This window comes from Pelomonas candidula (assembly GCF_043555985.1).
Classification (GTDB): domain Bacteria; phylum Pseudomonadota; class Gammaproteobacteria; order Burkholderiales; family Burkholderiaceae_C; genus Pelomonas; species Pelomonas candidula.
On the sequence record NZ_JBIGIC010000006.1, the window covers coordinates 167,854 to 225,524 of the forward strand.

Annotated in this window: 45 protein-coding genes and 3 riboswitches (2 of these 48 only partly in view); of the genes, 26 read left to right on the forward strand and 19 right to left on the reverse strand. The window is 70.2% G+C overall.

Annotated features, from left to right (window positions below; all coding sequences use genetic code 11):
- The 15 genes from ACG04R_RS13990 to ACG04R_RS14060 all read left to right on the forward strand — a co-directional run.
- On the forward strand, positions 1-126 hold the 3' portion of the coding sequence (locus ACG04R_RS13990) for an aspartyl/asparaginyl beta-hydroxylase domain-containing protein (protein ID WP_394411362.1). The gene continues 795 nt to the left of window position 1, outside the view; only the last 126 of its 921 coding nucleotides appear in the window; its start codon lies off the left edge, out of view; its stop codon occupies positions 124-126.
- A gap of 95 nt (positions 127-221) precedes the next feature.
- Positions 222-3,464, forward strand: a complete 3,243-nt coding sequence (locus tag ACG04R_RS13995; protein WP_394411364.1) for an amidohydrolase family protein — start codon at positions 222-224, stop codon at positions 3,462-3,464.
- Between the two features lie 106 nt (positions 3,465-3,570).
- A complete protein-coding gene (locus tag ACG04R_RS14000) occupies positions 3,571-4,062 on the forward strand; it encodes a DUF5675 family protein (protein WP_394411367.1) in 492 nt (163 codons plus the stop codon).
- A gap of 22 nt (positions 4,063-4,084) precedes the next feature.
- Positions 4,085-4,169: riboswitch (glycine riboswitch) on the forward strand.
- Positions 4,170-4,189: 20 nt separating this feature from the next.
- A riboswitch (glycine riboswitch) is annotated at positions 4,190-4,299 on the forward strand.
- A 29-nt stretch (positions 4,300-4,328) separates the two neighbouring features.
- Complete coding sequence (gene gcvT / locus ACG04R_RS14005) at positions 4,329-5,441, forward strand: glycine cleavage system aminomethyltransferase GcvT (protein ID WP_394411370.1); 1,113 nt, start codon at positions 4,329-4,331, stop codon at positions 5,439-5,441.
- Between the two features lie 19 nt (positions 5,442-5,460).
- Complete coding sequence (gene gcvH / locus ACG04R_RS14010) at positions 5,461-5,835, forward strand: glycine cleavage system protein GcvH (RefSeq protein ID WP_394411373.1); 375 nt, start codon at positions 5,461-5,463, stop codon at positions 5,833-5,835.
- Positions 5,836-5,855: 20 nt separating this feature from the next.
- Positions 5,856-8,744, forward strand: a complete 2,889-nt coding sequence (gene gcvP / locus ACG04R_RS14015; RefSeq protein ID WP_394411376.1) for an aminomethyl-transferring glycine dehydrogenase — start codon at positions 5,856-5,858, stop codon at positions 8,742-8,744.
- A 113-nt stretch (positions 8,745-8,857) separates the two neighbouring features.
- On the forward strand, positions 8,858-10,246 hold the full coding sequence (locus tag ACG04R_RS14020) for an L-serine ammonia-lyase (protein ID WP_394411379.1): 1,389 nt from the start codon (positions 8,858-8,860) through the stop codon (positions 10,244-10,246).
- Positions 10,247-10,304: 58 nt separating this feature from the next.
- Positions 10,305-11,183, forward strand: a complete 879-nt coding sequence (locus ACG04R_RS14025; protein WP_394411382.1) for a polysaccharide deacetylase family protein — start codon at positions 10,305-10,307, stop codon at positions 11,181-11,183.
- Between the two features lie 20 nt (positions 11,184-11,203).
- A complete protein-coding gene (locus tag ACG04R_RS14030) occupies positions 11,204-12,010 on the forward strand; it encodes an NRDE family protein (protein WP_394411385.1) in 807 nt (268 codons plus the stop codon).
- Positions 12,011-12,148: 138 nt separating this feature from the next.
- Positions 12,149-14,959 carry a serine/threonine-protein kinase gene (locus tag ACG04R_RS14035; RefSeq protein WP_394411388.1) on the forward strand — a complete coding sequence of 937 codons (2,811 nt, stop codon included), beginning with the start codon at positions 12,149-12,151 and terminating at the stop codon, positions 14,957-14,959.
- Between the two features lie 109 nt (positions 14,960-15,068).
- Positions 15,069-15,860, forward strand: a complete 792-nt coding sequence (locus ACG04R_RS14040) for a hypothetical protein (RefSeq protein WP_394411392.1) — start codon at positions 15,069-15,071, stop codon at positions 15,858-15,860.
- Positions 15,857-16,636, forward strand: a complete 780-nt coding sequence (locus tag ACG04R_RS14045) for a PEP-CTERM sorting domain-containing protein (RefSeq protein WP_394411395.1) — start codon at positions 15,857-15,859, stop codon at positions 16,634-16,636. The genes ACG04R_RS14040 and ACG04R_RS14045 overlap by 4 nt, the downstream gene beginning before the upstream one ends.
- Complete coding sequence (locus ACG04R_RS14050; RefSeq protein ID WP_394411398.1) at positions 16,633-17,523, forward strand: PEP-CTERM sorting domain-containing protein; 891 nt, start codon at positions 16,633-16,635, stop codon at positions 17,521-17,523. The genes ACG04R_RS14045 and ACG04R_RS14050 overlap by 4 nt, the downstream gene beginning before the upstream one ends.
- Positions 17,520-18,428, forward strand: a complete 909-nt coding sequence (locus tag ACG04R_RS14055) for a PEP-CTERM sorting domain-containing protein (RefSeq protein WP_394411400.1) — start codon at positions 17,520-17,522, stop codon at positions 18,426-18,428. Before ACG04R_RS14050 ends, ACG04R_RS14055 begins: the two co-directional genes overlap by 4 nt.
- 22 nt (positions 18,429-18,450) lie before the next feature.
- Positions 18,451-19,002, forward strand: a complete 552-nt coding sequence (locus ACG04R_RS14060) for an ECF-type sigma factor (protein ID WP_394411402.1) — start codon at positions 18,451-18,453, stop codon at positions 19,000-19,002.
- A gap of 21 nt (positions 19,003-19,023) precedes the next feature.
- Here the strand turns inward: ACG04R_RS14060 and ACG04R_RS14065 are convergent, their stop codons facing one another.
- Entirely contained in the window at positions 19,024-20,304 is a 1,281-nt protein-coding gene (locus ACG04R_RS14065) for a glycoside hydrolase family 5 protein (RefSeq protein ID WP_394411404.1), read from the reverse strand.
- A gap of 113 nt (positions 20,305-20,417) precedes the next feature.
- Here ACG04R_RS14065 and ACG04R_RS14070 point away from each other — a divergent pair, with 113 nt between their 5' ends.
- The 6 genes from ACG04R_RS14070 to ACG04R_RS14095 all read left to right on the forward strand — a co-directional run bounded on the left by ACG04R_RS14070 (position 20,418) and on the right by ACG04R_RS14095 (position 26,773).
- Positions 20,418-21,989 (forward strand): hypothetical protein, encoded by a 1,572-nt coding sequence (locus ACG04R_RS14070; protein WP_394411407.1) that lies wholly within the window; start codon positions 20,418-20,420, stop codon positions 21,987-21,989.
- Between the two features lie 221 nt (positions 21,990-22,210).
- Positions 22,211-23,386 (forward strand): SpoIIE family protein phosphatase, encoded by a 1,176-nt coding sequence (locus ACG04R_RS14075; RefSeq protein ID WP_394411860.1) that lies wholly within the window; start codon positions 22,211-22,213, stop codon positions 23,384-23,386.
- 5 nt (positions 23,387-23,391) lie between these two features.
- On the forward strand, positions 23,392-23,961 hold the full coding sequence (locus ACG04R_RS14080) for a SiaB family protein kinase (RefSeq protein WP_394411410.1): 570 nt from the start codon (positions 23,392-23,394) through the stop codon (positions 23,959-23,961).
- Between the two features lie 22 nt (positions 23,962-23,983).
- Entirely contained in the window at positions 23,984-24,373 is a 390-nt protein-coding gene (locus ACG04R_RS14085) for a DUF1987 domain-containing protein (RefSeq protein ID WP_394411413.1), read from the forward strand.
- A 10-nt stretch (positions 24,374-24,383) separates the two neighbouring features.
- Positions 24,384-25,106, forward strand: coding sequence for a GGDEF domain-containing protein (locus ACG04R_RS14090; RefSeq protein ID WP_394411416.1), 723 nt, complete (start codon positions 24,384-24,386; stop codon positions 25,104-25,106).
- A complete protein-coding gene (locus ACG04R_RS14095; RefSeq protein ID WP_394411419.1) occupies positions 25,106-26,773 on the forward strand; it encodes a putative bifunctional diguanylate cyclase/phosphodiesterase in 1,668 nt (555 codons plus the stop codon). The genes ACG04R_RS14090 and ACG04R_RS14095 overlap by 1 nt, the downstream gene beginning before the upstream one ends.
- A gap of 10 nt (positions 26,774-26,783) precedes the next feature.
- Here the strand turns inward: ACG04R_RS14095 and ACG04R_RS14100 are convergent, their stop codons facing one another.
- On the reverse strand, positions 26,784-27,800 hold the full coding sequence (locus ACG04R_RS14100; protein ID WP_394411422.1) for a zinc-binding alcohol dehydrogenase family protein: 1,017 nt from the start codon (positions 27,798-27,800) through the stop codon (positions 26,784-26,786).
- Between the two features lie 99 nt (positions 27,801-27,899).
- Between ACG04R_RS14100 and ACG04R_RS14105 the strand changes: the two genes are divergently transcribed.
- The gene (locus ACG04R_RS14105) at positions 27,900-28,811 is read left to right on the forward strand and encodes a LysR family transcriptional regulator (protein ID WP_394411425.1); all 912 of its coding nucleotides are present in this window, start codon (positions 27,900-27,902) and stop codon (positions 28,809-28,811) included.
- Positions 28,812-28,815: 4 nt separating this feature from the next.
- Here the strand turns inward: ACG04R_RS14105 and ACG04R_RS14110 are convergent, their stop codons facing one another.
- The 3 genes from ACG04R_RS14110 to ACG04R_RS14120 all read right to left on the reverse strand — a co-directional run bounded on the left by ACG04R_RS14110 (position 28,816) and on the right by ACG04R_RS14120 (position 33,821).
- A complete protein-coding gene (locus ACG04R_RS14110; RefSeq protein WP_394411428.1) occupies positions 28,816-30,126 on the reverse strand; it encodes an oligogalacturonate lyase family protein in 1,311 nt (436 codons plus the stop codon).
- A gap of 99 nt (positions 30,127-30,225) precedes the next feature.
- On the reverse strand, positions 30,226-31,197 hold the full coding sequence (locus ACG04R_RS14115; protein WP_394411431.1) for an alpha/beta hydrolase: 972 nt from the start codon (positions 31,195-31,197) through the stop codon (positions 30,226-30,228).
- The gene (locus ACG04R_RS14120; protein WP_394411434.1) at positions 31,197-33,821 is read right to left on the reverse strand and encodes a glycoside hydrolase family 3 C-terminal domain-containing protein; all 2,625 of its coding nucleotides are present in this window, start codon (positions 33,819-33,821) and stop codon (positions 31,197-31,199) included. Before ACG04R_RS14120 ends, ACG04R_RS14115 begins: the two co-directional genes overlap by 1 nt.
- Positions 33,822-33,958: 137 nt before the next feature.
- Here ACG04R_RS14120 and ACG04R_RS14125 point away from each other — a divergent pair, with 137 nt between their 5' ends.
- A complete protein-coding gene (locus tag ACG04R_RS14125; protein ID WP_394411437.1) occupies positions 33,959-34,561 on the forward strand; it encodes a 3'-5' exonuclease in 603 nt (200 codons plus the stop codon).
- Here the strand turns inward: ACG04R_RS14125 and ACG04R_RS14130 are convergent, their stop codons facing one another.
- The 6 genes from ACG04R_RS14130 to ACG04R_RS14155 form a co-directional block, all read right to left on the reverse strand.
- Positions 34,562-36,079: a PfkB family carbohydrate kinase gene (locus ACG04R_RS14130; RefSeq protein ID WP_394411440.1), complete on the reverse strand. Its 1,518-nt coding sequence runs from the start codon at positions 36,077-36,079 to the stop codon at positions 34,562-34,564.
- On the reverse strand, positions 36,076-36,864 hold the full coding sequence (locus ACG04R_RS14135) for a thiazole synthase (RefSeq protein WP_394411443.1): 789 nt from the start codon (positions 36,862-36,864) through the stop codon (positions 36,076-36,078). The genes ACG04R_RS14130 and ACG04R_RS14135 overlap by 4 nt, the downstream gene beginning before the upstream one ends.
- A 2-nt stretch (positions 36,865-36,866) precedes the next feature.
- Positions 36,867-37,055, reverse strand: coding sequence for a sulfur carrier protein ThiS (gene thiS / locus ACG04R_RS14140; protein ID WP_394411446.1), 189 nt, complete (start codon positions 37,053-37,055; stop codon positions 36,867-36,869).
- A gap of 7 nt (positions 37,056-37,062) precedes the next feature.
- Complete coding sequence (locus ACG04R_RS14145; RefSeq protein ID WP_394411449.1) at positions 37,063-38,061, reverse strand: FAD-dependent oxidoreductase; 999 nt, start codon at positions 38,059-38,061, stop codon at positions 37,063-37,065.
- 2 nt (positions 38,062-38,063) lie between these two features.
- Complete coding sequence (thiC, locus tag ACG04R_RS14150; protein WP_394411452.1) at positions 38,064-39,944, reverse strand: phosphomethylpyrimidine synthase ThiC; 1,881 nt, start codon at positions 39,942-39,944, stop codon at positions 38,064-38,066.
- Positions 39,945-40,036: 92 nt separating this feature from the next.
- A riboswitch (TPP riboswitch) is annotated at positions 40,037-40,160 on the reverse strand.
- An 11-nt stretch (positions 40,161-40,171) separates the two neighbouring features.
- A complete protein-coding gene (locus ACG04R_RS14155; protein WP_394411455.1) occupies positions 40,172-41,488 on the reverse strand; it encodes an MFS transporter in 1,317 nt (438 codons plus the stop codon).
- A 73-nt stretch (positions 41,489-41,561) separates the two neighbouring features.
- Here ACG04R_RS14155 and ACG04R_RS14160 point away from each other — a divergent pair, with 73 nt between their 5' ends.
- The gene (locus tag ACG04R_RS14160; RefSeq protein WP_394411458.1) at positions 41,562-42,449 is read left to right on the forward strand and encodes a LysR family transcriptional regulator; all 888 of its coding nucleotides are present in this window, start codon (positions 41,562-41,564) and stop codon (positions 42,447-42,449) included.
- Here ACG04R_RS14160 and ACG04R_RS14165 read toward each other — a convergent pair.
- Genes ACG04R_RS14165 through ACG04R_RS14175 form a run of 3 tightly spaced genes read right to left on the reverse strand, consistent with a single transcriptional unit; the run spans position 42,446 to position 46,961 of the window.
- Positions 42,446-44,395 carry a MacB family efflux pump subunit gene (locus ACG04R_RS14165; RefSeq protein WP_394411461.1) on the reverse strand — a complete coding sequence of 650 codons (1,950 nt, stop codon included), beginning with the start codon at positions 44,393-44,395 and terminating at the stop codon, positions 42,446-42,448. The two genes, ACG04R_RS14160 and ACG04R_RS14165, sit on opposite strands and share 4 nt — an antisense overlap.
- A 2-nt stretch (positions 44,396-44,397) precedes the next feature.
- Positions 44,398-45,606, reverse strand: a complete 1,209-nt coding sequence (locus ACG04R_RS14170; protein ID WP_394411464.1) for an efflux RND transporter periplasmic adaptor subunit — start codon at positions 45,604-45,606, stop codon at positions 44,398-44,400.
- Positions 45,603-46,961, reverse strand: a complete 1,359-nt coding sequence (locus ACG04R_RS14175) for an efflux transporter outer membrane subunit (RefSeq protein WP_394411467.1) — start codon at positions 46,959-46,961, stop codon at positions 45,603-45,605. Before ACG04R_RS14175 ends, ACG04R_RS14170 begins: the two co-directional genes overlap by 4 nt.
- Before the next feature lie 195 nt (positions 46,962-47,156).
- On the opposite strand from ACG04R_RS14175, the gene ACG04R_RS14180 reads away from it, so the two are divergent.
- Complete coding sequence (locus ACG04R_RS14180) at positions 47,157-48,281, forward strand: hypothetical protein (RefSeq protein WP_394411470.1); 1,125 nt, start codon at positions 47,157-47,159, stop codon at positions 48,279-48,281.
- A 77-nt stretch (positions 48,282-48,358) separates the two neighbouring features.
- Here the strand turns inward: ACG04R_RS14180 and ACG04R_RS14185 are convergent, their stop codons facing one another.
- The 5 genes from ACG04R_RS14185 to ACG04R_RS14205 form a co-directional block, all read right to left on the reverse strand.
- A complete protein-coding gene (locus ACG04R_RS14185; protein WP_394411472.1) occupies positions 48,359-51,601 on the reverse strand; it encodes an efflux RND transporter permease subunit in 3,243 nt (1,080 codons plus the stop codon).
- 10 nt (positions 51,602-51,611) lie between these two features.
- Positions 51,612-52,775 (reverse strand): efflux RND transporter periplasmic adaptor subunit, encoded by a 1,164-nt coding sequence (locus tag ACG04R_RS14190; protein ID WP_394411475.1) that lies wholly within the window; start codon positions 52,773-52,775, stop codon positions 51,612-51,614.
- A 143-nt stretch (positions 52,776-52,918) separates the two neighbouring features.
- A complete protein-coding gene (locus tag ACG04R_RS14195; protein ID WP_394411479.1) occupies positions 52,919-55,126 on the reverse strand; it encodes a bifunctional diguanylate cyclase/phosphodiesterase in 2,208 nt (735 codons plus the stop codon).
- Between the two features lie 34 nt (positions 55,127-55,160).
- On the reverse strand, positions 55,161-56,264 hold the full coding sequence (gene aroC, locus ACG04R_RS14200) for a chorismate synthase (RefSeq protein ID WP_394411482.1): 1,104 nt from the start codon (positions 56,262-56,264) through the stop codon (positions 55,161-55,163).
- A 77-nt stretch (positions 56,265-56,341) separates the two neighbouring features.
- Positions 56,342-56,806 (reverse strand): CBS domain-containing protein, encoded by a 465-nt coding sequence (locus tag ACG04R_RS14205; RefSeq protein WP_394411485.1) that lies wholly within the window; start codon positions 56,804-56,806, stop codon positions 56,342-56,344.
- 72 nt (positions 56,807-56,878) lie between these two features.
- Here ACG04R_RS14205 and ACG04R_RS14210 point away from each other — a divergent pair, with 72 nt between their 5' ends.
- On the forward strand, positions 56,879-57,671 hold the 5' portion of the coding sequence (locus ACG04R_RS14210) for an O-acetylhomoserine aminocarboxypropyltransferase (RefSeq protein ID WP_394411488.1). The gene runs 512 nt beyond the window's last position; 793 of the gene's 1,305 nt are visible here — the first part of the coding sequence; the start codon lies at positions 56,879-56,881; the stop codon falls past the right edge of the window.

The following is a 57,671-nucleotide window of genomic DNA, read 5'->3' on the forward strand; positions in this document are numbered from 1 at the left end:
CTGTTCGCCTACGTGCAGCAGGTGCGCCTGTTCGGCAAGCGCATCAAGGCGAAGAGCCGCTTCGCCTACTACGCGCTGCAGTGGGTCATCTTCGGCGGCCTGCTGGTCTGGTGGCTGTTCGGCTGACCGCCGAGCCCCTGGGGTTTGCCCGCCCGTGACGAACGATCAGGCAAGACTCCCTTCGCTAGCATCGAAGGTTTTGGTTCTCCCAAATACCTTCCATGCCTCGTCTGAACGTCGCCCCTGCCCTGCTGCTGGCCGCCGCCCTGGCCGCCCACGCGCAGGACGCATCCAAGCCCGCCCCCTGGAACGTCAACGCCCCGCCCGGCGTGGCCAAGACGGCCGGCATCGACGTGCGGACCGGCACGTGGATGAGCGTAGACGTGAGCCCCGACGGCAAGACCCTCGTCTTCGACCTGCTGGGCGACCTCTACATGCTGCCCATCGGCGGCGGCGAGGCCAAAGCACTGACGCACTCCATCGCCTGGGAACAGCAGGCGCGCTTCTCGCCTGACGGCAAGCAGATCGCCTTCCTCAGCGACGCCGGCGGCGGCGACAACCTGTGGGTCATGAGCGCCGACGGCAGCGGTGCCCGCGCCGTCACGAAGGAAGACTTCCGGCTGCTGAACAACCCGGTCTGGCATCCCAGCGGCAAGTACCTGCTGGCGCGCAAGCACTACACCGGCACGCGCAGCGCCGGCTCGGGCGAGATCTGGCTGTTCGCCGTGGACGCCGACGCCGCAAAAAACAAGGGCGTGCAGCTCAACGAGAAGCCCAACTGGCAGAAGGACCTCGGCGAGCCGGCCATATCGGCCGACGGCAAGTACCTGTACTACTCCCAGGACACGACGCCCGGCCGCACGTTCGAGTACAACAAGGACGGCAACGGCGAGATCTACAAGATCTTCCGCCAGGACCTGTCGGACGGCTCCGTCGAGCCCTTCGTGCAAGGCCCGGGCGGCTCGGTGCGGCCCACGCCCTCCCCCGACGGCAAATACCTCGCCTTCGTGCGTCGCGTGCGCAACCAGAGCACGCTGTTTCTGAAGGACCTCGCCACCGGCGTCGAACGTCCGGCCTGGAGCGGTCTGTCACGCGACCTGCAGGAGATCTGGGCGATGTGGGGCGTCTACCCCAGCTTCGCGTGGCTGCCCGGCAGCAAGGAGCTGGTGGTCTGGGCGGAAGGCAAGATCTGGCGCGTCGACCCATTCAAGGGCTCGGCCACCGAGATCCCCTTCCACGTGAAGGACACGCGCGAGCTGCGTGAGCCGATGCGGTTTGCGCAGGACGTGGCGCCCGAGAAGTTCGCCGTGCACCAGCTGCGCGGCGCGCAGGTGTCGCCGGATGGCAGGCGCGTCGTCTACTCGGCACTGGGCTCGCTGTACGTGAAGGATCTGCCTGACGGCAAGCCGCGCCGGCTGACGAAGCAGGATGAGGCCTTCGAGTTCGCGCCGAACTGGTCGCGCGACGGCAAGAGCCTCGTCTACGCGACCTGGCGCGACGACACGCAGGGCACCATCAGGCGTCTGGATCTCGCGTCGGGCAAGGAGACGGTGCTCGTCAAGGAACCCGGCAAGTACCTCGAACCGCGACTGTCGCCGGACGGCAGGCAGGTCGTCTACCGCAAGGTCAAGGGTGGCGGCCTGACCAGCCCGTGGTACAGCCTGGACACGGGCCTCTACATCGCCGCGGCGGACGGCTCGGGCAAGCCCGAACGCATCAGCAAGGACGGCAGCAGCCCGCAGTTCGGCGCCCGCAGCGACGAGGTCTTCTTCACGAAGACCAGCAGCACCAGCGAGGTCGATCAGCGCTTCTCGCTGATGCGGCTGCACCTGCGTGACCACAGCGAGACCGAGGTCGCGCGCAGCGACTCGGCCAGCGAATACAGCGTGTCGCCGGACGGCCAGTGGCTGGGCTTCGTCGAACGCTTCCACGCCTATGTGACGCCACTGCCCGCCGTCCAGGGCCAGGCCGGCAAGACCATCACCGTCGGCGCCAAGATGGACGCGCTGCCGGTGCGCCAGCTCGACGTCGATGCCGGCCACGACCTGCACTGGAGCGGCGACAGCAGCAAGCTGCAATTCACGCTGGGCGACGAGCTGTTCACGGCCAGCGCCGCCGGCAAGGAGAAGGCCACGAGCCAGAAGATCGGCTTCGAGCAGGCCAGCGACAAGCCCGCCGGCAAGGTCGCGCTGACCGGTGCCCGCCTCGTGACGATGAAGGGCGATGAAGTGATCGAAGGCGGCACCGTCGTCGTCGATGGCAACCGCATCGTCGCCGTGGGCAAGGACGTTGCCATCCCGGCCGACGCGAAACGCATCGACGCCACCGGCAAGACCATCGTGCCCGGCTTCATCGACGCCCACTGGCATGGCGCGATGAACGACTCGGGCCTGATCCCGCAGCAGAGCTGGGTCAACCTCGCGTCGCTGGCCTTCGGCGTGACGACGCTGCACGACCCCAGCAACCTCAACAGCGCCATCTTCACGCAGGCCGAGATGCAGCGCGCCGGCCTCGTGCTGGGCCCGCGCATCTACTCGACCGGCACCATCCTGTACGGCGCCAAGACGCCGTTCATGTCGGTCGTCAACAGCCTGGACGACGCGCTGACCCACCTGAACCGCCAGAAGGCCGAGGGCGCCATCAGCGTGAAGAGCTACCAACAGCCGCGCCGCGACCAGCGGCAGCAGGTGCTGGAAGCCGCACGCCGGACGGGCCTGATGGTCGTGCCCGAAGGCGGCGCCCTGTTCCAGAACAACATGACCATGGTCGTCGACGGCCACACGACGGTGGAGCACGCGCTGCCCATCGCCGAGGTCTGGGACGACGTCAAGCAGCTGTGGAGCCAGCAAGCGACCGGCTACACGCCGACACTGAACGTCGGCTACGGCGGCCTGGACGGCGAGCACTACTGGTACGCCCGCACCGACGTCTGGAAGCATCCGCTGCTGAGCCGCTACGTGCCGCGCTCCGTGCTGGAGCCACGCTCCGTGCGCCGCGAGACGGCGCCGGAGGAGGACTTCAACATCATCCGCGTGGCCCGCACGGCGACACAGCTGTCGCGCGCCGGCGTCAACACGATGATCGGCGCCCACGGCCAGCGCGAAGGCCTGGGCACGCACTGGGAGATGTGGATGTTCGTGCTGGGCGGCATGACGCCGATGGAGGCGCTGCGCACGGCCACCATCAATCCGGCTCGCAACTTCGGCTTCGACAAGGACCTGGGCTCCATCGAGCCCGGCAAGCTGGCCGACCTCGTCGTCATCGACGGCAACCCGCTGGCCGACATCCGCCAGAGCGACCGCGTCGCCCAGGTCATGCAGAACGGCCGGCTGTTCGACGCGCAGACGTTGAACCAGATCGCGCCCGTGGCCAAGGTCCGCAAGCCGCTGTTCTTCGAGGGCTCGGATGGCAAGACGATGCCCATCGACGGCGAGGCGCTGGAGTCGGGGCACCTGGGCGACTGAACCTGGGCGGGCCGGCGCCTTCCACAAGATGGAGGGTGCCGGCAAGTGCGAGGCCTCCCATACTCGCCGCGGCCGCCAGCGTCGGCGGCGTCAGCCAGGAGCCCGCATGCAGATCCAGGTCTTCCGCAAGACATTGACCGCCAGCAGCACCATCGGCGAGCTGCACCTCGACGGCCAGTTCGAGTGCTACACGCTTGAGGACTGCGTGCGCCCGGTCAAGATCAAGGGCATGACCGCCATCCCGGCCGGCAGCTACGAAGTCGTCATCAACTTCTCCGAGCGTTTTCAACGGCTGCTGCCGCTGCTGCTGAACGTGCCCAACTTCGACGGCGTGCGCATCCACGCCGGCAACACCGCCGCCGACACCGAGGGCTGCCTGCTGGTCGGCCAGACCCAGTCGGCAGACTTCATCGGCAAGAGCCGCGCCGCCTTCGACGCGCTGTTCCCCAAGCTGCAGGCCGCCGCCGCGCGCGAGAAGATCTTCATCAACATCCTCATGCCCGACGCCGGCGCCCCGGCTGCGCCGGCTCGCCTGGCCATGACCCGCCCGGCCGCAAAGAAGGCCGCCACCAAGGCCGGCAAGAAGAACAAACGTTGAGCGCCTCGGGCCGCGGCTAGAATGCCGCCCGTCAGGAGAGCGCCCCGGTGCAGTTGGGGGCCGCCGAAGGCGCAACAACGCTCAGGCAGAAGGACTGACAAGACGCGGCGGGTGACAGACACTCGACGCGTTCCTCACTGGAGAGAGGCTGGCCCCTGAGCCAGCCCACCGAAGGGGCAAGCCCGTGGCGATTCGCCAAGGGTCAATCTCTCAGGTACCAGGGACAGCGAGGACATCCACACCCGAAATCCCCCTCGGAGCTCCCGATGTCCTCCCTGCTGCAAACGCCGCTGCACGCCCTCCATCTTGAACTCGGCGCCAAGATGGTGCCCTTCGCCGGCTACGACATGCCGGTGCAATACCCCGCCGGCGTGATGGCCGAACACAAGCACACGCGCGCTGCCGCGGGCCTGTTCGACGTGTCGCACATGGGCCAGGTCCGCCTCGTCGGTGCTGGCGCCGCCGCGGCCCTCGAAACGCTGGTGCCCGTCGACATCGTCGACCTCGGCGTCTTCAAGCAGCGCTACGCGCTGTTCACGAACGAGCAGGGCGGCCTGCTGGACGACCTGATGGTCTGCAAGCGCCCTGACGACCTGTTCGTCGTCGTCAACGCCGGTTGCAAGGAGCAGGACATCGCCCACATGCAAAAGCATCTGGCGGGTCGCTGCGAGGTCATCCCCATGCCCGAGCGCGCGCTGCTGGCGCTGCAGGGCCCGCAGGCCGTGGACGTGCTGTCCCGCCTGAACCCGGACGTCGCCAAGCTGACCTTCATGACCGGCGGCTTCTTCCAGCTTGATGGCATCGACACCTTCCTGACCCGCTCGGGCTACACCGGCGAGGATGGCTACGAGATCTCCGTCCACGAGAACGACGCCGTGGCCCTCGCCCGCAAGCTGCTGAGCCACGCCGAGGTCAAGCCCATCGGCCTCGGTGCGCGCGACTCGCTGCGCCTGGAAGCCGGCCTGTGCCTGTACGGCCACGACATCAACGAGACGACCACCCCGGTCGAGGCGTCCATCACCTGGGCCATCCAGAAGGTGCGCCGCGCCGGTGGCGCGCGTGCCGGCGGTTACCCGGGCGCGGCCGTCATCGACAAGCAGCTCGCCAACGGCGCGGCCCGCAAGCGCGTGGGCCTCGTCGGCAAGGAGCGCATGCCCGTGCGCGAAGGCGCCAGGATCGTGACCGCCGACGGCACCGAGATCGGCGTCGTCACCAGCGGCACCCTTGGCCCCACGGTTAACCAGCCTGTCGCCCTCGCCTATCTCGACACCGCCCACGCCGCCGTCGGCACCGAAGTCTTCGCCGTCGTGCGCGACAAGCGCACGCCGATGACAGTCTCCTCCACCCCCTTCACCCCCAACCGCTACTACCGCGGCTAATCCAACGAGGCTGAACGCAATGAGCATCAAGTACACCCCCGATCACGAATGGCTTGAAGTCCACGGCGACGGCACCGCCACGGTGGGCATCACCGTGCACGCGCAGGATGCGCTGGGCGACGTGGTCTTCGTGGACCTGCCCGAAGTCGGCAAGACCTTTGCCGAGAAGGAAGTCGCCGGCGTCGTCGAGTCCGTGAAGGCCGCGGCCGACGTCTACATGCCTGTCGACGGCGAGATCACCGAGGTCAACGAAGCGCTGCGCGACGACCCGGCGCTGGCCAACTCCGACCCGCTGAAGGCCGGTTGGTTCTTCAAGGTCAAGCTGAGCAACCCCGCCCAGCTCGACGCCTTGATGGACGCCACCGCCTACGACGCCCTGTTGAAGACCCTGTAATTTCTCGCTGAAGTTCCGCCATGCCGACGCCGCTCTCCATCCTCGAAGACGCCTCCGAATTCCACGCCCGCCACATCGGGCCGGATGCCGTCGATGAATCCCTGATGTGTGCCGCGATCGGCGTGGCCAGCCGCGGCGCGCTGATCGACGCGGTCGTGCCCTCGGCCATCCGCCGCAGCCAGGGCATGAAGCTGCCCGCGCCCATCACGGAGGCCGGCGCGCTGGCAGAGCTGAAGGCGATCGCAGGCAAGAACAAGGTCTACAAGAGTTTCATCGGCCAAGGCTACTACGGCGTGCACACGCCGGGCGTCATCCTGCGCAACATCCTCGAGAACCCCGCTTGGTACACGGCCTACACGCCCTACCAGGCCGAGATCTCGCAGGGCCGCATGGAAGCCATCCTGAACTTCCAGACGCTGGTGACCGACCTCACCGGCATGGACATCGCCAACGGCTCGATGCTGGACGAAGCCACGTCGGCCGCCGAGGCCGTCACGCTGGCCAAACGCTCGGTGAAGAGCAAGAGCAACACGCTCATCGTCGCCGGCGACGTGCACCCGCAGACCATCGAGGTCATCAAGACGCGCTGCGCGCCTCTCGGTATCGAGGTCAAGGTCGGCATGGCGCCCACGCTGATGGCCGAGAACGACTACTTCGCCGTCGTCTGCCAGTACCCCAGCACCACCGGCCTCATCCACGACCTGAAGGCCTTCGCCGACCAGGCGCACGCCAAGAGCGCGGCCTTCATCGTCTGCACCGACCTGCTCGCGCTGACGCTGCTGGTCTCGCCCGGCGAGTTCGGCGCCGACATCGTCGTCGGCAACAGCCAGCGCTTCGGCATGCCCATGGGTGCCGGCGGCCCGCACGCGGCGTTCATGGCCTGCAAGGACGAGTTCAAGCGCTCCATGCCCGGCCGCCTCGTCGGCGTGAGCAAGGACGCGCAAGGCCACCCGGCCATGCGTCTGGCGCTGCAGACCCGCGAGCAGCACATCCGCCGCGAGAAGGCCACCTCCAACATCTGCACGGCCCAGGTGCTGCCGGCCGTCGTGGCCAGCATGTACGCCGTCTACCACGGCCCGCAAGGCCTCAAGCGCATCGCCGAGCGCGTGGCCACGTACACGGCCATCCTGCACGCCGGGCTGACGCGCCTGGGCGCCAAGGTCGTCACGCCGCACGTGTTCGACACGCTGCTGGTCGAGTGCGATGCCGCCGCCGTCATGGCCAAAGCCGTGGCTGAGCAGGCCAACCTGCGCAAGCTGAGCGACAAGCACGTCGGCATCGCGCTGGACGAGACGACGTCGCGCGCTGAAATCGAGGCGATCTGGCGCTGGTTCGCCCCGGCCGGCGCCACCGTGCCGACGGTGGCCGAATTCGCCGCCGGCGTCGACAGCCTGATCCCGTCGCAGCTGCGCCGCACCAGCGCCTTCCTGACGCACCCGGTCTTCAACACGCACCACAGCGAAACCGAGATGCTGCGCTACATCCGCAGCCTGTCCGACAAGGACCTGGCGCTGGACCGCAGCATGATCCCGCTGGGCTCGTGCACGATGAAGCTCAACGCCACGGCCGAGATGATCCCCATCACCTGGCCCGAATTCGCCGGCGTCCACCCGTTCGCGCCGCAGGACCAGCTGGCCGGCTACACCGAGCTGGACCAGCTGCTGCAGAACTGGCTGACCGAGTGCACCGGCTATGCCGGCATCAGCCTGCAGCCCAACGCCGGCTCGCAGGGCGAGTACGCCGGCCTGCTGGCCATCAAGGCCTGGCACGAGTCGCGCGGCGACAAGCAGCGCACGGTCTGCCTGATTCCTGAAAGCGCCCACGGCACCAACCCGGCTTCGGCGCAGATGTGCGGCATGACTGTCGTGGTCACCAAGTGCGACAAGGAAGGCAACATCGACCTCGTCGACCTGAAGGCCAAGTGCGAGCAGCACGCCGACAAGCTGGCCGCCATCATGATCACCTACCCCTCCACGTACGGCGTGTTCGACACGCACGTGAAGGAGATTTGCGCCATGGTGAAGGCCCACGGCGGCCGTGTCTACGTGGACGGCGCCAACATGAACGCGCTGGTCGGCATCGCCGCCCCCGGCGAGTTCGGCGGCGACGTGAGCCACCTGAACCTGCACAAGACCTTCTGCATCCCGCACGGCGGTGGCGGCCCGGGCGTCGGCCCGGTCTGCGTGGTTGACGACCTCGTGCCCTTCCTGCCGGCGCACCGCACGGCCGGTCTCGGCAAGGCCAGCAACATCGGCGCCGTGTCCGCCGCCCCGCTGGGCAACGCCGCCGTGCTGCCGATCTCGTGGATGTACATCCGCATGATGGGCGCCGAGGGCCTCAAGAAGGCCACCGAAACGGCCATCCTGTCGGCCAACTACGTCGCCGCCCGGCTGAGCGATCACTACGACATCCACTTCTCCGGCGGCATCGCCGGTGTGAAGGGCGGCGGCGTGGCGCACGAGTGCATCCTGGACCTGCGCCCGCTGAAGGACAGCTCCGGCATCAGCGCCGAGGACGTCGCCAAGCGCCTCATCGACTACGGCTTCCACGCACCGACGCTGAGCTTCCCCGTCGCCGGCACGCTGATGGTCGAGCCGACCGAGAGCGAATCGCGCGCCGAACTGGACCGCTTCATCGACGCGATGATCCAGATCCGCCACGAGATCGCCGACGTCGAGGCCGGCAAGCTCAGCCGCGAGGACAACCCGCTGGTCAACGCGCCGCACACCAGCATGGTCGTCAGCGCCACCGACTGGGCACACGCCTACAGCCGCGAGGCCGCCGCCTTCCCGCTGCCGTCGCTGCGCCGCCAGAAGTACTGGTCGCCGGTCGGCCGCGTGGACAACGTCTACGGCGACCGCAACCTGTTCTGCAGCTGCGTGCCGCTGTCTGAATACGAAGAGGCCTGACCCCTCTTCGCGAGAACAACCACGCGTCGCCGCGACATCGGCGGTGCGTGGTTGGCTGCTGAGTCGGGGCGGCCAAAAGCCGCCCCGACCTCTTCTACTGAATCGAGGTCCTCATGGCGGTTTCTGTTTTTGACCTCTTCAAGATCGGCATCGGCCCGAGCAGCTCACACACGGTCGGGCCGATGCGCGCCGCGCGGCTGTTCGGCCTGCGGCTGCAGCACGACGGGCTGCTCGAGAAGACGACCCGTGTCCAGGTCATCCTCTACGGGTCTCTCGGCGCCACCGGCAAGGGCCACGGCAGCGACAAGGCCGTGCTGCTGGGCCTGGCCGGGCATGAGCCGGACACGGTCGACGTCGAGGCCATCCCGGCGCTGCTGGACGCCGTCCGCAGCGGCGAACTGAACCTCGTCGGCCAGAAGCGCATCCCCTTCGACGAAGCCAAGGACCTGGTCTTCAAGCGCCGCGAGTCGCTGCCCTTCCACGCCAACGGCATGCGCTGCGTGGCCTTCGACACAGACGGCGCCGAGATCGCCAGCCGCATCTACTACTCGGTCGGCGGCGGCTTCATCGTGAGTGATGAAGTCGCGGCCGATGGCAGCAAGCAAAAGGTCATCGCACCCGACGTGACCGTGCTGCCCTACCCGTTCAAGACCGGCGACGAGCTGCTGGCGCTGACGAAGCAGTACGGCCTGAGCATCGCCGAGATCATGCGCCGCAACGAGGGCCACTGGCGGCCCGACGCCGAGACGCGTGCCGGCCTGCTGAAGATCTGGGGCGTGATGCAAGCCTGCGTGCAGCGCGGCTGCAAGACTGAAGGCATCCTGCCCGGCGGCTTCAAGGTCAAGCGCCGCGCGGCCAAACTGCACCGTGACCTGACCGCCAATCCCGAACAGGCACTGCGCGATCCGCTGCAGGTCATGGACTGGATCAACCTCTACGCGCTGGCCGTCAACGAGGAGAATGCCGCCGGCGGGCGCGTCGTCACGGCGCCCACCAACGGCGCGGCGGGCATCGTGCCGGCGGTGCTGCACTACTACGCCCGGTTCGTGCACGGCGCGACGGAGGACGGCGTCATCGACTTCCTGCTCACCGCCGCCGCCATCGGCATCCTCTACAAGGAAAACGCCTCCATCAGCGGTGCCGAGGTGGGCTGCCAGGGCGAGGTGGGCGTCGCCTGCTCGATGGCCGCGGGCGCGCTCTGTGCCGTCATGGGCGGCACACCCGAACAGGTCGAGAACGCGGCCGAGATCGGCATGGAGCACCATCTGGGCCTGACCTGCGATCCGGTGGGTGGCCTCGTGCAGATCCCCTGCATCGAGCGCAACGCCATCGCGTCGGTGAAGGCGATCAACGCGGCTCGCATGGCGCTGCGCGGCGATGGCACACACTTCGTCAGCCTCGACAAGGTCATCAAGACCATGCGCGACACCGGCGCCGACATGATGACCAAGTACAAGGAAACCGCCCGCGGCGGCCTGGCGGTCAACATCGTGGAATGCTGAGCACGCCGGGACAACTTCGCGCAAACCGCGACCACCGCCCGGCGGCAACAATGCCGGGGTGAACCTCCTGTCCTACCTCCCCACCGCCGCGATCGCGCTGGCTGTTTCCGCTGCGGCGGCGCAGACGCCACCGGCCCCACCTGCGAGCGCGGCCAGCGCCGCCGCCGCGGACCACCCGCACCACAACCACGCCATCGAGATCCGCGCCGCCCGTGTGCGCGGGCTGGCCGAGGTCATCAACCGCCCGCCGCAGGAGCTCAAGCAGAGCTGCCGCTTCGAATCGGACATCACCACGCCGCCACCCGCGGGCCTCGTGTCGCTGAGCTTCGACGACGGCCCCGAGCCCGGCGCGACGGAGGCCATCCTCGCGCTGCTGGACAAGCACCAGATCCCGGCCAGCTTCTTCCTCATCGCCGCCAAGGCGCAGCGCCACCCGGAGCTGGCCGCCCTCGTCAAGGCGCACCCGCTGGCGCTGGTGGGCAACCATTCCTGGTCCCACCCCAACTTCCACGACATCGCGCCGGACAGGCAGACCAGCGAGGTCGAGCGCAGCGACACGGCGCTGAGCGCCCTGGAGGCGCCCAAGCTGTTCCGCTACCCCTACGGCAACTCCAGCTGCGAGTCCAACACCGAGCTGCAGCGACTGGGCTATCGCGTCGTCGGCTGGCATGTGGACAGCTGCGACTGGGCCTTCGACAAGACCGGCAGCATCGACGCGCACGAGGCCAAGATCTGCGGTGTCGACAAGGCCAATCGCGAGCATTTCGTGGACCACGTCGTCACCGCCGTGAAGGCGCGCAAGGGCGGCATCGTGCTGATGCACGAGATCCACCACAACACGCTCGCCCAGCTCGACGTCCTCATCCAGCGGCTGCTGGCCGAAGGCTTCAGGTTCGCGCCGCTGACCGACCCGGCGTTCGAGGCCTCGCTGCGCTGACCTGAGAGGGTAAGACCGCCATGTGCCTGGCCGCCTTCGCGCTGCACGCGCATCCACGCTTCCCGCTGGTCATCGCCGCCAACCGCGACGAGTTCTTCGCCCGAGCCGCCGCGCCCATGGCCTGGTGGGCCGAGCGCCCCGAAGTGCTTGCCGGGCGCGACCTCGGTGCCGGCGGCACCTGGTTCGGCCTCACGCGCGGCGGGCGTCTCGCGCTGCTGACCAACGTGCGCGAGCCCGGCCGCAACAACCCGGCGGCGCCGTCGCGTGGCGCCATGGTGCTGGACTGGCTGGCGAGCCGGGAGACCGCGCCCGCCTTCGCGCAACGCCTGGCGGGCAGCCACAACGGCTTCAACCTGATCACGGCCGATCTGGCCCGCGACGCATGGCACTGGCTCAGCAACCGTGCCCCCGAGCCGCGGGCGCCGGTCGCCCTCGGGGCCGGCATCCATGCGCTGTCCAACGCCGCGCTGGACACGCCCTGGCCCAAGACGCTGGGCCTGCGCACCGCGATGGCCGACGCGCTGGCCTGCGCGGCCGATGCCGACGACCTCGTGCAGCGCCTGCTGGCCGCGCTGGCCGACCCCACGCCCGCGCCGGATGCCGAGCTGCCGGACACCGGCGTCGGCCTGGACCGCGAGCGGCTGCTGTCGCCGCGCTTCATCCGCATGCCCGCCCCCGAACGCCCCGAGCTGGCCGCCTACGGCACGCGTTGCTCCACGGTGCTGGTCCGCGAGGCTGGCGGGGCCACCCGGGTTGTCGAGCGCAGCGTCGCGCCCGACGGCCGCTGGCTCGCGCCGGTCGTCCACGACCTCCCCAGCTGGCCTTGAAACCGGCACACGGGCCAACGCCTCCGCGACGTCCTCACGCCCTCCACATACGGTCAGCCTGCGCTCAGCGGCGTTGCCACGCCAGCGGCTAGAGTCCCGCGCACCCGGCCGCTCGCGGCCAGCAGGTCAGGATGCGCGATGCCTTCTCCTTCGCCAGCCGACGAAAACAGCTTCCCAGTGCTGGATCAGCTGCTGGACGAACTGCTGGCGCTGCCACCCGGGCAGCGCGCCGCTGCCGTGGAGCGGTTCGTGGCCGGGCATCCAGTCTGGCGGCGCCACGTCGAGGCGCTGGTGTCGCAGCTCGACGGCGCCGACGAACTGCTCGACCACCCGGCGCTGGAGCTCATCGCCGGCCCGGCCGACGCCACGCTGCTGAGTGGTCAGCGCCTGGGCCCGTGGCGGCTGCAGGAGCTCATCGGCCGCGGCGGCATGGGTGAGGTCTACCGGGCACGGCGCGAGGATGGCAGCTTCGAGCAGTTCGCCGCCGTCAAGCTGATGCGCGCAGACCTGGCGCTGGCGCCGGCGCGCTTCGAGGCCGAGCGCCAGCTCCTGGCGCGGCTGGAGCATCCCGGCATCGCGCGGCTGCTGGACGGCGGCGTGACCGACGAAGGCCGGCCCTACATGATCATGGAACTGGTGGAAGGCCTGCCGGTACAGCGCTGGTGCGCGCAGAGCCATGCGACGCTGGCGCAGCGGCTGGACCTGTTCATCGGCGTCTGCGAGGCCGTGGCCTATGCGCACCGCGCCCTCGTCGTGCACCGCGATCTGAAGCCGGCCAACGTGCTCGTCACGGCCGACGGCCACCCCAAGCTGCTGGACTTCGGCCTCGCCCGCGCGCTGGACGCCCTGCCCCAGGACCTGACCCGCGAGACCCTGCTCACACCCGCCTACGCGGCCCCCGAGCAACTCGCTGGCGGTGTGATCACCACGGCGGTGGACGTCTACGCGCTGGGCCTGCTGCTGCACGAGATGCTGACCGGCCGGCCCGCCTTCGAGCCCAGCCGTTCGGCCTGGCCCATGGCCGCGCAGCGCGCCGGCCAGGCAGAGCCAATGTCGCCGAGCCGGGTGGCCGAAGCACTCGCGCAGCCCCCGGTGCCCGCGGCCCGGCTGCAGGGCGACCTGGACGCCATCGTTGCCAAGGCCACGCGACTGGAACCCGAAGCCCGCTACGCCAGCGTGGAGGCGCTGCGCGACGACGTGCTGCGCCACCTGCGCCTGCGGCCGGTCCTGGCGCGTCAGGGCAACTGGCGCTACCTGGCCGCGCGCACGCTACGACGCCACCGGGCCTGGGTCGCCGCCGGCGGCGTGGCCCTGCTGGCTCTGCTGGGCGGCGCTGGCCTGGCCGTCTGGCAGGCGCATGAGGCCGAGCTGGCGGCCGCGCGGGCCAATGCGGTCAAGAGCTATCTGCTGCAGGTGTTCAGGGCCAGCGATCCACGCACGGCGTCGGACCGCCCGCGCGGCCAGATCACGGCACGCGAGCTGCTGGATCTCGGCGCCGCCCGCATCGACAGCGAGTTCGCCACCCAGCCCGGGCTGCAGCTGGAGCTGCTGGGCGAGCTGGCCTCGCTGTACCGCGAGCTGGGCGAGACCGCACGTTATGAGGCCCTGCAGGCCCACCGTCTGCAACTGGCCGAGCGGCTGGGCAACTGGCAGGCCGTCGCGGAGGTCTGGCTCAACCGCAACGGCGATGCCGCCGATGCCAACGACAGCCGGCTCGCGCTGCAGCACCTGCAGCCGGCCGACCAGGCGCTGCAACGCGGCGGGCTGCGTGACAGCCTGTTGCAGGCCCGCTGGTGGCTGTCGCGCGCCCAGTCGCTGCCGCGCGACGACTTCCCTGGCCGAGGCGCGGCATTGCGCGAGGCGCGCCGCCTCTACGAGCGCCTGGACCCGCGAGCGCCGGGCTACGTCACCACCTTGATCGAAGCTGGCCTGCTGGCCTACGACGGCGGCGGCGACGACGAACTCGCCGTCGCCCTGTACCGCGAGGCACTCGCCGCCTACGCCACGGCCCACGACCGCGATGACGGCGAGGCCCAGACGCTGTACGGCAACCTGGCGGAGGCGCTGCTCAACCTCGGCCGCTTCGACGAAGCCCAGGCGATCGCCCGGCAGGGGCTCGCGTTGGCCGAGCGCACCTACGGCGAGGCGCATGGCGACTACTGGGTGCCGGCCAGCAACTACGCCCGGCTGCTCCACCTGGGCGGCGACCGCGACGCCGCCTGGCGCATGCTCGACCACGTGTTCCCGCTGCTGCCCCGGCCGCCGACCAGCGATGCCTGGAAGGCCCTCGGCACGCGGCTCGACTGCATGGTGAACGAGGGGCATTCGTCGGAGTCCGTGCCGCTGGCCCGCGCCATCGTCGCCGCGATGGACGCGCAACCCAACACCGCCAACGCGAGGTACAGGTCGCGCCTGCGCCTGGGCGAAGCCCTGTGGCAGCACGGCGACATTGCCGAGGCCGAACAGTTCCTGCGCGCAGCTTGGCGAGGCTATGTCGACCACGAGAGTGCCGACCGGCAGACGAGGCTGTGGGCCACCGGACTGCTCGGCCGCTTCCTGCTGTCGCAGGGCCACCTCGACGAGGCCGAGTCGCTGCTGCGTGAGGTCATCGCCCGGGATGCCCACCGGCACCTGTCCCACGTCGCGCTGGCTCGTTCCGACCTGGCCCGCCTCATGCTCGCGCGCGGCCAGGCCGTCGCGGCACTCACCGAGAGCGCCGCGGCCCAGCAGGCCTGGCGCGACGTGCACGGCTTCCGCGACGTGCGCATGGGCGTGGCCATCGACCTCGCACGAGCCCAGGCGTTGGCGGCCACCGGTGAGCGCGCGCAGGCGCAACGCCTCGCGCAAGAAGCGTTGGCCAACAGCCAGAAATGGGACGCGCCCGAGGCGCCCGCCATCAAGGAGGCGCGCGCGCTGCTGGCGGCGCTCTCAGGAAAACCCGCCCCCTAGTTCGAGCCCTTCCCGGCTGTCCGGATTGGCGCCCCCAGCGTGTTCTTCGCTGGGAGCCGAGGCATCGCCCCGGCCTCCCATCGTCGACATCATCGTCAGGAGGTTCTCCATGTTCCGCTTCATCCAACGCGTGCTCGCGCTGGCGGCGTTGCTGCCGGCGCTGTGCGCGGCGCCCACCGCGTACGCCAGCGACCTGCTGCTGGACGACTTCGCGTCGCCCACCCCGGCGGTCAGCATGATGGCGCCGTCGCAGAACTTCGTGGTCTCGCAGCCCGGCACCTACGCCGGCGTGTCAGGCCAGAACCGCGCGGCCTACTACTACCCCTACTTCCCCACCACCGCCGCCGGTGCGGGCAACACGGCCACCCTCGGCAACGGTGCACTCACCGTGGCCGCCACGCCCGGCACCATCGGCGAGGTCGGGCTCGGCTACGGCGCCTACGGCGCGCCGGGCAGCAGCCTGCAGAGCAACGGCCCCTTCCTGAACCTCGACCTCAGCGGCTACAACGCGCTGCGCGTCGGCTTCACGTCGCTGGCCAAGCCCGTCAACCTGATCGTCAGCTTCTACACCAGCCATCCGCTGGCCGGCTCCGGGCCGCTCTATTACCAGGACGGCGAGATCACGCTGAACCCGGCCGCCGGCGGCGGCGCCGTCAGCGGCAACATCCTGTTCAAGGGCGCCGACGCCAACCAGCCTGCAGGCCTCTTCAACTTTGCGCAGGTCGACGGCATCGCCTTCATCGTCGACCGCGCCGGGTCGGCCGACGGCAACAGTTACCAGCTGAGCAGCCTCAGCTTCACCCAGGCCGTGCCCGAGCCCGCCAGCGCCGCGCTGCTGATTGCCGGCGTGCTGGTCGTCTGGCTGCGCAGCGGCCGGCGCATGCAGCGGGGTGCGCTGTGAGCCGCCGCGTCGCCACCATCCTTGCCTGGCTGTCGCTGGCGCTCGCCGTCGACGCGAGCGCCGACGGCCTGATCGACGTCCAGTTCGGAACGCAGGGCAATTTCCTGACGCCAACGGCCCAGTACAGCGGCGGCGCCGTGCTCGGCAACACCGGCGACCAATGGAACCTGCTCGCGACGCCAACCTCGGGTGCCGGCTCGCAGGGCACCAGCGACGTGGCCCTGCATGACGCCGCCGGCGCGGCGACGGGCGTCACGCTGAGCTATCACACCACCGGTTCCGGCGCGCACTTCTCCAGCCCCTTCACCGGCAGCCCCTACGACGCCCTGCTGACCTCCTACCTCTTTGCCGACAGTGAAGTCGGCGGCGCCAGCATCGGCCCGGGTGTCCTGACCTTCAGCGGCCTGGCGCCCAACGCCAACTACCACCTCATCCTGTACTCGGTGGCCGACACCCCGGGCCGGGGCACGCGTTTCACGTCGGGCGACGGCCTGCTCAGCGAAGTCGTGCGGCCCGCAGGCCAGACCAGCTTCGTCGAAGGCGCCAACTACGCCGACTGGACGATCAAGGCGACCCGCTACGGGCAGGTCACGGTGGTCATGTCCCGGGTGGAAAACACGCTCACGACCGGCTTTCCCGAAGCCAACCTCAACGGGATGCAGCTGTCCGGAGCCATCGCCGCCGCCGTGCCCGAACCCAGTTCCGCGGCGCTGCTGCTGGTCGGCCTGCTGGCCTTGGGCCTTCGCCACCGCAAACCCACCAAGAGCGCCTCATGAACAATGCCAACTCCCTGCCAAACCTGCTGGCCGGCCTCGCGCTGGCCAGCAGCCTCTCCGCGGGCGCGCAGTCGCTGCAGGTCAACTACGCGAATGCCGGCGAGTCGGTCGCCGACACGGCCACCTGCCTCAGCGGCATCCATCCTTCCGGCGACTTGCGCGGCTGCTCCGGCGCCATCACCTCCACGTCGGCGATGGCCGGCACCACGCTGCACGGCGAAGGCCATGCCCAGTGGAGCAACGGCATCAACAGCCAGGCCTGGGCCACGGCCGGCTTCGGCAGCCTCAAGGCCTTTGCCGAGACCAGCAACCCGGGTGTGAGCGACGCCCGCAACACGCAGAGCCGTGGTGCCGCGTCGATGGCCGACTTCATCACCGCCAGCAATGCCGGCGGCGCGCCGGTGACGGTCTACAACTACGCCGTCACCGTGCATGGCACCCTCTCGCCGTGGCTGACGGTGGGTGGCATCACCGACGCCGGGCGCAACAGCGCCTACGTGAATTTCGTCGCCTCACCGATCTGCTTTGCCTGCAACAACGTGGTGGACAACCGCAGCCTGGACATCGGCGTGAGCAGCTTCACCTACGGCGGCAGCTTCAGCGCGCCGACGGGGACCAAGATCCAGATCGGCCTCGGCCTGGACGTGTGGACCTACGCCGCCGTCCCCGCCGGCACGGCCGTGACCGAGACGGCGGACTTCGGCAGCACCGTCACGCTGCACATCGACGGCGTCACGCCAGGCGCCAACACGGTGGGTGCCAGCGGCTTCAACTACGCCACCGCGCCCGTTCCCGAGCCCGCCAGCGCGCTGCTGTGGCTGCTCGGGCTGGCCGGGCTCGCTGCCCGGACGCGTCGTTCATCCATCACCCAGGAGGCCTCCTCATGAAATCCGTCTTCTCCTATCTCACGCTGGCCTGCGGGCTGCTTTGCAGTGTGGCATTGGCCAGCGCGGCCACGGCGAGCCTGCAGGTTGGCAGCTTTGCGGGTGATACCGCCAGCGATGTGGCCAGCTGCCTCTCGGGCGCCCACTCCGGCAACGACCTGCGCTTCTGCGGCGACAACGGCAGCGTGCCGGTCGCCGTCGCAGGATCGACGGCCAGCGGCAACAGCAACGCCGCGTTCGCCGACGGTGTCACCACGCGGGCCTGGGGCATCGCGGCGCTGGGCACGCTGCGCGCCGTCGCAAGCACCGACAACCCGGGCACGTCGGCGCTGTTCCGCAACACGCAGAGCCGTGCCATTGCGGACATGTCCGACGTCATCGCCGTCACGAACAGCCTCGGCGCCAGCAGCAACACGTATCACTACACCGTGGTCGTGAACGGCAGCCTCTCACCCGAAGTGGGCGGTGGAGGAGCCTTCCCCTTGGCGCGCGGCCTCGTTTCCGTCGACTTCAACACCAGCCCCTTCGGCTGCCCCGCCAGCGGCTGCGGCGATGCCGGCGTCATCGCCAACTGGGACTCCAGTTCCGGCGACCCCAAGGGCAGTTCCACCGTCTACGGCGGCAACTTCACGCTCAACGTCGGTGCCTCATTCCAGATGCGCGCCACGCTGGACGTCATGTCGGGCGTGAACGCCTTCGCCTTCCAGCCCGCCAGCAGCACCGCCAACTACGGCAGCACCGTCCACGTCTACCTGGATGCCGTCACGCCGGGCGCCAACACGATGGGCGTGAGCGGCTTCAACTACGCCACGGCACCCGTGCCGGAGCCCTCGTCCTTCTGGCTGTGGATGCTCGGGCTGCCAGGGCTGGCCGCCTGGGCCCGCCGACGCTTGCCCGACCGCCGGTGAGCCCGGGATACTCGGCTGGCCCATGCCAGCCGCCCCCGACGCCAGCCTCCAGCACACCGCCGAAACGCTGCTGCCGCTGCTCTACCCCGAGCTGCGGCGGCTGGCGCACCGCAGCCGCTGGCGGGTCTCGGCCGGCGAGACGCTGCAGACCACGGCACTGGTGCACGAAGCCTTCCTGAAGCTGCGAGGCAGCGACGGCTTCAACGACCGCCAGCACTTCATGCGCGCCGCCGCGCTGGCGATGCGCCACATCCTGGTCAACCTGGCACGCTCGGCCGCCAGTGAGCGGCACGGCGCGCAAGCCGCCCACCTGCCGCTGGACGACGACACCGACCTGCCGCAACTGCCGCCAGCCGCCGCGCAGCAGCTCGTGGAGGTGGACGACGCGCTGGAACGCCTGCGCGCGCTCAGCCCGCGCTGGGCCGACGTGGTCGAGTGCCGCTTCTTCGGCGGCTACAGCGACGAGGAGACCGCCGCCGCGCTGGGCCTGAGCGACCGCACCGTGCGGCGCGACTGGCTCAAGGCCAGGGCCTGGCTGCGCGTGGCGCTGAGCGACGCCGCCGTCGGCAGCTGACGCCGACCGTGGGCCCCGCGGTCAGCGCGTCGCGCACTGGATGGCATCGACGATGTCGGGCTTGGCGACCGTCAACGCCTTGCGGTCGATGACGCCCATGATGTCGCTGGACGTGGCGCTCCAGGTCATGTTGCCGTTGTCCCACCAGAACGCCGGGATGCCGGCCTTGCGGGCGCCACGGGCGAAGTAGCTCGCATGCTTGACGCGCTCGGCGAGGTTGTTCTTGTCCGTCGACGCCCACTCGCCCATGATGACCGGCGTGCCGGCCTGGATGAACTTCTGGTTCAGCCGCGTGAACATCTCGTCCAGCTCGGCCTGACCACTGAAGGTCGCCGAGCCCTGCTGGTTCAGCGCGAAGTCGTAGGGCGCATAGGCATGCACCGACAGCGCGATGTGCCTGTCCTTGGGCAGCACGACCGCGTTGGTCTGCGCGGCGGTGGCCGTCGCCGCATAGCCCGGCAGCATGACGAGCCGGGCCTGGTTGTTGCCGCCTGTGGCACGGATCGCATTCAGCGCCACCGCGTTGAGCCGGTTCAGCACGTCGTAGTACTCCGCCTTGCCCGTCCAGTCGTCCACGCCGTTCACGCTGACGCGCGGCTCGTTCATGGTCTCGAAAATGACATGGTGGTCGTACTTCGCGAAGCGCTGCGCGATCTGCGGCCACAGCTTGCCCAGCACGCTGGCCGAGCGCGCCTCGTTGGCCAGCGTCGGCGCCTCCCAGCCGCCGTTGTGGTGGATGTTGACGATGATGTACATGCCGTCGGCCAGCGCGTAGCCGGCGACTTCCTCGACGCGGTCCAGCCAGGCTTTGTCGATGGTCCAGTTCGTGTCGACATGGTCGTCCCAGCTCACCGGCAGACGCATCGAGCCGAAGCCGGCCTTCTTGACGGCGTCGATCATGGCCTGCGTCGTGCGCGGGTTGCCCCAGTTCGTCTCGTCGGCCAGCGTGTCGGCCGTCTGGCCGGTGGCGTCCAGCGTGTTGCCGAGGTTCCAGCCGCTGCCCATCGCGGCGGCAATGTCGAAGCCCGTGCGCATCTGGCAGGTCTGGCCGCCCTCGGTGCCCAGCCCGTCGCCGTCGGGGTCGGAACTCAGCGACGCGCAGAACGGCAGCGCCGTGCCGCTCTGGTTGGGCATGACGGTCGTCGCCGTCGTGCAGCCGAACGTCGTGGCCGTTGCGGGATTGCTTGGCGTGGCCGTGCTGCTGCTGTCCGCCGCGGCGGCGGAGCCCCCGCCTCCGCAGGCCGTCATCAGCGCCGCGGTCAGCGTCAGTGCAGAGAGGGTCCGGAGCTGGGAGCGCGTCATCGTGGTCGGTCACATCGGGTGATGCATGGCATTGGACAGCGTTGTCTGCGCCCGTGCATCGGCATTGGCCCTCTGACGGCGACGCGGCCGGGCTGACACACAATGCCCCTGCAGTGACCGTCGTTGCCCTTCGCCGCCCCTCGCCGTCCGATCCCCGCCTGCTGCAGCGCTGCCTGCTGCTGGCCGTGCTGCTGCACGTCTGGCTGGTGCTGATGTTCGGCAACGCCGCCGGCAACGCTGCACCGGGCCAGGGTGTCTGGGGCAGCCTCACCGTCAAGCTGCTCGGCAAGAGCGGCGGCGATGCCGACGCACCGCCCGGCGAAACGGGTTCGGGCACGCCAAGGCGCGCTGGCGCTGGCGAACCCGGAGCCGCCGAACAGGGGCGCTGGAATCCACAGGAGGTGCCGCCCGACGCGGCACGCACCGACGACGTCTCGCCCGCGCCGGCCAACACCGCCACGCTGGATCTGCCGGAGGGCTTCCGCCCCGTCGAGCATCAAGACCTCAGCCCCGCGCCGCGCAGCGCACCGGTCCAACTGCCCGCGCCCGACCTGCCTTCCGCGAGCCTGGGCCGGCTGGACACGCCACCCGATGCCGCCGTCGCGCCGCTGGCCCCGGCCGCCAACCTGCGCACGCCCAGCCGCCCTGCCGAGCCGTTGCCCCAAACCGCCGAACTGCCGGCGCCCGTGAACCGGCTGGACGCCGCCCCCGCGACGCCGGCCACCGCCACGCTGCCGCGCCCGGCAGACCTGCGCGCCGCACCGGCACCTGCGGCCATCGCCCCGACGGCCGACCTGCCGCCACCGGTGCGTCGCCTCGAAGCCCCGGCACCCTTCGGCACGGCCACAACACTCCCGCGCCCGGCCGATCTCCGCACGGCTCCCGCACCGGCCGCCATCGTGCCGGGTGCCGAGCTGCCAGCGCCCGTGCGACGGCTGGAGGCCCCGGCAGCCACGGCCACCGCCGCGCTGCCGCAACCGGCCGACTTGCGCGTCGCGCCTGCCGCGACGCCGACGCTGGCACCGCCCACGCCGTTGCCATCGTCCGTGCAGCGCCTCGAATCGCCGACGACCGACGGCGCCACTGTCACGCCGCTGAGCCGCGCCGGCGAGCTGCGCACACCCAGCACAACAGTGCCGCTGGCCACCGCGCTGCAAGGCGCGCAAGACCTGCCCGCCCCGGTGCGGCGCCTGGAGGCGGCCGACAGTGCCGCCAACATCGCGCCGCTGCGGCCATCGGTCAGCGCCCGCACGGCGGTGCCGGCACCGGGCGCGGCTCAGGCGTCCGAGCTGACGGGCACGCTGCCCGGCCAGGTCGCCGCACCGGCGGGCCCGGCGCGTGGCAACCCGACCGCCAATCCCTACGCGGCGCCCCGCGCCTCGGCCGGTTCGCCCGACGCCGGCACGCGCCTGGGCCCCGACCTGCCCTCCCCGCCCACCGCTGCCGCCAGCACACCGGCGCGTACGCCGCTCAACCTGTCGCTGCCTCGCGGCGAGATGTCGGCCAGGCGCACCCCGGGTGTCATGGACCTGATTCCGCCTCCGCCCGACCGCAAGTCCAAGCTCGAGCAGTCCGTCGAGGACGCGACGAAGAAGGACTGCCGCAAGGCGTACGAAGGCATGGGCTTGCTGGCCGTCGTGCCGCTGGCAGTCGACGCGGCGCGCGACAAGGGCTGCAAGTGGTGAGCCGCGGCTGAGCGGCACCACCCCTTTTCCAGCACGATTTCCGTGACATGCGCCACGCCGCCGCGCGCGGCCTGCGTGTTGTTATCCATTCGTCACAGAAGTTGCATTTGGCCTTCCTAACCTGCGCCGCCCATGCCCCCGCACAGGAGAAGAAGGAAGTGACCTCAACCGACCCGCTGGCCGCGCCCCTGCCCCGCGCGCAGCCGCGCTTTGCCCAGCCGATGGCGGCCGAGCTGGCCGTGGCCTGCGTCGCCGTGACGCCCGAGCACACCAACGCCCAGGTCTTCGAGATCCTCGGTCGCCACCGCGACCTCAACAGCCTGCCGGTGCTGGAAGATGGCCGCCCCATCGGCCTCATCAACCGCACGCTGTTCCTGTCGCAGATCTCCAAGCCCTTCCACAAGGAGCTGTTCGAGAAGAAGAGCTGCATCGCTTTCATGGACAAGGAGCCACTCATCGTCGACGCGGCGACGACCATCGACGAGCTGGCGCTGCTGACCGTCGAGTCCGGCGAGAAGGCGCTGTCGGACGGCTTCATGGTCACGAGCGACGGCCGCTTCACGGGCCTGGGCCATGGTCTGGACCTGATGCGCGCCATCGCCGAGGCGCAGGCGGAACGCAACCGCCACATCATGCAGAGCATCGACTACGCCAGCGTCATCCAGCGCTCGATGCTCAGCGTGTCGGCCGCCGCGCTGGAGCGCCGGCTGACGGACGCCTGCCTCGTCTGGGAGCCACGCGACACCGTCGGCGGCGACTTCTACCAGTTCTACGACTACGCCGACGGCTGGTTCGCCGCCGTGGCGGACTGCACCGGTCACGGCGTGCCGGGCGCCTTCCTGACGCTGATCGCACTGTCAGCGCTGAAGCAGGCACTGGACAAGCACGGCCCGCGCGACCCGGCGCGGCTGATGGCCGAGGTGAGCCTGGGCGTGAAGGCCTCGCTGGGCCAGCTGGACGGCAGCGACTCGGCCTCCAACGACGGCCTGGACGCCGCCTTCCTGTGGTTCGACGCGACGACCGGCCAGCTCAGCTATGCCGGCGCGCGCACGCCACTGCTGCTGCACGACCCCGGCCAGACCGGCGTCGAAATCATCGACGCCGACCGCCTGGGCCTGGGCTATGCCGACACGCCGGCCGACGCGCGCTGGACCTGCCGCCAGATCGAGCTACGCCCCGGCACCGTGCTGCTGACCTGCACAGACGGCCTCATCGACCAGATCGGCGGCCCCAAGTCCATCGCCTTCGGCAAGCGCCGCCTGCGCGAGGCGCTGGTGCGCCACCGCGACCTGCCCATGACCGACCTCGGCGCCGCACTGATGCAGGACCTGTCCGTCTACCAGGGCAGCCAACTGCGCCGCGACGACCTCACCCTCTTCGCATTTCGCTTGAACTGATCCCCATGGAACCCCGCCACACCTACGAGCAATACCGCGAGTTCTGCGAACTCGCGCGGCAGAAGCAGGTCATCTTCTATTACGTCGGCTACTTCTCGCAGAACATCGTCACGGCCATGTCCGAGGCCGTGCGGCTGCGGCTGGAGCAGTCGGGCACGGCCGGCCCCGTGCGCCGCCGGCTGTTCTCGTCCTTCGTCGAGATGGCGCAGAACATCATTCACTACTCGGCCGACGCGCTGACGCCGCCGCAGCAGACGAACAACGAGCTGCGCCACGGCTCCGTCTGCATCGGCGTGGACGCCGAGGGCCGCTACTTCCTGCTGTGCGCCAACCCCATCGCCATCGGGCTGGCAGAGACGCTGCGCGAACGGCTGGAGACGCTGCGCGCGATGACGCTGGACGAGATCAAGGCCAGCTACCGCGAGTCGCTGCGCAGCGAGGCGCCGGAAGACAGCAAGGGCGCCGGCATGGGCTTCCTGACGATGGCCCGCGACGCCAGCATGCCGCTGGAGTTCGAGTTCCAGGCCACCGAAGACGCGGCCACCGCCATGTTCTTCCTGAAGACGACCATCTGACCGAACGCCGAGACACCAAGACATGAATCCCTTGCACATCCCCGCCACGGCCAGTTCGCCGGAGGTCGATTTCCGTTTCGATGCCCACGCACTGGCGCTGCGCGGCGAGTCCTTCCCCGAGAACGCCGCGGCCTTCTACGGCCCGCTGATCGCGTCGCTGCGCGAGTTCCTGGCGCTGCCTGACGCCGACCGCACGCTGACCGTCGAGGTCGCGCTGACCTACTTCAACAGCTCCAGCACCAAGATGCTGTTCACGCTGTTCGACCTGCTCGATCAGGCCGCCGCCGCCGGCCGCCGCGTCGAACTGAACTGGCAGCACGACGCCGAGGACGACACCATCCGTGAGTTCGGCGAAGAGCTGATGGCCGATTTCTGCAACCTCGAGATCAAGCTCCGTGCTGTCGACGCCTGAAGTGCGTGCCTTGTCCGCGCCCGACCTGTTCGAGCACGAGGCCGCCGCGCTGGAGCGGGCGCTGCGCGCTCGCGACGACGCGACGCTGTCGGCCGCGCAGTACCGCGACGCGCTGGCCGAACTGGTGGGCCACTACGAGCGGTTGATGCGCGAGAGCCGCCGGCTGATCCGCCGCAGCGACCGCGAGGAGCGCGAGCTCAACGTGCTGAACAGCGAATTGCATCGCCTCGCCGCCCAGCTCGAATACAAGGCCCGGCACGACTCGCTGACCGGCGCACTGAATCGCGGCGCCATCTTCGAGCGCGCCAGCCGCCTGCTGGAACGCGGTTCGCTGGCGCTCGTCGTGCTGGACATCGATTTCTTCAAGAGCATCAACGACGCCTACGGCCACCCGGCCGGCGACGCGGTCATCTGCGAGGTCGTCAACCGGCTGCGCGGCGCCGTGCCCGACAAGGCTGCCGAGATCGGCCGCGTCGGCGGCGAGGAGTTCTCCATCCTGCTGCCCGACATGGACCTGGATGACGCCACCGTGCGCGCCGAACTGCTGCGCCAGGCCATCGCCGGCGAGCCCTTCCACTGCCTGCCCGGCCGCGTCGTCACGGCCAGCTTCGGCGTCAGCGCCACGGCGCGGCACGGCGACTTCGGCGACGCCTACGCGCGCGCCGACGAGGCCTTGTTCGAGGCCAAGCGTGGTGGTCGCAACCAGGTGCGCGCAGCGCGGTTCGGCCACTGATGAACCGGCTCATCCAGATGCTGTCCCGCCTCGGCATCGCCCAGCGCCTGTGGGCGTCGTTCGCGCTGCTGCTGTGCGTGCCGCTGCCACCGGCCGTGCTGGCGGCAATGCGCATGCAAGGCGACTCCACGCTCATCCTCGTGCTGTGCGGCATCGCCGTTGCTGGCGGCGCGCTGCTGGCCGTGCTCGTCGCGCGCAGCGTGCTGCGACCGCTGAAGCAGGCCAAGGCCGGCGCGCTGGCCATGGCCGCCGGCGACTACGGCCATCGCATCGCCATCACGGGCCGCGACGAACTGAGCCAGCTCAGCGAGGCGATGAACGCGCTGGGCGTGGCCGTCGCCGACCGGCAGCGGCGCCTGCTGGAGATGGCCCACACCGACGCGCTGACCGGCCTGGCGCTGCGCAGCCGCTTCGCGTCGGCCGTGGATCGACAGCTGAGCTTGGGCGTCAGCACGCAAGCCGCGCTGCTGTGCCTGGACGTGGACCGGCTCAAGACCGTCAACAACGTGCTGGGCTTCGAGGCCGGCGACTCGCTGCTGTTGGGCCTGGCGCAGCGGCTGTCGCAGCTGCAGCAGTTGCAAAAGGATGAGGGCACGCTGTGCGGGCGCCTGTCCGGCGGCGCCTTCGTCGTGCTGTTGCCGCTGGCCGCGGCCGACACGGACTGGCGCGCCGCCGTCACGCGTCTGCAGGCGCTGCTGAACCGCAAACAGCAGTGGCAGGGCCAGACGCTGGACCTGACCGTCTCCATCGGCGTCGCGCTGAGCCCGCTGCACGGCAACAACGCCGAGACGCTGCTGCAGCGCGCCGAGCAGGCGATGTTCGAGGCCAAGCGGCTGCGCAGCGAAGTGGCGCTCTACGACCCGCGGCTGGAGGCGGCACGGCTGTCCCACCTCAGCCTGCTGTCGGAGCTGGAGGCGGCCATCGCCCAGGGCCAGTTGCGCCAGGTGCTGCAGCCCAAGCGGCGGCTTTCCGACGGCCGCATCGCCGGTGCCGAGGCGCTGGTGCGCTGGCGGCATCCACGCCGCGGCTGGCTGCCGCCGGGCGAGTTCGTGCCGTTCGCCGAGAGCACCGGCCGCATCCGCCAGATCACGCAATGGATGCTGGAGCAGGCCATCGCGACGCTGGCCGAATGGCGCGAGCAGGGCCGAGACATGGCCATCGCCGTCAACATCTCGACGCTGGACCTGCAGGACGGCCAGTTGCCCCAGCGCATCGAGGCCATGCTGCAACGCGCCGGCGTGCCGGCCCATCGGCTGCAGCTGGAGCTGACCGAGACCGGGCTGATGGCGTCCACGCAGGACCCCATCCACGTGATGCAGTCGCTGCGCCACCTGGGAGTGCGGCTGGCCATCGACGACTTCGGCACCGGCCAGTCGTCGCTGGCCTACCTGCAGCGCCTGCCAGTCCACGAGTTGAAGATCGACCGCAGCTTCATCGCCGGCGCGGACCGCGACGCCAAGCGCCAGGAACTGCTGGCCGCCATCGTCATGCTGGGCCACGGCCTGGGCCTCGACGTGACGGCTGAGGGCGTGGAGACCGCGGCCGAGCTGGCGCTGATGACGCGGCTGGGCTGCGACCTCGTGCAGGGCTACCTCATCGGCAAGCCGCAGGGCGCGGCCAGCCTGGAGGCGATGGTCTGCCCGGAGCGGGAGGCCGAGTTCGCCTGACCTGCGCGGCTCAGAAGCCGCCGGCCAGCACGACCTTGCCGCGCATGCGGCCCGACTCGACCAGCGCGTGCGCGCGCCGCAGGTTGGCCGCGTTGATCGGGCCGAGGCGCTCGCTGACGGTGCTGCGCAGCCGGCCCTCGTCCACCAGCGCGGCCACGCGCGCCAGCAGCCGCCCCTGCTCGACGATGTCGGCGGTGCCGAACATCGGCCGCGCGAACATCATTTCCCAGTGCAGCGACAGCGCCTTGCGCTTGAGCTGCATGACGTCGACGGGGCCGGACAGGTCGTCGATGAGGCCCAGCCGGCCCTGCGGCGCGGCCGCGTCGATGAGGTCGGCCCAGTGCTGCTCGGTGTGCGTCAGGCTGGCGATGAACTCCACCTCCGGCACGCCGGCCGCGACGAGCTGTGGCCGCAGCGGCTGGCTGTGGTCGATGACGGCGTGTGCGCCGAGTTCCTTCACCCAGGCCTGCGTCTCGGGCCGGCTGGCCGTGCCGATGACGCGCAGCTGCGTCAGCTGGCGGGCCAGCTGCACAAGGACGGAGCCGACGCCTCCGGCCGCGCCGGTGACCAGCAGCGTCTGGCCCGCGCCGCTGCCTTCACGCACGCCCAGGCGGTCGAACAGCAGCTCCCAGGCCGTGATGGCCGTCAGCGGCAGCGCCGCGGCGTCGGCATCGCCGAGGCTGGCAGGCGCCTTGGCCGCGATGCGGTGGTCCACCGCCTGCAACTGGGCGTTGGAGCCCGGGCGGTTGATGGCACCGGCGTAGTAGACGCGGTCGCCGACGGCAAAGCCCTCGACCGCCTCGCCCAGCGCCTCGACGGTGCCGACGGCGTCCCAACCCAGCACTTCGGGCTGGCCGGGCTGCGGCGCACGCTGACGGCGCACCTTGGTGTCAACCGGGTTGACCGACACGGCCGACACGCGCACCAGCAAGTCGCGGGGGCCGGGCTGCGGCGCGGGCAGCTCCAGGTCGACGAGGGATTCCGGGTGGTCGATGGCGCGGGATTCGAGATAGCCGACGGCTTTCATGGCGGGTCCTTGTGGAGATGAGATGGCCGTCATGGTGTCGCCCGGCATTGCGTTCAGAAAGCCTAGGATTGGCAAATCAGTTTCACCACAAACGTGAAGATGGACCGCCTCTCGCCCCTGCAACTCTTCATCGCCGCTGCCGAGGCCGGCAGCTTCTCGGCCGCTGCCCGCCGGCTGGACCTGGGCCCCGTGCAGGCCAGCGCCACCATCGCGCGGCTGGAGCGCGAGTTAGGCACACGGCTGTTCGAGCGCTCGACGCGCCGGCTGCGCTTGACGGAGGCCGGCGAGCAATGGCTGCCGCACGCGCGCCAGATGCTGGCCGCGTGGGAGGACGGCCAGGCCGCGCTGCGCGACGTGGCAGGCGACGAGCAGCCGCTGTCGGGCCGCCTGCGCGTGAGCCTGCCCAGCGACGTCGGCCGCCAGCACCTGTGGCGCTGGATCGAAGACTTCGTCGCCGCCGAGCAAGGCCCCGGCCTGCAGTTGGAGCTGCGCCTCAGCGACCGCGTTGCCGACCTCGTGCAGGAGCCGGTGGACTACGCCGTGCGCTATGGCGAGCCGCCAGACTCCAGCCTCGTCGCGCTGCCGCTGGCGCCCGACAACCGCCGCGTGCTGTGCGCCAGCCCCGCCTACATCGCCCGGCACGGCCAGCCGCGCACACCGGCTGATCTGAAGGCACACGACTGCCTGCGCTGGGGGCTGGGCGAGGGCCTGCACGGCCGCTGGCGCTTTACGTCGCCCAGCGGCGAGGCCGTGGCCGTCGAGGTCAGCGGCAGCCGTGTCGCCGACGACGGCGGCCTGGTGCGCGAATGGGCGCTGGCCGGGCTGGGCCTGGCCTACAAGAGCGGGCTGGACATGGCCGCCGACCTCGCCGCCGGCCGCCTCGTCGCGCTGCTGCCGGGCTGGCTGGGCGAGCCCGCGCCGCTGCACTGGGTCACGCTGGGCCGCCACCGCCTGACGCCGGCCCTGCGGCGTCTGGCGGCAGAGCTGCGACGGCGCTGCGAGGCGCTTTGACGGGTCAGCGTGCCTCGGGCAGCTCCACCGCGTAGATCGCCGGCTTGCCTTCGATGTTGGCGCGATAGACCAGCCACTTGCCGTCCGGCGTGAAGTGCTGGTTGGGCTCCAGCGTGTAGTCCTGCTTGCTCATGTCGGCGACGCGGATGGACTCCAGCGTGCCCGGCGTGATGAGGCCCGGCACCGGCTTGTCGCGGACGACCGGCTTGAACAGGCTGATCCACTTGCCCGCGTTGCCGCCGTCACCGGAGAAAAAGCGGCCGTCGGGCGACTTCGAGAAGTGGTAGGACGCCTGGTCCGGCTTGACCTCGTAGCGCACCTGCTCGCCGGTCACGACGTTGCGGCCGGCCAGCCAGCCGGTGGGGCTGGTGCGCGGCATGCGTAGGTCGTACCAGACCGTCTGGCCGTCGCTGTCCCAGAACTCGTGGCCGGCGATCTCGCCCACCATCGTGCGCGTGTGCACCTTGGTCAGCTGCGAGCCGTCTGCGCGGATGGTCCAGATGCGGTCCACCTCGTGCCAGGGCCCTTCGTGGCAGAACATCAGCAGCGTCGGGTCGGTGGGCGAGAACTGCACGTGGTTGAGCCAGTCCGTCGCACGGTGGATGGCGTGGCGCTCGCCGGTGCGGATGGACACGCTGTACATCTCCATCGGCACGCGTGCCGCGAGGCGGTCCGCCATCCACTTGCCCTTGGCCGCGGCGAAGGACAGCGGCTTGCCGTCCGGCCCCGTGCCCGAGTAGGCGGGCGAGCCGGTCACCGGGTCACGCCGGCCCTGGCGGGCGATCTCGGGCGGCGGCGGCTCCACCTCGTACTCGCCGGCCAGCAGCGTCTCGTCGGCATTGATGGCCTCGACGCGGCCCCCCGGCAGGTCGGCGATCTTGCGCGTCTTGCCGCTGTCCAGGTCCAGCGCCCAGACGGCGAACGGCCCGCCATCGTCCACCGCCGCGTCGCGCAGCGTGTAGTAGGCCGTGCGGGTCTTCGGGCCGGCGAACAGCAGCCGGTCCACCTTGGCCTTCAGCACCAGCCGCGTCTGCCAGGTCTTCGTGTCGGCGACGCGTATCCCCTCGGGCGTGAGGTAGATCATCAGGTCGCCCTGCGGCGTGAACGGGTTGTAGTTGAAGTAGAGGGCGTAGTTGCCCGGCGTGTCGTCCACGCGCACGATGCGCCGGCCGGTGCTGGGGTCACGCCAGCTGGCCGGCGCCGCATCCGCGGCATGGGCTTGCATCGGCGCCGCGCTCATCAACAGGCCGGCGGTCAGAGCCGCCAGCGCGGCGAGAAACCGGCGACGCGTCGCCTCGACGGGTGGGTACTGCATGCGATGGGTTCCTTTCGTGGCCGCAGGCGGCCATGGTAGGAAACGCATCACGCCGGCCCGCCGCCGGGCGCGCAACGATCAGCAGGTTGAGCGGCCGGGCTACGGCGCCTTGGCCGGACGCGGCTTCAGGAAGCCGTTCACGTCCAGCCAGTGCATGAACACCGGGAACCAGCCGTTGGCGGTGTTGCCCGGGTAGCCCATGCCGAAGCCATGGCCGCCGTTCTGGTAGAGGTGGAACTCGACGGGACGCCCCGCGTCGAACCAGGACTTCACCACGCCGAACTGGCCGCGGAACAGGAAGTCGTCGGTGGCGATGGCGTTGAACATCGGCGGCGCATCCTTGGGAACGACGACCGGCCCCATGCCGCCGTAGATCGGGCCGATGAAGGCCAGCTTCATGGTCTTGGAGGTCAGCGTCGCGTGCAGCGTGAGCCCGGCCCCCGCCGAGAAACCGATCATGCCGATGCGCTGGGGGTCGACGCCCCACTCGCCGGCGCGGGCGCGGACGAGGGCGTAGGCCGCCTCGGCGTCGGCGAGCTGGTTGGCGAGGTCGGGCATCAGCGGGCGGGGCGCGCCGTCACTCGCGCCGGCCGCGGCGAAGAGACGGTCCATGGAGGCCTTGAGACCGTCCAGCGAGTCCGGCGTCGGCTGCAGCCGGTACTTGAGCACGAAGGCGGCGACGCCCTGGTCGGCCAGGGCCCGGGCAACCTTCCAGCCCTCGTTGTTGATCGACAGCCAGCGAAAGCCCCCGCCTGGCGCCACGATGACGGCGGCGCCGTTGCCCTTGCCCGCGGCCGGCAGGAAGGGCGTCAGCGTCGCCGTGCTCACGTTGCGCACCATCGGCTCACCCCATTGCTGGAACCAGCTCTCCGCTGCCGGCTGGTCGTTGACCCCGCCGGTGCCCAGCCGGATCGACGGCGGTTCGGCCGGCGGTGCCAGCGGGCGGATGGTGCCGTCCTGAGCCAGGGCGGTGGAAGTCGCGACGAGCAGCGCCAGTCCGGCGCCGACGAACATCAGCAGGGAACGCAAGGGATGCATGGTGGTGATGTGATCGTTGAAAGGGGCGGGCATCAGCGCGGCAGCGGCAGCGCACGCGTGAGCGAGAACGTGGCGCTGTCGCCCGCGGCACCCGTGCCGGGCTGGCCGCCGCCGACGCTGAGGCGGTAGCTGCCCGGCATGACCTGGCGCACGCCGTCGTGGTCGACGAAGCTGAGGTCCCGGGCGTCGAGGCGGTAGCTGATCTCGCGCCGCTCGCCGGCCTTCAGGTGCAGCCGCTGGAAGCCGCGCAGTGCCAGGCGCGGCGCGCCGTCGAAGCGGGGCGGCGTGAGGTAGAGCTGAGCCACTTCGTCGCCGTCGCGCCCGCTGGTGTTGGTGACCGCCGTGCGCACCACCAGGCCGGTCTCGCCCTCGCCTTCGCGGACCTCGACCACCGGCGCCTCGTAGCGGAAGCTGGCATAGCTCAGCCCATGGCCGAAGGGGTAGACGACCGGGCCGTCGAAGAACCGGTAGGTGCGACCCGCCATGCGGTAGTCGTCGAAGGGCGGCAGGTCCGCGGCGCTGCGATAGAACGTGACCGGCAGGCGGCCGGACGGATTGGCCGCACCGGCCAGCACCTGGGCCACGGCCTGGCCGCCGCCCTCGCCCGGATACCAGGCCTGCAGTGCCGCCGCCGCGTTCGCCTGCACCCACGACAGGTCGACGGCGCTGCCGCTGAGGTTCACGACGACCAACGGCTTGCCCAGGCCCGCCGCTGCCTGCAGGTAGGCGCGCTGGTCGGCCGGTAGTTCGAGGCTGGTACGGTCCCCGCCCTGGAAGCCCTCGATCTTGACGGGCATCTCCTCGCCTTCGAGGTCCGAGGTCAGGCCTGTCACGGCCACCACCACATCGGCGCCCGCCACCGCGGCACGCAGGTCGGCCAGCGGCTGCCCCGAGACGCGCTTCCAGAGCATGGCGGCCGGCGCGCCGGTGCCGGACTCGGCCTGCAGCCGCAGCGCGTAGCGTTCGCCGCGCTTCAGCGACACCGTCGTCAGCGCCACCGGCTCGGCCCACTGCGTGGCGCGGCGGGCCAGAGGCACGTCACGCCCGTCGACACGCAGCTGGCCCGTCATGCCGGCGATGCCCAGCCGATAGCGGCCGGACTCCGGCGCGACCAGGAAGCCCGTCCATTCCGTGCGGATCACCTGGCCTGCACCGGGCTGGTCCTGGCCATGGGCCTCGATGCCGGCCACGTCCTGGCTGCCGAAGGCCTGGGCCTCGAAGCGACGCTGGCCGGCCTGGCTGGCCGAACCGGACGCCAGGTTGAAGTAGCTTGCCCGCAAGCCCGGGTGGCCGTCGGGGCCCACGAAGGCCGCGGCCGGAACGGGGTCGCCGTCGGTGATCGATGGGCCGAACGGCACCAGCGCCACCTGCCCTGCCGGGAACTGCTGGCGCAGGGCCTCGAACACCGTCTGCGTGGGCCCCGTCTGCGCGGACGAATAGTTGCCGCGCATCACGCGCCGGGCATCGGCCAGCGGCCCAACGACGGCGATGCGGGCCGAGGGCCGCAGCGGCAGCGTGCCGTCGTTCTTCAGCAGCACCAGACTCTCGACCGCGGCCTGCAGCGCCAGCGCGCGGTGTGCCGGCGAGCTGATCGCGTCGGCCGCCGGGAAGCTCCGTTCGGCCAGCCCGGGCAGATCACCGTTGCGCAGCCGGGCGGAGAACAGCCGCACCAGGGCCGTGTCGATGTCGGCCTGCCGGACGTAGCCGCGCGCCAGCGCCTGCTTGTAGCGCTCGCCCAGCCCGGGCGTGTGGGACAGCGTGGCGACGTTGCACTCGTTGTCCACGCCCGCCTTGAGCGCCGCGGCGGCACCGGCCGCGGCATCCACGGCGTATTTGTGGTGGGCGCTGATGTCGACGACGGCGTCGCAGTCCGACACGACATAGCCCTTGAACTGCCAGTCCTGGCGCAGCGTCTTGACGAGCAGGCTCTGGCTCGCGCAGGCCGGCTCGCCGTTGACGCGGTTGTAGGCGCACATGATGGAGCCGGCCTTCGCGTCGACGATGGCGGCGCGGAAGGCCGGCAGGTAGGTGTCCTCCAGGTCCTGCGAGGAGACCCAGACGTCCGCCGTGTGACGGGTGGATTCGGGACCGCTGTGCACCGCGAAGTGCTTGGGGCTGGCGATCACCAGCGGCCGCTCCGCATCCGGCCCCTGCATGCCGCGCACGAAGGCCTTGGCCAGGCTGCCGGTCAGGAACGGGTCCTCGCCATAGGTTTCCTGGCCGCGCCCCCAGCGCGGGTCGCGGAAGATGTTGATGTTGGGCGACCAGGTGTCCAGCGCCCCGCCGATGCGGTTCGGGTTGGGCTTGCCGCGCCCCAGCGCGTACACGGCCCGCACCTCGGTGCCGATGGCGGACGCCACGTCCTGCAGCATCCTGTCGTCGAAGCTGGCGGCCAGCCCGACCGGCTGGGGGAAGTTGGTCGTCGCGCCGGGGCCGAAGGCGCCGTGCAGGGACTCCGTCCACCAGTTGTAGGCAGGGATGTTCAGGCGCGGGATTGCCGGCGCGCCGTTGAGCAACTGCTCGACCTTTTCGTCGAGTGTCAGCTCGGACACGATGTGGCGGGCCATGGCGTCGGCTTCGGCGGGCGCCGGTGCGGCCCAGGCGGGTGCAAGGCACGCCAGCCCCCAGGCGAGGCAGGCAGCGGACAGGGTCTTCAAGGGCGTCTCCGTCATTATTTGTAGCGCTACCATTGTGTGATAGCAGCCAACAATTGGGGCGCATCAAACCCCCTCGGAAACCCTGGGTGTGATGCCCGGCGCCCGGATTCAGGATGCGGCCCGCCGACACTGCGGCCATGCCCAAACCCACGCCGCTGCAACGCCCAACGCCCGAACAGATCGCGGCCCTGCCCGCCTACGAGGCGCTGCCGGCCAGCCGCATCCACGTGCTGAAGACGCCTGAGCAGCTCGAGTTCGCGGAAGCAGCGCTGCGGCAGGCGCGGCATGTCGGCTTCGACACCGAGAGCAAGCCCGTCTTCGTGGCCGGCCAACCGCAGACCGGCCCCGAGGTCATCCAGTTCGCGACGCTGACCGACGCCTTCATCGTGCAGACCGCCACGCCGGGCCTCGACGACTTCCTGCGCGTGACGATCGAGTCCGAGGACATCGTCCGCGTCGGCTTCGGACTCGCGTCGGACCGGCCGCAGATCCATCGCAAGCTGGGGCTGAAGCTGGGGCCCTCCATCGACCTCTCTCACCTCGTCAAGCGGCTGGGCTTCAAGGACGCCGTGGGGCTGAAGGTGGCGGTCGCCATCGTGCTGGGCCAACGCTTCGCCAAGTCCAAGAAGGCGACCACGTCCAACTGGGCCAACAAGACGCTGACGCCTCAGCAGCTGCAGTACGCCGCGAACGACGCGCACGCGTCGCTTCTGGTCTACAAAAGCCTGGGCGAAGCCTGATCAGAGACTGGGGTGCGGCCAGCCCGCCTCTAACGCCAGCGGCATGCCGGCGCCGCTGCACCACGCGGCCAACCAGTCGCTCACGGGAAGCTGCTTCAGCCCGCGCACGACGCAGCCGGCACTGGCGCCGCTGGCGGCGATCTGGATCAGCTGCTCCGGCGCCAGCACGCCGCCGATGCCGACGACCGGCACCGGCGACATCGCCGCCCACCAGGCGAGATTGTCCAGGCCTTGCGGGCGCCAGGGCATGGCCTTGGTCAGCGTCGGCCAGACGGGGCCGCAGGCGACGTAGTCCGGCTGCCAGGCCACGCAGCGGGCCAGCTCCCACAGGCTGTGCGAGCTGAGGCCCAGCCGCAGGCCGCGCGCGCGGGCCTGGGCGAGGTCGGCGCGTTCGGTAGCGTCCAGCGCGAGCAGGTCTTCCTGGCCCAGATGCACGAAGTCCACGCCCTGCGTCAGCGCCGCGCGCCAGTGGTCGTTGACGATGAAGGTCGCGCCATGCCGCCGCGCCGCGCCCAGCGCCGGCTGCACCTCGGCGGCGAGGCGCGTGTGCCAGGCGGCACCGCTCTCGCCGTCGGCGCGCTTGAGGCGCAGCTGCACGGTGGCGAGGCCGGCGTCGAACAGCTCGGCCGCATGCGCGCCGCTGTCGGTGATGCCATAGACGCCTTCGACCGGCGGGCCGTGGCGGCCAGCGGGCCAAGCCGTGGGCGGCGTATCGAACAGAGCGGGCAGCAGCCGGGTGTCGGTGATGAAGCCGGCCGTGGGCAGCACCGGGCCGGCGCCCGCGCCGGACGACGCGTCGTTCGACAGGCCGGACGTCGTCAGCATCTTGGCCAGCACGGCCGCGTCGGCCGGCACGAAGCCGCGGGCCAGCGCTGCGGCCAGCGCCGTCGCGAAGCAGCAGCCGGTGCCATGGTTGTTGCGCGCCTCGCGGCGCGGCAGCGCCAGCCAGCCGCTGGCCTGCGGGCTCAGCAGCCAGTCCACCGCCAGCGCGCCGGCATCGTCGCCACCAGTGATGCAGACGGTCGCCACGCCCAGCACCAGAGCCTGCTGAGACGGGCAGCCCTCGCCTGCCAGCCGCTCTGCCTCGCGGCGGTTGGGCGTGACGACGGTGGCACGCGGCAACAGTTCGTCGCGGTAGGCGCGCAGCAGTTCATCGCCGGCAAAGCTCGCGCCGGTGGAGGCACGCAGCACGGGGTCGACGACCAGCGCCACCGGCCCGCGCTCGCGCAGCCGGTCGACCCAGCGCGTGACGACGCGCAACTGCTCCACGCCGCCCAGCAGGCCGGTCTTGATCGCTGCGGGCGGCAGGTCATCGGCCAGCGCGGCGAGCTGGGCGTCCAGCTGCTCGGGCGGCACGGGGAAGACGCCCTCGACGCCGACGCTGTTTTGCGCCGTCAGCGCGGCAGCGACCGGGCACAGGTACACACCCATCGCATCGGCCGCGCGCTGGTCGGCCGAGAGGCCCGCGCCGCCGCCGCTGTCGAGGCCGGCAATGCTCCAGATGATCGGTTTCGTCATGAGATCAGGAAGGGCCTGCCGCCCACCGGCGTGCTCGCCACCGCCATGTCTTGTTTGGCCATCACACCGGCATCAAAGCCGAGTCGCCCCGCCGCGATGGCCTGGCCGAAAGCTGAAGCCATGCGAATGGGATCGCCCGCCTGCGCGACGGCCGAGTTCAGCAGCACGCCGTCGAAGCCCAGCTCCATCGCTTGCGCCGCGTGCGACGGCGCGCCAATGCCGGCGTCGACGATCAGCGGCACGCCGGGCAGTCGCTCGCGCAGCGTCCGGAGCGCGAACGGGTTCAGCAGCCCCTGGCCCGAGCCGATGGGCGCGCCCCATGGCATCAGCACCTGGCAGCCGACGTCCAGCAGACGGCGGCAGGTGATGAGGTCGTCGGTGCAGTAGGGGAAGACGTCGAAGCCGTCTTTCACGAGCGTCTCGGCCGCGCTGACCAGCTCCCACGGATCGGGCTGCAGCGTGTGCTCGTCGCCGACGACTTCGAGCTTGATCCACGTCGTGTCGTACAGCTCGCGCGCCATCTGCGCCAGCGTGACGGACTCCTGCGCCGTGCGGCAGCCGGCGGTGTTGGGCAGCAGGTGGCCGCCACTGGCTTTCAGCGTCTCTCGGATGGCGGTGACAAAGCCGTTGTCGCCGGCCGCGGCCAGCGTGCGCTTGAGGCCGACAGTCAGCACCTGGGCGCCGCTGGCGCGCACGGCCTGGCGCAGCACGTCGGGCGAGGGATAACCGGCGGTGCCGAGCAGGAAGCGGCTCGACAGTGTTCGGCCGTAGAGGGTCCAAGACATGCTCAGCCTCCGGTGATGGGTTGGATCAAGGTCAGCTCGTCGCCAGGCCGGATCAACGTCGCCTCGCGCCGGCCGCGCGGCACGAAGGCGCCGTTCAGCGCGGTGGCGACGGCATCAGCCGCCCTGCCCTGTTCGGCCAGCAGCGCTGCGACGCTCAAGCCCTCGCGCCAGGGTTGAGGTTGTTGGTTCAACGTGAACTCAGACATGGACAAGTGCTTTCTCCGCGAGCGCCGGCGCCAGCAGCCAACCGTGGCGGAACAGGCCGTTGATGCGCAGCAGGCCGGGCTCGTGGTCGATGCGCGGCTTGTGGTCCGGCAGCGCCGGCCGCAGGTTGGTTTCCATGTGGACGATGCGCGCCTCGGCCAGCGCTGGCAGCACGCTGTGCGCGGCGGCCATCAGCTCGACGGCACTGCGCAGGCTGATGGGCGAGCGGTCCTCGCTCTCGACCTCCGACGCGCCGACGACGACGATGTCACCCGGCCGCGGCACGAGGTAGACGCGGTGCCGCGGGTGCACCAGCCGTGCCGGCCGGCCCAGCGCGATGCCCGGTGCGTGCAGCCACAGGATCTCGCCGCGCACGCCGCGCAGGTCGGCAAGATCCGGCTTGGCACCCAGGCCGCGGGTGTCAATGACGAGGTCGGCGTTCAGGCGCCGGCCATCGTCCAGTTCGAGACGGTGCGGCCGCACGGTGCTGGCGCTGCGGCCCCAGAACCAGTCCACGCCCTGCGTCTGCTCGGCCAATGCCGCCAGCAGCTCGCGCGGCAGCAGCTGACCTTCACCGGGCAGCAGCCAGGCCTTGAGGTCGGGCGCGAGTTCGGGCTCCAGCGCACGCAGCGCGGCGCGGTCCAGCGGCTGCGGGCCGTCCGGCACACGCGCCAGCACGCGCTGCGCGGCACCCAGGTCGCTGCCGTGGGCCAGCAGCAGGCTGCCGCAGGTGCGCACGAGGTCCGGCCGGCCCAGCGCGTCGGCGATGCCGGGCCACAGCGCCAGCGACCGCCAACCCAGGTCGGCGATCTCGGCGTCCGCGTGCTCGCGCTCGGCCAACGGGCTCAGCATGCCGGCGGCGGAAAAACCGGCCGCGCCGGGCTCGCGCGGCCCGGCAGCCGGGTCGGCCACCGCGACTCGATGCCCCGCGCGCGACAGCTGCCAGGCCAGCAGCCGGCCCATGACGCCGGCGCCTGCGATGGCGATGTCCACGTTCAGCCCTTGGCGATGGGGATATAGAACTCGCCGCCCGCCGCCTTGAACTCGGCGGACTTCTGCGCCATGCCGTCGGCGACGACATCAGCCGCCTCCAGCCCGTTCTTCGACGCGTACTCGCGCACGTCCTGCGTGATCTTCATCGAGCAGAACTTCGGCCCGCACATGGAGCAGAAGTGCGCCTCCTTGGACGAGTCCTTGGGCAGCGTCTCATCGTGATAGTCGCGTGCCGTGTCAGGGTCCAGACCGAGCGCGAACTGGTCCATCCAGCGGAACTCGAAGCGCGCCTTGCTTATTGCATCGTCACGCGCGCGCGCGCCGGGGTGGCCCTTGGCGATGTCGGCGGCGTGCGCGGCGATCTTGTAGGCAATCAGGCCCTGTTTCACGTCGTCGCGGTCGGGCAGGCCCAGGTGCTCCTTGGGCGTCACGTAGCAGAGCATGGCCGTGCCCATCCAGCCGATCATGGCCGCACCGATGGCGCTGGCGATGTGGTCGTAGCCGGGCGCGATGTCGATGGTCAGCGGGCCCAGCGTGTAGAACGGCGCCTCGTGGCAGTGCTTCAGCTGCTCGGCCATGTTGGCCTGGATCAGGTGCATGGGCACGTGGCCGGGGCCTTCGATCATGGTTTGTACGTCATGCTTCCAGGCCACTTTCGTCAGCTCGCCCAGCGTGCGCAGCTCGGCGAACTGGGCCTCGTCGTTGGCGTCGGCGCCGCTGCCGGGGCGCAGGCCATCGCCCAGCGAGAAGGTCACGTCGTAAGCCTTCATGATTTCGCAGATCTCTTCGAAGTGCGTGTACAGGAAGTTCTCGCGGTGATGCGTGATGCACCACTTGGCGAGGATGGAGCCGCCGCGCGACACGATGCCGGTGCGGCGCTTCGTCGTCAGGTGAATGAACGGCAGGCGCAGGCCGGCGTGGATGGTGAAGTAGTCGACGCCCTGCTCCGCCTGCTCGATCAGCGTGTCGCGGAAGATGGCCCAGGTCAGGTCTTCGGCGATGCCGCCGACCTTTTCGAGTGCCTGGTAGATCGGCACGGTGCCGATGGGCACGGGCGAGTTGCGGACGATCCAGTCGCGCGTCGTGTGGATGTTGCGGCCAGTGGAGAGGTCCATCACCGTGTCGGCGCCCCAGCGGATGCTCCACACCAGCTTCTCGACCTCTTCCTCGATGCTGGACGTGACCGCCGAGTTGCCGATGTTGGCGTTGACCTTGACGAGGAAGTTGCGGCCGATGATGGTCGGCTCCAGCTCGGTGTGGTTGATGTTGGCCGGGATGACGGCGCGGCCGCGCGCGATCTCGTCACGGACAAACTCGGGCGTGATGATCTCGGGGATGGCTGCACCCATCGAGTCGCCGCGCAGGCGGGCTTCGCGCTCGGCGTCGCCGAGGTAATCGCGCATCCACTCGCGCTTGCCGTTCTCGCGCAGCGCGACGTACTCCATCTCCGGCGTGACGATGCCGCGGCGCGCGTAGTGCAGCTGGCTGACGTTGGCGCCAGGCATGGCGCGGCGCGGCGGGCGCTGCAGCGCGGCGGCCTCGGCGCGCAACTGCACGATGCGTTCGCTGTCCTCCTTGCCGCCGTCGTCCAGCGCGACGCGCGTGCGACCCGTGTAGACCTCGGTGTCGGCGCGGTCCGAAACCCAGCTCGAGCGGATGGGCGGCAGGCCGCGACGCACGTCGATGTCAGCCTTGGGATCGGTGTAGGGGCCAGAGGTGTCGTGCACGACGACGGTTTCGCCGTTCGTCAACGCGATCTGGCGCATCGGCACGGCCACGTCGGGCCGGCTGCCGGTCACGTAGACCTTGCTGGATGCCGGGAAGGGCTCGCGCGTCAGCGACAGGCGCTCGGCGAGCGAGAGGTTGTTTTCGGGGGCGTTCATCGCGGCGGTCTCCTGGAGCTGCGGGTTTCGGTGCTCCAAGGCCGCCTGTGGGTGCGCCAGACGATCCACCGCCAGGGGTGATCGCTGGCACGCCGCGAGGCATGCGCTCTCCTTACGCCGGTACTAGCCGGTTCAAGTTCACGGGTTCGGTCGTCGTCGACCGTCTCAGCGTCAAGGCCTGGCGTGAACCAGACCCCGGCACCCCGGAGCGGGCGCGATTGTGCTTGTCATTTCGCACGCTTGGCAAGCCCGACGGCCACGACAAGCATCGCTACAGCGATGGCGAAGCCCGGCCGCAGGCCCGCCCAGCCGTAGGCCGCGGCCAGTGCCGAGGCGCCGGCAATGAGGCCCAGGTTGCGCGACAGCGTCAGCAGCCCCGACACCACGCCACGCTGCTGCGTCGCCACATCGGCCATGACGGCCGCGTTGTTGGCCGCCTGGAACAGCGCATATCCGGGCGTGACGACGACCAGCGGGCCGACATAGGCGACGGCGCCCAGTGACGCCGGCAGCACGACGATCAGCACGCAGCCGGCCGCCATCGCGGACAGGCCCAGCAGCGTCGTGTTCCGCGTACCGAAGCGATCGACGAGCCGCCCTGCCGGCACGCCGCTCAGCGCCGACACGACGGGGCCGACCGACATCAGCGCACCCACCGCCGCGGCGCCCAGGCCCAGCGTGCCGCCGAGATGGAAGGGGGCGATGACCAGCGTCGCTATCATGACCGCCGACACCAGCGCGTTCATCGCCAGGCCGCCGCCCAGCGCCGGGGCACTCAGGCGGTCTAGGGGGACCAGCGGCGATGCGGCGTGCTTCTCGGTCCACACGAAGCCCGTCAGCCCGAGCGCGGCGACGGCGAGCAGCGCCGGTTGCCGCGTCATCGCCAGCGCGAGAGCCGCCAACGTCAGCGCCAGCCAGGCCATGCCCGGCAGATCGAAGCTCGCCGTACCACGTGTTGCACGGTCCGCCGGCAAGCACCGCCAGGCCATCACGAAGGCCAGCGCGCCCAACGGCACGTTGACGGCAAAGATCGCTGGCCAGCCAAGGGTCGCGATCAGCGCACCGCCCAGCGACGGCCCCAGCGCCGTGCCGACGGCCGACATCGTGCCCAGCAGGCCCATCGCGCTGCCGGCCCGCGACCTGGGCAACGCGCTGCCGACGAACGCCATCGTCAGCGCCAGCATCGCGGCGGCACCCGCGCCCTGCACCGCCCGCGTGGCGATCAACCAGCCCACGCCTGGCGCCAGCGCGCCACCCGCCGACGCGGCGACGAACAGCGCGATGCCGCCCAGCAGCACGCGGCGGCGGCCGATCAGGTCGCCCAGCCGACCGGCGCCGACGATGAGCGTCGTTGTCGCAAGCAGGTAGGCCAGCGTCACCCACTGCACGTCGGCGAAGCGCGCGTGCAGCGCCGTGGCCACTGTGGGCAGTGCGACGTTGGCGCTGCTGACCGCCAGCGACGGCAGCAAGGTGGCCAGCGCGAGGCTGGCCAGCACGCCGGTGGCGGACGTGGCGATGGATGGGGCAAGGGTCGTGGTCGTCATGCCCCAGACCTTAGGCAACAGCGGGACATGGCGGAAGACGCATCATCTGCACTTCATTGCTGCACGAGACGCCATGTCTGAGCCCGACCTGAATCTTTTGCTGACGCTGGACGCGCTGCTGGCCGAAGGCAGCGTGGCCGGCGCCGCGCGCCGGCTGCGGCTGAGCCCGTCGGCAATGAGCCGCTCGCTGGCACGGCTGCGTGACGCCACGGGCGACCCGCTGCTGGTGCGCGCCGGACGCGGCCTCGTGCCATCGCCCCGCGCACTGGAGCTGCGCGAGCGCGTCGGCCCGCTGGTGCAGGAGGCGCTAGCCGCGCTGCGGCCGGCGGCGGCGTTGGATCTCGCCAGGCTGGAGCGCGAGTTCACGCTGCGCACACGCGAGGGTTTCGTCGAGAACTTCGGTGCGGCGCTGCTGGCCCGCGTCGCGGCCGAGGCGCCCGGCGTGCGGCTGCGCTTCGTGCCCAAGCCGGACCGCGACAACGAGCCGCTGCGCAACGGCAGCGTGGACCTGGAGACCGGCATCGTCGGCACGACGACGGGGCCCGAGCTGCGTGCGCAGGCGTTGTTCCGCGACCGCTTCGTCGGCGCCGTGCGCGAAGGCCACGCGCTGAGCCGCGGGCGCGTGACGGCGATGCGCTACGCCGCAGGTCGCCACGTCGCCATCTCGCGCCGCAGCACCGGCGGCGGACCGGTCGACGACGCGCTGGCGGCTCAGGCGCTGAAGCGCGACGTCGCCGTCACGGTGTCAGGCTTCGCCGAGGCGCTCGCACTCGCACGCGGCTCGGACCTGATTGCCACCGTGCCCGAGCGACACACCGGCACGCTGCGCGACGGGTTGGTCAGCTTTGCGCTGCCGCTGGCGCTGGAACCTTTCACCGTGGCGCTGCTGTGGCACCCACGCATGGACGGCGATGCCGCGCATCGTTGGCTGCGCGGCATCGTCCGGGAAGCCTGCGCCTAAAGCCTGGCCAGTGCTTCCACCGGGTCCAGCCGCGCCGCGTTGCGCGCCGGCAGGAAGCCGAATACGACACCGATCAACGTGGAGACGGCGAACGCACCGGCCACGGCGAACACAGAAATGTTCATCTGAAACTTGTCGCCCGCCACGCTGTTGAACAGCAGCGCGCCGCCCACCGCCAGGCTCACGCCGATGCCGCCGCCGATGACGCAGACGAGCACGGCCTCGACGAGGAACTGGCGCAGGATGTCGCTCTGCCGCGCGCCCACCGCCATGCGCACGCCGATCTCGCCGGTGCGCTCCGTCACCGACACCAGCATGATGTTCATGACGCCGATGCCCCCCACCAGCAGCGAGATCAGCGCGATGGACGAGATCAGCAGCGTGATCGTGGCCGTCGTCTGCTCGATGGTCTGGCGGATGCTGTCGGTGTTCATCAGGAAGAAGTCCTCCTTGCCGTGTCGCTGCGTGAGCAGCTTCTTCACGCCGGCCTCGGCGGCGCTGCTGGAGACGCGGTCGTTGACGCGAACCGTCACGCTCTGCAGGTAGTCCTGCCCGTTCACGCGGTTCATCGCCGTTGTGTACGGAATCCAGATGTTGATTGCGTCGTCGTTGCCGAAGGCGCTGGCCTTCTTGGCGGTCACGCCGACGATGCGCACGGGCAGCGAGCCCAGCAGCACCACCTCGCCCAGCGCGTTCTCGCCGTTCGGGAACAGCGTCTTGCGGGCGTTGTCGTCGATGACGGCCTCCTGCGCGCGCAGCCGCACGGACTCGGCGTCGAAGCCCTGGCCGGCGGCGAAGGTGTAGCCGCGCACGCGGAAGAACTGCTCGCCGACGCCGCTGACGCTGGCCGACACGTCCACGTTGCGGTAGCGCAGCCCGGCGCTGACGCTGACGGTCGGCGTGACGCTGTCGACGTAGTCCAGCTGCGCCAGCGCGTCGGCGTCGCCGGCACGCAGCGTGCGCACGGCAGCAGCCCGGCGGTCGCCGAAACCGCCGCCGGGCATCACGTTGATGGTGTTGGTGCCCATCGAGCTGATGTCGGACAGGATGCGCTTGCGCGACCCCTCGCCCAAGGCGACGACCGACACCACCGACGCGATGCCGATGATGATGCCCAGCATCGTCAGCAGCGTGCGCAGCCGGTGGCTGACCATCGCTCGCCAGGCCATGCGCGTGGCCTCGCCCAGCCGGCCGGCCAGCGCGCCGAGGGCGCTGCCGCTGCGCGCCGGCGGCGTGCGTTCGCGGCGCTGCGTGGGCACGGTGTCAGGCTGGCGGCGGTCGGCGACGATGACGCCGTCGCTGATCTCGATGACGCGCTGCGCATGGGCCGCGACCTGGGCGTCGTGCGTGACGAGGATGATGGTGTGGCCGTCGGCGTGCAGTTCCTCGAGGATGGTCATCACCTCGCGACCACTGGCCTGGTCGAGCGCGCCGGTGGGCTCGTCGGCCAGGATGACGTCGCCGCCGTTCATCAGCGCCCGTGCGATGGACACGCGCTGCTGCTGGCCGCCGGAGAGCTGGCCCGGCCGGTGGTGCAGGCGCTCGCCCAGCCCCAGCCGCTGCAGCAACTGGCGTGAACGTTCATGCCTCGCATCGGCGGCAGCGCCGGCATAGACGGCCGGGATCTCGACGTTGCCCAGCGCGTTCAGGTCGCCCAGCAGCTGGTAGCGCTGGAAGATGAAGCCGAAGTGCTCGCGGCGCAGCCGGGCCAGCGCATCGGGCGCCATCGCGCCGGTTTCCTGGCCGGCGACGCGATAGCTGCCGCGCGTGGGCCGGTCCAGGCAGCCGAGGATGTTCATCAGCGTGGACTTGCCCGAACCCGACGGGCCCATGATGGCCACCATCTCTCCGGCCTCGATGTCCAGGCTCACGTCGCGCAGCACGGCCACCGTGCCCTCGCCCGCGGGGTACTCGCGGACGAGACCGCGCAATTCCAGGAGCGCCATCGTCAGAACGGCGGCGGGCCGCCGCGGCGCTGGTTGTTGCCGGAGCCTGCCGGCGCGGCCTCGGTCGTGACGACCTGCTCGCCTTCCTTCAACCCATCCAGCACCTGGGCGCGCACGCGGTTGTTCAGGCCGATGCGCACGACACGGTCGGCGATGCGGCCGCCCTCTTCCTGCACGCGCACGCGATAACGGTCGGCGCCCTCTCGGGCGCCCAGCGCCGCGCTCGGCACGGTCAACGTCTTCTCGGCGCGCGCCAGCACGATGCTGGCCTGCGCGGTCATGTTGATGCGCAGCTTGTTCTCGGGGTTGGGCACGTCGAAGATGCCGTTGTAGTAGACGGCACTGGTCGTCGTTGACGTACTGGTGGTCGTCGTGCTGTCTGTCGCGATGGTCGTCGGGCCGGGCTCGACGGCGCGCAGCTTGACCTCGTAGCGCCGGTCGGGCTCGCCCAGCAGGTTGAAGTAGACGGGCATGCCGGGCTTCACGCGCGGCACGTCGGCCTCGGAGATCTGCGCCTTGACGGTCATCACATCCAGCTTCGCCAGCTTGATGATGGTGGGTGCGGACTGGTTGGCGTTCACCGTCTGGCCCTGCTCGGTGACGATGGCGACGACGACACCATCCATGGGTGCGGCGACGCGCGTGTAGCCGAGGTTGACCTTGGCGGTGTCCGCAGCCATCTGGGCCTGCACGATCTGCGCTTCCTGCGCGGCGATGTCGGCGCGGCTGGTGGTCAGCGTGGCCTCGGCGGCCTCCAGGTCGGCGCGCGCGCCGGCATCCACGGCCACCAGCTCGCGCAGCCGCGCGGCCGCCAGCTCGGCCTGCTTCAGCGCGGCCTGCTTGGCCTTCAGCAGGGCCTGGGCGCTCTGCAGCGCGGCCTCGCTGTTGCGCAGGTTGTTCGTCTGCGTCAGCGCGTCGATCTCGGCGATCAGCTGGCCCTTCTCGACCTTGTCGCCCAGCGCGACGTGCAGCTTCTTGACCTCGCCGGTGACCTGTGCGCCGACGCTGACCTGCTTGAAAGCGCCGATGGTGCCCGTGGCCAGCACGCTGTCCTCGATGTCGGCGACCGTGACGGGTGCCGTCGCCACGACGGGCGGAGGCGGCGGTGTGAGCGCGCGTCTGGCGACGAACACCACCACGAGCAGGACGAGGGCCAGCACGATCAGCCGCGCCGGCTTGAGCCAGTTCTTCATCGCTTCGTTCTTCTTCATGATTTCCAGCCTCCGCCCAGCACCTTGTAGAGCTCCAGGCGGTTGCCTTGTTCGGTGAGGCGCAGGTCGATCAGCGACTGCTGCGCCGAGTACAGCGAGCGCTGCGCGTCCAGCACTTCCAGCATGCCCGTGCTGCCGGCGCGGTGCAGCGCGTTGGCCAGGTTGAGCTGGCGCTCGGCGTTGTCCACCAGCGCGCGCTGCGCGGCCAGGCGCTCGGCCAGGCTGGCGCGCACGGACAGCGCGTCGGCCACCTCGCGGAAGGCCGTCTGCACGGCCTTGTCGTACTGCGCGGTGGCGATGTCGCGGTCCAGCGTGGCACTTTCCAGCGTCGCCGCGTTGGCGCCGCCGTCGAGGATGGGCAGGCTCAGCGACGGGCCGAAGTTCCAGCTGCGGCTGCCGGCCTTGAACAGTCCCGACAACTCGCTGCTGGCTGTTCCAGCCGCGGCCGTCAGGCTGATGCGCGGGAAGAACGCCGCACGCGCGACGCCGATCTGCGCAACGCTGCCGCGCAGTTGGTGCTCGGCCTGCAGCACGTCCGGGCGGCGCTGCAGCAGCTCGGCGGGCACGCCGGCCGGCAGCTCGACGAGGCGACTGGTGTCGGCCAGGTTCTGTTCGCTGGCCGGCGCCAGCCCGGCCGGCAGCGCCGTGCCCAGCAGCAGCTCCAGCGCGTGGCGGTCCTGCTCGATCTGCGCGGCGTAGCGGGCGACGTCCAGCCGCGACGAATCCACCAGCGACTGCGTCTGCGCCAGCGACAGCCCCGTGATCGCGCCCAGCGCGTGGCGGCGCTCGGCCAGCGTCAGGCTGCTGCGCCGGCTGTCCAGCGTCTGCGCGGCGAGACGCTGACGCTCGAGGTCGGCGGCCAGCGTCAGCCAGGCGTTCGCAACCTCGGCGACGAGGCTGATCTCGGTGCTGCGCCGGCCGGCGTCGGTCGCGAGATAACTCTGCAGCGCCGACTCGCTGAGGTTGCGCACGCGGCCGAACAGGTCCAGCTCGAACGACGCCAGCGACAGGCCGGCGGACAGCGACGTGCCGTTGCTGGAGCGGCTGGCGCCGGCCGCAGCGTCGAGACCCGGCACGAGCGCGGCGTCCTGGATGCGGGCCTGCGCCCGCGCGCGCTGCACGTTCAGCGCGGCGACGCGCAGATCGCGGTTGTTCGCGACGGCCAGCTCGACGGTGGCGCGCAGGCGCGCGTCGGTGAAGAAATCCCGGCGGCTGACCTGCGAGGCGTCATCGGCAGGCACCGGCACGGCGGCGACTTGCGGCATGGCCGGCGCGGGCTGCCGGTAGTCGGGCACCAGGTTCACGCAGCCGGACAGCAGCGCCGCGACCAGGGGCAGGAGGAGTGGGCGGGTCATCAAGTCGTGGGAAGCAGCTCGGAGGCGTCCGTTCGGCGGTCTGTCGTGTCACCTCACTTTATGGGCGCCGTCATCGCCGCCAGGCCCGCTGAAGGCAAAGATACGTATGGAAAACGGTGCCTCGACGGCCGGCGTGCGCAAGCGTTCCTCGCCGGCATGTCAGGATGCACACATGGATTCGAGGAGGCCAACCCGATGACCGAGATCGCGCCGTTGCCGGCAGGCCCGTCCGCGTGGGCGAGGGAACGCTTGCGGCTGCGAGTCGGTGCCGTCCTGGCCTTCGGCTTGCTGCTGCTGGCCATCGCGGCCCTGCCGGTGCTGCTGGCCATCGCCCCCTGGGTGCCGCCCGCGCTGCTCGCCGCCGCCGCGGTGCTGACCCTGCCGGCGGCCTGGTGGGCGCGGCGCCATGCGCGCGCTGGCTTCTGGCCCTGGGCCAAGACCACGTTCGGCTTCTACGGCCTGGCCGGCGTCGCGGTGGCAGCACCGATCTACTACCTGGCGCTGATCACCGCGTTGAAGCCCCCGATACAGCCGCAGGTGGTGCTGAGCAACGGCAGCCGCACACTGACCTTCCAGGGGATGATGCACGTTGGCACTGACGCCTTCTATCGCTCGGTCGTGTTCGACGCGGGCAAGGCGCTGATGGAAGGCGCCGTCATCTACTACGAGGGCGTGCTGCCCGACGAGCGCGCCGATGCGTGGCTGAACGAGTACCTCGGCACCGGCGAGGACCTGGCCCGCGCCTACGAGCAGCTGGCCTCGACCTGCGGCCTGGTCTTCCAGGCCAGCTACTTCGAGCCGCTGAACATCGACAAGCGGCTGCACCCCGAGCGGCATGTGGCAGCGGATGTGTCGTCGCTGGCGCTGCGGCAGGAGTTCGAGCGGCTGCTGTCCACGGACATGAATTTCCTGGAGGCGATGCAGGATCGCGAGGCCACGCGCAGCGTGCCCTCCATCGGCAACCAGCGGCTGGCCGCCTTCGTGGCCTGGCAGCGGCGCGGCAATGAGCGCCAGCAGGCCATCGCCGGCACGGTCTGCCGCGGCATGCTGACGCTGCTGCTGCGGCCACGCAGCGCCAAGGACCGGCCGCGCGATCCCTTCGACGCGGTGACCATCGACTTCCGCAACCGCCAGCTCGTGCAGCGCCTGCTGGCCGACAGGCACGACAAGATCTTCCTGACCTACGGCTCCGACCACCTGCCTGGCGTCTACGCGCTGCTGAAGCAGGACGACCCGAATTGGCGGGTCGAGTCCGTGAAGTGGATGCGCAGCGTCGCGCCGCCGGAGCATCTGAACGGCACGCTGGACCTGGACCCCTGAGCCGCTTCAAGCAAAAAGGGCCGGCTGCTCGACGCAACCGGCCCGAAGCGCTGAAGCGCGCTCGAGGGTGAACCCGGTTATTCCTTGTCCGCCGGCATCGCGCCAGGCATGCCGTGCAACGGTAGCGCCGTCGCACCGCCCTGCTCCGCTGCCTTGGCGGCGGGCTTTTTGTCACGCACGAGGTAGCTGTAGAGCACCGGCACGACGATCAGCGTCAGCAGCGTCGACGTGATGACGCCGCCGATGATGGCGCGGCCCATCGGTGCCTGGATCTCGCCGCCGTCGTTCAGTGCGATGGCCATGGGCAGCATGCCGAAGACCATGGCAGCCGTCGTCATGATGATGGGGCGCATGCGGATCAGCCCGGCCTCGCGCAGCGCCTGGGCGACCGTCGCGCCGGCCTTGCGGGCATGGTTGGCGAAGTCGACCAGCAGGATGGCGTTCTTGGTCACCAGGCCCATCAGCATGACCAGGCCGATCATCGAGAACACGTTCAGCGTCGAGCGCCACAGCAGCAGCGCCAGCATCACACCGATCAGCGCGAGCGGCAGGCTGGCCATGATGGCGATCGGCTGCAGGAAACTGCCGAACTGGCTGGCCAGCACGATGTAGATGAAGATGACCGCCAGACCCATGGCCGCGAGCAGGCCGTTGAAGGCCTCGGCCTGCTGCTTGCCGGCGCCGTCCACCTTGAAGCTGATGCCCGGCGGTAGCTGCGTGGCCTTGATGAGCTTCTGCACATCGGCGTTGACGTCGCCGCCCGGGCGCCCCTGCACGCCAGCGAACACGGCCTCGCGGCGTTGCAGGTTCTCGCGGCGGATGACCTCGGGGTTGAACACCGGCTCGATGGTGGCGACCTGGTCCAGCGTGATCGGCGCGCCGTCCTTGGAGAACGCCACCGGCAGCTTGCTCATCTGCTCGATGCGCTCGCGCTGTTCGCGCGGCAGGCGCAGCAGCACCTCGACCTGGTTGCCGTCGGGTGTCGTCCAGTAGGTCGCGATGTCGCCGTTGACGTAGGCCCGCAGGGACGACGCGACCTGCGGTGCGGTCAGGCCCAGCTCGCGGATGGCCGAGTCCTTCAGCCGCACGGCGAAGGCCGGCAGGCCGGGCTTGACGGTGGTGTCCACATCCACGGCGCCGGGAATCTTCTTGATCTGCTCGACGAGATCCTTGGCGGTCTGCGTCAGCACCTCGGGGTCGGTGCCGAGGATGGTGATCCAGATCGGGCGGTCGAAGCCCACGCTGACCTCGATGCCGGGGATCTTGGCGATGTCCTCGCGGATGGCGTCCTCGATCTCCTTCTGCGAGCGCTTGCGTTCGCTGCGGTCGGTCAGCGTGATGTTCAGCGACGCCTGGTTGCGACCCGTGGCCAGGCCTTCGCCGGTGCTGCCGACCACCGTCGACACGGTCTTGATCTCGGGGTAGTTCTTGAGGATTTCCTCGATCTGCGCGACCTTGGCGCTGCCGCGCTCGACGCTGCTGGCCACCGGCATGCGCAGGTTGACCTGCGTGAAGCCGTTGTCCGTCTGCGGCACGAACTCGCTGCCCACCATCGGCGCCAGCATCAGTGCGGCGACGAAGCTGGCGAACGCGCCCCACAGCACGAGGCCGCGAGGTGTCAGCGTCGCGAACCGGAACACCCGCTTCGCCGTCTTGTCGCGCGCACCAAAGGCATCGAACGGATGGCCGTAGGCGGGAATGGGCGGCACGAAGACGCGGTAGCGGCGGCCGGAGAAGGCCCAGTCGATGACGTGTTCGTAGACGCCGTGCAGGCGGTCCATGACCCAGTCGGTCGCGCGGATGGCGTGGCCGATGACGGGCAGGCGTTTGATGCGGGGGTTGGCCGGGTCGTGCCAGACGGAGGACAGCATCGGGTCCAGCGTGAAGCTGACGAACAGGCTGACCAGCACCGCCACCGCGACCGTGATGCCGAACGGATAGAAGAACTTGCCGATGATGCCGCCCATGAAGGCGACCGGCACGAACACGGCGCAGATGGCGAAGGTGGTCGCCATGACAGCCAGGCCGATCTCGTTGGTGCCATCGGCCGCGGCCTGGTAGTGGCTCTTGCCCATGCCGACGTGGCGCACGATGTTCTCGCGCACGACGATGGCGTCGTCGATCAGCAGGCCGATGCACAGACTCAGCGCCATCATCGTCATGAAGTTCAGCGTGAAGCCGAACGCGTTCACGGCGATGAAGCTGGAGATGACGGCGATGGGCAGCGTCAGGCCCGTGATGATGGTGGAGCGCCAGCTGTGCAGGAACAGGAAGACGATGGCCACCGTCAGCAGCGCGCCTTCGACCAGCGTGTGCTTCAGGCCGGTCAGCGAGCCCTTCACGAAGTCGGAGTTGGCGTAGATCAGGCGCAGCTCGACGTCCTTGGGCAGCACCTGGCGCAGTTCCTCCATCGCGTCCTTGACGGCCTCGCCGGTGGCGACGATGTTGGCGTCCTGCTGCTTGAAGACGTTGAAGCTCACGGCCGGCTGGCCGTTGATGCGGGCGATGCTGTCGACCTCGCGCTCGCGCTCGACCAGCGTGCCCAGGTCGTTCAGCGTCAGCGCCAGGTTGCCGCGGCGCGCGACCACCATCTGGCCGAAGGCCTTGGGGTCCTTCACACGGCCTTCCACTCTCAGGATGGCGTCGGCCGTCTGGTCGGAAAGCAGGCCCACGGGCTGGTCGCTGTTGGCGTCATTCAGCGCCTTGGAGATCTCGGCCGGCGTCACGCCGTAGGCGCGCAGCCGCATGGGGTCGAGGTCGATGCGCACCTCGCGCGTCGTCATGCCGCCCACGTCCACCTTGGCCACGCCCTCCACGCGGGCCAGCCGCTTGGAGACGATGAGGTCGGCCATCATCGACAGCTCGCGCGAGCCGCGCGTGCCCGAAAGCAGCGCCATCACGACGATGGGCTGGGCGTTGTCGTTCTGGAAGCGCGACACCACCGGCGGCTTCACGTCCTTGGGGAACGCAGCCTGCGCGGCGGCGACGCGGTCGCGCAGGTCCTGCATCGCGCGGCTCATGTCGGCGTTCAGGCCGAACTCGACGCTGGCCTGCACGCGCCCCTCGAAGCTGCGCGACTGGATGCGCTCGACGCCGGCGATGGAGTTCAGCGCCTCTTCCAGGGGCTTGGCCACTTCACGCTCGACGGCCTCGGGCGAGGCGCCGGGGTAGCGGATGTCGATGCCGGCACCGGGGAAGGAGATGTCGGGCATCTGCTCGACACCCAGCTTGGCGTAGGAGAACAGGCCCAGCACGCACAGGGCCACCATCACCATGGTCGCGAAGACCGGGTTCTGGATGGAAACGCGGGTCATCCACATGGTCAGCCCCTCACTGCTGCACGGGCGCCGATGCGGCGCTCGCGACCTTGGCGGACTTGGCGGCCACGACCAGCGCCTTGTCGCCCTCGCGCAGGTTGTCGAAGCGCGCGGCCAGCACCTGGGCTTCGGGCTTGAGGCCGTTCAGCACCTCGACGCGGCCCTCGCGCACGTCGCTGCGGCCGGTCGTCACGATGCGGCGCACCAGCGCGCCGTTCTCGATCATCCAGACCTGCTCCTGGCCGGAGTTGCGGCTGATGGCGGCGATGGGCACCGTCAGGCGCTGCGTGTCGTCCGGCAGCACGACCTTGGCGACGGCGTACTGGCCGGCGCGGTAGAGCTCCTTCGGGTTGTCCAGCACCAGCGTCACGCCGATGGAGCGCGTGCCCGGCTCCGCGGCCGGTGCGATGCGGGAAATGCGCGCCTGGACCGGCTGGTCGAAGCCTTCCACGTTCACCTGCACCGCCATGCCAGGCTGCAGGCGACCGACCTCATGCGTGCCGACCAGGCCGGCCAGTTCCAGCTTGGCGAGGTCGACGATGGTCAGGATCTGCTGTTCTGCCGCCAGCTTCTCGCCCGGCAGCGCGTGCCGCTTGGCGACGACGCCGTTGATCGGCGAGACGAGCGCCGCCTGGCGCATCGTCACCTGGCTGGTGTCCAGCTGGGCTTTTGCAGCATTCCAATTGGCTCGGGCGGATTCATAGGCAGCCCGGGAGTTGTCCAGCGCCGTCTGCGCGATGAAGTTCTTGGCCGCCAGGCCCTCGTTGGCCTTGTAACTGCGCTCGGCCTGCTCCATCTGGGCCCGCATGGCCTCGACGCTGGCGCCGCGCTCGGCGATGCGGTAGCGCAGCTCCTCCAGATCCACCTGGCCCAGCGCCTGGCCGGCGCGTACGCGGCTGCCCTCGCCCACCGCCAGGTTCAGCAGCGTGCCGTTGGACTTGGCGCGCACGACGACCGTGCCCGGCGCCACCAGTGGGCCGCTGAACTCGATCTGGGCCGGCATGGCCGTGACGACGGGCTTGACGACCTCGCTGGCGACGAATTCCAGCGCCGGCTTGGCCTTCTCGGCGCCCGGCTTCTCGGGGCCATCGCCCTTGCTGGCCATGACGGCCACGCCGGCGCCACCGACCAGCAGCACGACCGCCGCGATGCCACCCAACTTGAACGACTTGCGCATGACTCCCCCGAATAGCTCTTCAGAAACTGACCTTTGCAGTCTAGAAACAGAGCCTGCAGCGCGCACCGCACTTGTGACGAAACGCGGATTGCGGGGGCTGAGCTGCACCGACCGCAGCTCAGGCGGGGCCGAGCCCAGATCGCTCAGCGGCTGCGCACGCCGCGCTTGCCGCGCAGCATGGCGTGGTCGGCTCGCTCCACCAGCTCATCGGCCGTGACGGGCTCGCCGGCCCGGGATACCGCCACGCCCAGCGTGGCGCCGACGGACACGACCGTGCCCGACGCAAGCCGGATGGGCTGCTCGATGGCCGCGCACAACCGCTGGAAGATGGCGTCCCAGCCACCCGGCTCCAGCGCCGTCAGCAGCACGACGAACTCGTCGCCGCCGATGCGGGCCACCGTGTCGGCCGGCCGCACGCCGGCCAGCAGGCGGCGCGCCACCTCCGCCAACAGCTGGTCGCCCGCGTCATGGCCGTAGGTGTCGTTGACGGCCTTGAAGCCGTCCAGGTCGAGGTAGCCGAGGGCCACCTGGCGCTGCTCACGCGCCGCCACGGCCAGCGCCTGCTCGATGCGGTCGTACAGCAGCGTCCGGTTGGGGAGTTGCGTCAGCGCGTCGTGGAACGCGGCGTGGGCCAGTTCCTCGTGGGCCGTCTTCATGGCCGTGATGTCGACCAGCATCACGAAGATCTCGGTCTCCGACAGGCTGGCCGCGCCGAAGTCGACCCACACGACGTCGCCATTCCTGCGCCGCATGCGCAGCTGCGTGCGGTACTGCGACTGCGCTTCCAGCGCTGCATAGCCGTCACGGCCCATCGCCTGGTAGGACTCGTCATCGCAATACAGCAGCCGGACCGGCTGGCCGTCCAGCTCGCCGGGGCCGTAGTCGAAGATGCGCGCCACGGCCCGGTTGTGCCAGGTGATGACGCGGTTCGAGAGGCGCGCGATGCCGATCAGGTCCGATTCCAGCATCGCGGACTGCTCCTTCAGCCGCCGCCGCTCCTGGGTGACGTCCCGGCCGGTGGCGAAAACCAGCAGCTCGCCGCCGATGTCGGCCACGCTCATGTGCAGGTCGACGTCGATCACCTGGCCATCATCGCGGCGATGCTGCACGTCCACGCGCTGGCGATCGCCATCCTTGACCTTGTCCAGCCAGGCCATGATGGCCGCATCGTCCTGATTGGCGTCCCAGTCGGAGACTTGGCGGCGCAGCAGCTTCTCGCGGGTGGACTTCAGCATCTCGGCGAACGAATCACTCATTTCGACGAGCCGGCCGCCACGGTCGACGATGTGGATACCGTCAGCGGCGATGCGCAGCAGCGCCCGCACGCGCTCGCTCTGCTCTGCCAGCGCCCGCATCGCGCGGTGGCGCCGTTTGTCCGCCCGATAGACCGACCAGGTGGCGATGGCCCCCAGCAGCCATACCAGCGTGGCCAGCGACACCACCATCCAGACCTGGGCCCGCCACGGTTGCATGAAGCGCCTGTCGCTGACACCGGCATAGACGATGAAGGGCCACGTGTCCAGGGCGAGGTAAGTCGTCGTGCGCACCTCGCCGTCGATGGCCACGCGGGTGCTGAGGCTGCCCTCCCGGGGGTTGGCCTTCACGTTCGACAGCAAACCCGCAGAGACCACGGTATCGCCCACCTCCCCTTGCGCGGCGCTGCCCGGTGACACGCGTGCCACCAGTTGCATGTCGTCGCGCCTCAGCGAGATCGAATCCAGCGCCTCCAGCCGGTAGCGCGAGAACAGACGCCGGAAGTGATCGGTGCTGACACTGACGTACAGCACGCCGGCGAAGTGCCCGCCACGCTGCAGCGGCCGCACGAAGGCAATGACCCAGTTGCCCGATACGCGGGACCGCAGCGGCCCGGCAACGAGGGTGCGCGACACCCGGGCGGCGCGGGCCTGCTCGAAGTAGTCGCGGTCGGCCACCTGCGCCGGCGCACCGGCCGGCAGCGCTGTGCCCCAGCGCACCTCGCCGCGCTCGTCGGTCAGACGGAAGTACTCGATGTCCGCCAGCAGCCGGTAGCGCGACAGCAGCACGTCGTTCAGCAACGCGTCGGACGCACCGCCGCTGGCGAGCAGCCGCTCGATCTCGGCGGCCGTGGCCTGCACGACGGCGTCGATGCGGTTGATCTCGCTCTCGACGTCCAGCTTCGCAACCGCCGCGAGGCCGGTCGCCACATCACGGGCCTGCCCCTCGTAGGAACGCCGCGACGCGCTGAGCATCTGCCACACCATGCTGATCAGCAGCACCGCAATGGCCGTGTTGGCCAGCACCAACCAGACCGCCACCTGCCGCCGCGCGCGGGCGCTGCGTTCGATCAAGGTCCGCGAATCGGTCAGCGGCATGTCGTGGCGCTTGCACCGCCGCGCCGGCTGGGCATCAGGCGGGGCGCGAACCCGGGATGGGGTCGGTGGGCAGCTTCACGTCACCGCACTGGGCGCGGTGGCGCAGCGCATGGTCCATCAGCACCAGCGCCAGCATGGCCTCGGCGATGGGCGTCGCCCGGATGCCGACACAGGGGTCGTGGCGGCCGAAGGTCTCGACGACGGCCGGGTTGCCAGCGCGGTCGATGCTGGCCTTGGGGCTGCGAATGGAGCTGGTCGGCTTGATCGCGATGCTGGCGACGATGTCCTGGCCGGTCGAGATGCCGCCCAGCACGCCACCGGCGTTGTTGCTGGCAAAGCCTTCGCGGCTCAGCTCGTCACCGTGCTGTGTGCCGCGCTGGGCGACGACGCCGAAGCCTTCGCCGATCTCCACGCCCTTGACGGCGTTGATGCCCATCAGCGCGTAGGCGATGTCGGCGTCCAGCTTGTCGAACAGCGGCTCGCCCAGGCCGACCGGCACGCCGGTGGCCTCGACGCGGATGCGTGCGCCGACCGAGTCGCCCGCCTTGCGCAACGCGTCCATGTAGGCCTCGAGTTCCTCGATCTTGCTGGCGTTGGCCGCGAAGAACGGGTTCTGCCCGACGTGCTGCCAACCCTCGAACGGGATCTCGATCTCGCCCAGTTGCGTCATGCAGCCGCGGAATTCGGTGCCGAACTTCTCGCGCAGCCATTTGCGCGCCACGGCGCCTGCGCCGACCATCGGCGCCGTCAGCCGCGCCGACGAGCGACCGCCGCCGCGGGGGTCGCGCACGCCGTACTTGCGCCAGTAGGTGTAGTCGGCGTGGCCGGGGCGGAAGGTGTCGAGGATGTTGCCGTAGTCCTTGCTGCGCTGGTCGGTGTTCTCGATCAGCAGGCAGATCGGCGTGCCGGTCGTGACGCCCTCGTAGACGCCGGACAGGATCTTGACCGCATCCGGCTCGTTGCGCTGCGTGACGTGGCGGCTGGTGCCGGGGCGGCGGCGGTCCAGCTCGGGCTGGATGTCGGCCTCGCTGAGCGCCATGCCCGGCGGGCAGCCGTCGATGATGCAGCCGATGGCCGGGCCGTGGCTTTCGCCGAAGTTGGTGACGCGAAAGAGTTCGCCGAAGGTGCTGCCTGACATAGGGCTCAAATTTTAGGCGCCGCGGACAAGCAAAAGCGGCCTGCCAAGGCCGCCTTCACGGGATGCGAACCAGCGACTCAGAGCTTGGGCTCAGGCTCGGCGTTTTCTTCGACAGGCCAGTCACGGATGTAGGCCTTCAGCATGCGGTTCTCGAAGTCCTGGCTGTCGACGACGGCCTTGGCCACGTCGTAGAACGAGATCACGCCCATCAGCGTGCGGCCGTTCAGCACCGGCATGTAGCGTGCGTGGCGACCCAGCATCATGCGGCGCACCTCGTCGATCTCGGTCTCGGGCGTGCAGGTCAGCGGTGCGTCGTCCATGACCGTGCGCACGATGGTCGTGCCGACGCCGCCACCGTTCTTGACGATGGCCTGGATGACCTCGCGGAAGGTCAGCATGCCGACGAGGTCGCCGTGCTCCATGACGACCAGCGAGCCGATGTCGCGCTCGGCCATCACGTCCAGCGAATCCTTCAGAGGCTGGTCGGGGGAAACGGTGAACAGGGTGCCGCCTTTGACACGCAGGATATCGACGACTTTCATGGGTGCCTCTGGAGCTAGTTTCATGGGCAACATAGCACACAATCCCTGCGCATCCACCCCATAGAAAACACCATGCCCGGCTTCGATACGCTTGCCCTGCATGCCGGTGCCGTGCCCGATCCGGGCACCGGCGCGCGGGCTGTGCCGCTGCACCTCAGCACCTCCTTCGTCTTCGAAAACAGCGAGCACGCCGCATCGCTGTTCAACATGGAGCGATCCGGCCACGTCTACAGCCGGCTCTCCAACCCGACGACGGCCGTCTTCGAGGAGCGCATGGCCGCGCTCGACGGCGGCATCGGCGCGATCGCCACCGCCAGCGGCCAGGCGGCGCTGCACCTCGCCATCTGCACGCTGATGGGCGCCGGCGGCCACATCGTCGCGAGCACGGCGCTGTATGGCGGCAGCCACAACCTGTTGCACTACACGCTGCGACGTTTCGGGATTGAAACAACCTTCGTGAACCCGCGCGACCTGGACGCCTGGCGCGCCGCCATCCGGCCCGAGACGCGGCTGCTGTTCGGCGAGAGCCTGGGCAACCCGGGGCTGGACGTGCTGGACATCCCGGCCGTCAGTTCCATCGCCCACGACGCCGGCCTGCCGCTGCTGGTGGACGCGACGTTCACGACGCCGTATCTGCAGCGCCCGGCCGAGCTGGGTGCGGATCTGGTCTACCACTCGGCCACCAAGTTCCTGTGCGGCCACGGCACGGTGGTGGGCGGCGTGCTGGTGGACGCCGGCTCGTTCGACTGGGACGCCGCCCATGCCAAGAGCGGTCGGTTCGAGACCTTGTGCGAACCCTATGACGGCTTCCACGGCACGGTGTTCGCCGAGGAGAGCACCGTCGGCGCCTTCCTGCTGCGTGCCC

Excerpts from the sequence above, each read along its gene's own strand:
- ACG04R_RS13995 (WP_394411364.1), top strand. The coding sequence starts at position 222 with ATGCCTCGTCTGAACGTCGCCCCTGCCCTGCTGCTGGCCGCCGCCCTG.
- ACG04R_RS14000 (WP_394411367.1), top strand. The coding sequence starts at position 3,571 with ATGCAGATCCAGGTCTTCCGCAAGACATTGACCGCCAGCAGCACCATC.
- gcvT (WP_394411370.1), top strand. The coding sequence starts at position 4,329 with ATGTCCTCCCTGCTGCAAACGCCGCTGCACGCCCTCCATCTTGAACTC.
- gcvH (WP_394411373.1), top strand. The coding sequence starts at position 5,461 with ATGAGCATCAAGTACACCCCCGATCACGAATGGCTTGAAGTCCACGGC.
- gcvP (WP_394411376.1), top strand. The coding sequence starts at position 5,856 with ATGCCGACGCCGCTCTCCATCCTCGAAGACGCCTCCGAATTCCACGCC.
- ACG04R_RS14020 (WP_394411379.1), top strand. The coding sequence starts at position 8,858 with ATGGCGGTTTCTGTTTTTGACCTCTTCAAGATCGGCATCGGCCCGAGC.
- ACG04R_RS14030 (WP_394411385.1), top strand. The coding sequence starts at position 11,204 with ATGTGCCTGGCCGCCTTCGCGCTGCACGCGCATCCACGCTTCCCGCTG.
- ACG04R_RS14035 (WP_394411388.1), top strand. The coding sequence starts at position 12,149 with ATGCCTTCTCCTTCGCCAGCCGACGAAAACAGCTTCCCAGTGCTGGAT.
- ACG04R_RS14040 (WP_394411392.1), top strand. The coding sequence starts at position 15,069 with ATGTTCCGCTTCATCCAACGCGTGCTCGCGCTGGCGGCGTTGCTGCCG.
- ACG04R_RS14050 (WP_394411398.1), top strand. The coding sequence starts at position 16,633 with ATGAACAATGCCAACTCCCTGCCAAACCTGCTGGCCGGCCTCGCGCTG.
- ACG04R_RS14055 (WP_394411400.1), top strand. The coding sequence starts at position 17,520 with ATGAAATCCGTCTTCTCCTATCTCACGCTGGCCTGCGGGCTGCTTTGC.
- ACG04R_RS14060 (WP_394411402.1), top strand. The coding sequence starts at position 18,451 with ATGCCAGCCGCCCCCGACGCCAGCCTCCAGCACACCGCCGAAACGCTG.
- ACG04R_RS14065 (WP_394411404.1), bottom strand. The coding sequence starts at position 20,304 with ATGACGCGCTCCCAGCTCCGGACCCTCTCTGCACTGACGCTGACCGCG.
- ACG04R_RS14075 (WP_394411860.1), top strand. The coding sequence starts at position 22,211 with ATGGCGGCCGAGCTGGCCGTGGCCTGCGTCGCCGTGACGCCCGAGCAC.
- ACG04R_RS14080 (WP_394411410.1), top strand. The coding sequence starts at position 23,392 with ATGGAACCCCGCCACACCTACGAGCAATACCGCGAGTTCTGCGAACTC.
- ACG04R_RS14085 (WP_394411413.1), top strand. The coding sequence starts at position 23,984 with ATGAATCCCTTGCACATCCCCGCCACGGCCAGTTCGCCGGAGGTCGAT.
- ACG04R_RS14095 (WP_394411419.1), top strand. The coding sequence starts at position 25,106 with ATGAACCGGCTCATCCAGATGCTGTCCCGCCTCGGCATCGCCCAGCGC.
- ACG04R_RS14100 (WP_394411422.1), bottom strand. The coding sequence starts at position 27,800 with ATGAAAGCCGTCGGCTATCTCGAATCCCGCGCCATCGACCACCCGGAA.
- ACG04R_RS14105 (WP_394411425.1), top strand. The coding sequence starts at position 27,900 with ATGGACCGCCTCTCGCCCCTGCAACTCTTCATCGCCGCTGCCGAGGCC.
- ACG04R_RS14110 (WP_394411428.1), bottom strand. The coding sequence starts at position 30,126 with ATGCAGTACCCACCCGTCGAGGCGACGCGTCGCCGGTTTCTCGCCGCG.
- ACG04R_RS14115 (WP_394411431.1), bottom strand. The coding sequence starts at position 31,197 with ATGCCCGCCCCTTTCAACGATCACATCACCACCATGCATCCCTTGCGT.
- ACG04R_RS14125 (WP_394411437.1), top strand. The coding sequence starts at position 33,959 with ATGCCCAAACCCACGCCGCTGCAACGCCCAACGCCCGAACAGATCGCG.
- ACG04R_RS14130 (WP_394411440.1), bottom strand. The coding sequence starts at position 36,079 with ATGACGAAACCGATCATCTGGAGCATTGCCGGCCTCGACAGCGGCGGC.
- ACG04R_RS14135 (WP_394411443.1), bottom strand. The coding sequence starts at position 36,864 with ATGTCTTGGACCCTCTACGGCCGAACACTGTCGAGCCGCTTCCTGCTC.
- thiC (WP_394411452.1), bottom strand. The coding sequence starts at position 39,944 with ATGAACGCCCCCGAAAACAACCTCTCGCTCGCCGAGCGCCTGTCGCTG.
- ACG04R_RS14155 (WP_394411455.1), bottom strand. The coding sequence starts at position 41,488 with ATGACGACCACGACCCTTGCCCCATCCATCGCCACGTCCGCCACCGGC.
- ACG04R_RS14160 (WP_394411458.1), top strand. The coding sequence starts at position 41,562 with ATGTCTGAGCCCGACCTGAATCTTTTGCTGACGCTGGACGCGCTGCTG.
- ACG04R_RS14165 (WP_394411461.1), bottom strand. The coding sequence starts at position 44,395 with ATGGCGCTCCTGGAATTGCGCGGTCTCGTCCGCGAGTACCCCGCGGGC.
- ACG04R_RS14170 (WP_394411464.1), bottom strand. The coding sequence starts at position 45,606 with ATGAAGAAGAACGAAGCGATGAAGAACTGGCTCAAGCCGGCGCGGCTG.
- ACG04R_RS14175 (WP_394411467.1), bottom strand. The coding sequence starts at position 46,961 with ATGACCCGCCCACTCCTCCTGCCCCTGGTCGCGGCGCTGCTGTCCGGC.
- ACG04R_RS14180 (WP_394411470.1), top strand. The coding sequence starts at position 47,157 with ATGACCGAGATCGCGCCGTTGCCGGCAGGCCCGTCCGCGTGGGCGAGG.
- ACG04R_RS14185 (WP_394411472.1), bottom strand. The coding sequence starts at position 51,601 with ATGTGGATGACCCGCGTTTCCATCCAGAACCCGGTCTTCGCGACCATG.
- ACG04R_RS14190 (WP_394411475.1), bottom strand. The coding sequence starts at position 52,775 with ATGCGCAAGTCGTTCAAGTTGGGTGGCATCGCGGCGGTCGTGCTGCTG.
- ACG04R_RS14195 (WP_394411479.1), bottom strand. The coding sequence starts at position 55,126 with ATGCCGCTGACCGATTCGCGGACCTTGATCGAACGCAGCGCCCGCGCG.
- aroC (WP_394411482.1), bottom strand. The coding sequence starts at position 56,264 with ATGTCAGGCAGCACCTTCGGCGAACTCTTTCGCGTCACCAACTTCGGC.
- ACG04R_RS14205 (WP_394411485.1), bottom strand. The coding sequence starts at position 56,806 with ATGAAAGTCGTCGATATCCTGCGTGTCAAAGGCGGCACCCTGTTCACC.